General features: G+C 53.2%; 37 protein-coding genes, 12 tRNA genes and 2 rRNA genes (1 of these 51 running past the window's edge). 45 read left to right on the forward strand and 6 right to left on the reverse strand.

Going from position 1 to position 57671, the window contains the following annotated elements:
* The 21 genes from DFP95_RS24895 to glmM form a co-directional block, all read left to right on the forward strand.
* Window positions 1–84 (forward strand): 23S ribosomal RNA (locus tag DFP95_RS24895); the annotation flags it as partial.
* Window positions 85–186: 102 nt separating this feature from the next.
* Window positions 187–303 (forward strand): 5S ribosomal RNA (gene rrf / locus DFP95_RS24900).
* A 45-nt stretch (window positions 304–348) separates the two neighbouring features.
* A tRNA-Thr gene (locus DFP95_RS24905) sits at window positions 349–424 on the forward strand.
* Window positions 425–441: 17 nt separating this feature from the next.
* Window positions 442–516, forward strand: a tRNA-Glu gene (locus DFP95_RS24910).
* Between the two features lie 6 nt (window positions 517–522).
* Window positions 523–598: transfer RNA gene (locus DFP95_RS24915), tRNA-Val, on the forward strand.
* A 25-nt stretch (window positions 599–623) separates the two neighbouring features.
* Window positions 624–697 (forward strand) — tRNA-Gln (locus tag DFP95_RS24920).
* Between the two features lie 6 nt (window positions 698–703).
* A tRNA-Lys gene (locus tag DFP95_RS24925) sits at window positions 704–779 on the forward strand.
* A gap of 29 nt (window positions 780–808) precedes the next feature.
* Window positions 809–891: transfer RNA gene (locus DFP95_RS24930), tRNA-Leu, on the forward strand.
* A 16-nt stretch (window positions 892–907) separates the two neighbouring features.
* Window positions 908–982 (forward strand) — tRNA-Gly (locus tag DFP95_RS24935).
* A 4-nt stretch (window positions 983–986) separates the two neighbouring features.
* Window positions 987–1063: transfer RNA gene (locus DFP95_RS24940), tRNA-Arg, on the forward strand.
* Between the two features lie 26 nt (window positions 1064–1089).
* Window positions 1090–1166, forward strand: a tRNA-Pro gene (locus DFP95_RS24945).
* A 14-nt stretch (window positions 1167–1180) separates the two neighbouring features.
* A tRNA-Gly gene (locus DFP95_RS24950) sits at window positions 1181–1254 on the forward strand.
* Window positions 1255–1317: 63 nt separating this feature from the next.
* Window positions 1318–1394: transfer RNA gene (locus DFP95_RS24955), tRNA-Pro, on the forward strand.
* Between the two features lie 14 nt (window positions 1395–1408).
* Window positions 1409–1482, forward strand: a tRNA-Gly gene (locus DFP95_RS24960).
* A 517-nt stretch (window positions 1483–1999) separates the two neighbouring features.
* Window positions 2000–4792, forward strand: a complete 2793-nt coding sequence (gene ppc, locus DFP95_RS24965; RefSeq protein ID WP_115995403.1) for a phosphoenolpyruvate carboxylase — start codon at window positions 2000–2002, stop codon at window positions 4790–4792.
* 79 nt (window positions 4793–4871) lie between these two features.
* Window positions 4872–5813, forward strand: a complete 942-nt coding sequence (locus DFP95_RS24970) for an EamA family transporter (protein ID WP_115995404.1) — start codon at window positions 4872–4874, stop codon at window positions 5811–5813.
* Window positions 5814–5815: 2 nt separating this feature from the next.
* Window positions 5816–6382 carry an RNA polymerase sigma factor SigW gene (gene sigW / locus DFP95_RS24975; RefSeq protein WP_115995405.1) on the forward strand — a complete coding sequence of 189 codons (567 nt, stop codon included), beginning with the start codon at window positions 5816–5818 and terminating at the stop codon, window positions 6380–6382.
* 102 nt (window positions 6383–6484) lie between these two features.
* Window positions 6485–7099, forward strand: coding sequence for a zf-HC2 domain-containing protein (locus tag DFP95_RS24980; RefSeq protein ID WP_115995406.1), 615 nt, complete (start codon window positions 6485–6487; stop codon window positions 7097–7099).
* A 197-nt stretch (window positions 7100–7296) separates the two neighbouring features.
* Window positions 7297–8127: a diadenylate cyclase CdaA gene (cdaA, locus tag DFP95_RS24985; protein ID WP_115995407.1), complete on the forward strand. Its 831-nt coding sequence runs from the start codon at window positions 7297–7299 to the stop codon at window positions 8125–8127.
* The gene (locus DFP95_RS24990) at window positions 8120–9478 is read left to right on the forward strand and encodes a CdaR family protein (RefSeq protein WP_115995408.1); all 1359 of its coding nucleotides are present in this window, start codon (window positions 8120–8122) and stop codon (window positions 9476–9478) included. Before cdaA ends, DFP95_RS24990 begins: the two co-directional genes overlap by 8 nt.
* A gap of 56 nt (window positions 9479–9534) precedes the next feature.
* Window positions 9535–10875 (forward strand): phosphoglucosamine mutase, encoded by a 1341-nt coding sequence (gene glmM, locus DFP95_RS24995; protein ID WP_115995409.1) that lies wholly within the window; start codon window positions 9535–9537, stop codon window positions 10873–10875.
* Between the two features lie 98 nt (window positions 10876–10973).
* Here glmM and DFP95_RS25000 read toward each other — a convergent pair whose 3' ends face one another.
* The gene (locus DFP95_RS25000) at window positions 10974–11912 is read right to left on the reverse strand and encodes a macrolide 2'-phosphotransferase (protein WP_115995410.1); all 939 of its coding nucleotides are present in this window, start codon (window positions 11910–11912) and stop codon (window positions 10974–10976) included.
* Between the two features lie 728 nt (window positions 11913–12640).
* Between DFP95_RS25000 and glmS the strand changes: the two genes are divergently transcribed.
* The gene (gene glmS / locus DFP95_RS25010) at window positions 12641–14473 is read left to right on the forward strand and encodes a glutamine--fructose-6-phosphate transaminase (isomerizing) (RefSeq protein ID WP_115995412.1); all 1833 of its coding nucleotides are present in this window, start codon (window positions 12641–12643) and stop codon (window positions 14471–14473) included.
* A 353-nt stretch (window positions 14474–14826) separates the two neighbouring features.
* Here glmS and DFP95_RS25015 read toward each other — a convergent pair whose 3' ends face one another.
* Entirely contained in the window at window positions 14827–17304 is a 2478-nt protein-coding gene (locus DFP95_RS25015) for a glycoside hydrolase family 38 N-terminal domain-containing protein (RefSeq protein WP_115995413.1), read from the reverse strand.
* Between the two features lie 180 nt (window positions 17305–17484).
* On the opposite strand from DFP95_RS25015, the gene DFP95_RS25020 reads away from it, so the two are divergent.
* The 13 genes from DFP95_RS25020 to DFP95_RS25080 all read left to right on the forward strand — a co-directional run bounded on the left by DFP95_RS25020 (window position 17485) and on the right by DFP95_RS25080 (window position 41554).
* Window positions 17485–18369 (forward strand): AraC family transcriptional regulator, encoded by an 885-nt coding sequence (locus tag DFP95_RS25020; RefSeq protein ID WP_115995414.1) that lies wholly within the window; start codon window positions 17485–17487, stop codon window positions 18367–18369.
* A gap of 272 nt (window positions 18370–18641) precedes the next feature.
* Window positions 18642–19712, forward strand: a complete 1071-nt coding sequence (locus tag DFP95_RS25025) for a Gfo/Idh/MocA family protein (protein ID WP_115995415.1) — start codon at window positions 18642–18644, stop codon at window positions 19710–19712.
* Between the two features lie 12 nt (window positions 19713–19724).
* Window positions 19725–20870 carry an SGNH/GDSL hydrolase family protein gene (locus tag DFP95_RS25030; protein WP_115995416.1) on the forward strand — a complete coding sequence of 382 codons (1146 nt, stop codon included), beginning with the start codon at window positions 19725–19727 and terminating at the stop codon, window positions 20868–20870.
* The gene (locus DFP95_RS25035) at window positions 20867–23326 is read left to right on the forward strand and encodes a hypothetical protein (protein WP_115995417.1); all 2460 of its coding nucleotides are present in this window, start codon (window positions 20867–20869) and stop codon (window positions 23324–23326) included. The genes DFP95_RS25030 and DFP95_RS25035 overlap by 4 nt, the downstream gene beginning before the upstream one ends.
* 17 nt (window positions 23327–23343) lie before the next feature.
* Window positions 23344–24117 carry a sugar phosphate isomerase/epimerase family protein gene (locus DFP95_RS25040; protein ID WP_115995442.1) on the forward strand — a complete coding sequence of 258 codons (774 nt, stop codon included), beginning with the start codon at window positions 23344–23346 and terminating at the stop codon, window positions 24115–24117.
* 72 nt (window positions 24118–24189) lie between these two features.
* Window positions 24190–26529: an AraC family transcriptional regulator gene (locus DFP95_RS25045; protein WP_115995418.1), complete on the forward strand. Its 2340-nt coding sequence runs from the start codon at window positions 24190–24192 to the stop codon at window positions 26527–26529.
* A 180-nt stretch (window positions 26530–26709) separates the two neighbouring features.
* A complete protein-coding gene (locus DFP95_RS25050; protein WP_115995419.1) occupies window positions 26710–27612 on the forward strand; it encodes an ABC transporter permease in 903 nt (300 codons plus the stop codon).
* 12 nt (window positions 27613–27624) lie between these two features.
* Window positions 27625–28533: a carbohydrate ABC transporter permease gene (locus DFP95_RS25055; RefSeq protein WP_115995420.1), complete on the forward strand. Its 909-nt coding sequence runs from the start codon at window positions 27625–27627 to the stop codon at window positions 28531–28533.
* Between the two features lie 76 nt (window positions 28534–28609).
* The gene (locus DFP95_RS25060; protein ID WP_115995421.1) at window positions 28610–30205 is read left to right on the forward strand and encodes an ABC transporter substrate-binding protein; all 1596 of its coding nucleotides are present in this window, start codon (window positions 28610–28612) and stop codon (window positions 30203–30205) included.
* Window positions 30206–30304: 99 nt separating this feature from the next.
* Window positions 30305–36352 (forward strand): Ig-like domain-containing protein, encoded by a 6048-nt coding sequence (locus DFP95_RS25065; RefSeq protein ID WP_115995422.1) that lies wholly within the window; start codon window positions 30305–30307, stop codon window positions 36350–36352.
* A 36-nt stretch (window positions 36353–36388) separates the two neighbouring features.
* The gene (locus DFP95_RS25070; protein ID WP_115995423.1) at window positions 36389–38956 is read left to right on the forward strand and encodes a beta-mannosidase; all 2568 of its coding nucleotides are present in this window, start codon (window positions 36389–36391) and stop codon (window positions 38954–38956) included.
* Window positions 38957–38998: 42 nt separating this feature from the next.
* The gene (locus tag DFP95_RS25075; RefSeq protein WP_115995424.1) at window positions 38999–40444 is read left to right on the forward strand and encodes an L-fucose/L-arabinose isomerase family protein; all 1446 of its coding nucleotides are present in this window, start codon (window positions 38999–39001) and stop codon (window positions 40442–40444) included.
* Window positions 40445–40678: 234 nt separating this feature from the next.
* Window positions 40679–41554, forward strand: a complete 876-nt coding sequence (locus DFP95_RS25080; protein ID WP_115995443.1) for a pentapeptide repeat-containing protein — start codon at window positions 40679–40681, stop codon at window positions 41552–41554.
* A 5-nt stretch (window positions 41555–41559) separates the two neighbouring features.
* On the opposite strand, the gene DFP95_RS25085 is transcribed toward DFP95_RS25080, so the two are convergent.
* Window positions 41560–42528, reverse strand: coding sequence for a helix-turn-helix transcriptional regulator (locus DFP95_RS25085; RefSeq protein ID WP_245987953.1), 969 nt, complete (start codon window positions 42526–42528; stop codon window positions 41560–41562).
* 80 nt (window positions 42529–42608) lie between these two features.
* On the opposite strand from DFP95_RS25085, the gene DFP95_RS25090 reads away from it, so the two are divergent.
* Window positions 42609–43088 (forward strand): hypothetical protein, encoded by a 480-nt coding sequence (locus tag DFP95_RS25090; RefSeq protein ID WP_115995426.1) that lies wholly within the window; start codon window positions 42609–42611, stop codon window positions 43086–43088.
* 30 nt (window positions 43089–43118) lie between these two features.
* Complete coding sequence (locus DFP95_RS25095) at window positions 43119–43595, forward strand: GyrI-like domain-containing protein (protein WP_115995427.1); 477 nt, start codon at window positions 43119–43121, stop codon at window positions 43593–43595.
* 131 nt (window positions 43596–43726) lie between these two features.
* Here DFP95_RS25095 and DFP95_RS25100 read toward each other — a convergent pair whose 3' ends face one another.
* Window positions 43727–44638, reverse strand: coding sequence for a LysR family transcriptional regulator (locus DFP95_RS25100; protein WP_115995428.1), 912 nt, complete (start codon window positions 44636–44638; stop codon window positions 43727–43729).
* Between the two features lie 282 nt (window positions 44639–44920).
* Between DFP95_RS25100 and DFP95_RS25105 the strand changes: the two genes are divergently transcribed.
* Window positions 44921–45319, forward strand: a complete 399-nt coding sequence (locus tag DFP95_RS25105; protein WP_115995429.1) for a nuclear transport factor 2 family protein — start codon at window positions 44921–44923, stop codon at window positions 45317–45319.
* A gap of 150 nt (window positions 45320–45469) precedes the next feature.
* On the opposite strand, the gene DFP95_RS25110 is transcribed toward DFP95_RS25105, so the two are convergent.
* Together DFP95_RS25110 and DFP95_RS25115 are read right to left on the reverse strand one after the other, a co-directional pair.
* Complete coding sequence (locus DFP95_RS25110) at window positions 45470–47203, reverse strand: cache domain-containing sensor histidine kinase (RefSeq protein ID WP_115995430.1); 1734 nt, start codon at window positions 47201–47203, stop codon at window positions 45470–45472.
* A gap of 8 nt (window positions 47204–47211) precedes the next feature.
* A complete protein-coding gene (locus DFP95_RS25115; protein WP_115995431.1) occupies window positions 47212–48780 on the reverse strand; it encodes a response regulator in 1569 nt (522 codons plus the stop codon).
* A gap of 190 nt (window positions 48781–48970) precedes the next feature.
* Between DFP95_RS25115 and DFP95_RS25120 the strand changes: the two genes are divergently transcribed.
* The 7 genes from DFP95_RS25120 to DFP95_RS25150 all read left to right on the forward strand — a co-directional run.
* Complete coding sequence (locus DFP95_RS25120) at window positions 48971–49918, forward strand: ABC transporter permease (RefSeq protein WP_245987955.1); 948 nt, start codon at window positions 48971–48973, stop codon at window positions 49916–49918.
* Between the two features lie 15 nt (window positions 49919–49933).
* Window positions 49934–50821 carry a carbohydrate ABC transporter permease gene (locus DFP95_RS25125; protein ID WP_115995432.1) on the forward strand — a complete coding sequence of 296 codons (888 nt, stop codon included), beginning with the start codon at window positions 49934–49936 and terminating at the stop codon, window positions 50819–50821.
* A gap of 22 nt (window positions 50822–50843) precedes the next feature.
* Window positions 50844–52142, forward strand: a complete 1299-nt coding sequence (gene melA / locus DFP95_RS25130; RefSeq protein ID WP_115995433.1) for an alpha-glucosidase/alpha-galactosidase — start codon at window positions 50844–50846, stop codon at window positions 52140–52142.
* 31 nt (window positions 52143–52173) lie between these two features.
* Entirely contained in the window at window positions 52174–53826 is a 1653-nt protein-coding gene (locus DFP95_RS25135; RefSeq protein ID WP_115995434.1) for an extracellular solute-binding protein, read from the forward strand.
* Window positions 53827–53948: 122 nt separating this feature from the next.
* Window positions 53949–56249, forward strand: a complete 2301-nt coding sequence (locus DFP95_RS25140) for a glycoside hydrolase family 97 N-terminal domain-containing protein (protein WP_115995435.1) — start codon at window positions 53949–53951, stop codon at window positions 56247–56249.
* A 196-nt stretch (window positions 56250–56445) separates the two neighbouring features.
* Complete coding sequence (locus DFP95_RS25145; protein WP_115995436.1) at window positions 56446–57279, forward strand: hypothetical protein; 834 nt, start codon at window positions 56446–56448, stop codon at window positions 57277–57279.
* Between the two features lie 47 nt (window positions 57280–57326).
* Window positions 57327–57671, forward strand: partial view of a sensor histidine kinase gene (locus DFP95_RS25150; protein WP_115995437.1) — the 5' portion only. 729 nt of this gene lie beyond the right edge of the window; 345 of the gene's 1074 nt are visible here — the first part of the coding sequence; the start codon lies at window positions 57327–57329; the stop codon falls past the right edge of the window.

Consider the following 57671-nt stretch of genomic DNA (forward strand, 5'->3'; position numbering starts at 1 on the left):
AAGAACACCAGGTTGATAGGCTCGGGGTGGAAGCGCGGTAACGTGTGCAGCTGACGAGTACTAATCGGTCGAGGGCTTATCCTAACGAATGGACATGGTAAGGTAATTGAACCTCAGCATCTCTTCACCTTTGCTTGCTTCGCATCCAGTTTTCAAGACGCAATGTCTTGAGTGAATTTGATCTGGTCTGGTAATAATGGCGGAGGGGTTCCACGCGTACCCATCCCGAACACGACCGTTAAGCCCTCCAGCGCCAATGGTACTTGGACCGCAGGGTCCTGGGAGAGTAGGACGTTGCCAGGCCGGAGAAAATTCGATCTCTATCGCTGTGTTTAGGTATAGGACCACGCTCTCATAGCTCAGTAGGTAGAGTGCATCCATGGTAAGGATGAGGTCACCGGTTCGATCCCGGTTGAGAGCTCCACTTCCAATACCATTCACGGCCCCTTGGTCAAGCGGTTAAGACACCTCCCTTTCACGGAGGTAACAGGGGTTCGAATCCCCTAGGGGTCACCAACATTCGGAGGCTTAGCTCAGCTGGGAGAGCATCTGCCTTACAAGCAGAGGGTCGGCGGTTCGATCCCGTCAGCCTCCACCATAACCATTTTAGATTGGCTTACCGTTGGGGATTAGCCAAGCGGTAAGGCAACGGACTTTGACTCCGTCATCCAAGGTTCGAATCCTTGATCCCCAGCCATTTTTTGAGCCATTAGCTCAGCTGGTAGAGCACCTGACTTTTAATCAGGGTGTCGAAGGTTCGAGTCCTTCATGGCTCACCATCTTCAAAAAAGGCATTACTTGTTATCATGCGCGTATGGCGGAATTGGCAGACGCACCAGACTTAGGATCTGGCGGGCGACCGTGGGGGTTCAAGTCCCTCTACGCGCACCATAATTACCACAAGGTTGCGGAAATAGCTCAGTGGTAGAGCATCTCGTTGCCAACGAGAAGGTCGCGGGTTCGAGCCCCGTTTTCCGCTCCATTATGCGCCCTTAGCTCAGCTGGATAGAGCGTTTGACTACGAATCAAAAGGCCGGGAGTTCGAATCTCTCAGGGCGCGCCATTTTTAGAACAGAATAGTATCATTGTCGGGACGTAGCTCAGCTTGGTAGAGCACCTGGTTTGGGACCAGGGGGTCGCATGTTCGAATCGTGTCGTCCCGACCATCTATTTTCTCCATGCGGGTGTAGTTCAATGGTAGAACTTCAGCCTTCCAAGCTGATAGCAGGGGTTCGATTCCCCTTACCCGCTCCATAACTTACTCTTAAGCCTTATCGAGTAGGGCTTTTTTTTAAGAAACGGCTTGATACATAGTTACGGGACGTAGCTCAGCTTGGTAGAGCACCTGGTTTGGGACCAGGGGGTCGCATGTTCGAATCGTGTCGTCCCGACCATTATTGTTCCGCACGCGGGTGTAGTTCAATGGTAGAACTTCAGCCTTCCAAGCTGATAGCAGGGGTTCGATTCCCCTTACCCGCTCCAAACATAACATCGAAGTCCTCCTAGCGAGGGCTTTTTTTGCGCGACAAAAAAGGCCTCTGCGGCGAAGGCCTCTTGGGAAAGGTAGTCCCTCTTTAACAATGACTTCGTTCGGGTTGCAGCTGAAGATAATAGAACTACTCGCGAGGTTGATCAAGCTTGACGGCTGTCGCAAGCGTGAGAATGACAAGGTATTCTTTAAGCGGAAAGCTTTTTCTTTTCATCATGCACCACTCCTTGAATGAGGTAGTCGGGTTGATCTAATTGTCGCAGAGGGACATACTTCTTCTTACACGATTATCCACCTTGCTGAAACCGAACATTTATGGCTTAATGATGAATTAAAAGAAGATTTTCGACGATCAATGTAGTATGATAAAAGGAAGGTTTTTTCATGAACGATCATAAAGATTGAGCATGTTCGGCTTGTTCTCGACTGATCGCTCTTACCAACGCTAGTCTCCGACCGCGGGTTGGAGAAGCGATATGACTTTGAAATGCAATGTTTGGGGTGAAAGAGATGACGAATATGACTACGGGTCAACGTTCTTCGTCCAATCATCTGCTGCGTAGAGACGTACGCTTTCTAGGTAATATACTGGGAGAAGTGCTCGTGCATCAGGGTGGTCGGGAACTGCTGGAACATGTCGAGAAAATTCGGGAAATGAGCAAGGCTCTTAGGGCCGAGTATTTGCCGGAGTTGTACGAAGAATTTATTAATACCGTTAAAACTTTGGAGCCTGAAATCAGACACCAAGTTATTCGGGCATTCGCTATCTACTTCCAATTGGTGAATATCGCCGAACAGAACCATCGGATCCGCCGCAAGCGCGATTACGAGCGTTCCACGGGAGACGCGGTGCAACCTGGTTCGATCGAGAGCATCGTTCAAGACTTGAAGGAGAAGAAGCTTTCGTCCGAGGAAGTAAGGGACATGCTATCCGACATTTCGCTCGAGCTGGTCATGACGGCTCATCCGACGGAAGCCACTCGACGGGACGTACTCGACATACACAAGCGGATCGCGGACGAGGTTATGGAGCTGGATAACCCGACGTTAACGTACCGCGAAAGGGAGAAATTGCGCGAGAAGCTGCTGAACGAGGTTCTGACCTTGTGGCAGACCGACGAGCTACGCGACCGCAAGCCTACGGTTCTGGACGAAGTGCGGAACGGAATGTATTTCTTCCACGAAACATTGTTCGAAGTGCTTCCCGACGTATACGAAGAGCTCGAGCGTTGTCTTCAGAAGTATTATCCGGAGCAGCCGTGGCATGTACCGACTTATTTGCGTTTCGGAACTTGGATTGGCGGAGACCGCGATGGTAATCCATCGGTAACGGCTGAGATCACTTGGAAAACGCTGAACATGCAGCGCAACCTAGTCATCTACAAGTATGAAAATATTATCCGTACGTTGAGCCGCCAGTTGAGCTTCAGCACGACGATCGTGGACGTAACGGAAGAATTGCTTGAATCGATTCGCGAGGATAACGCCAATGTCGTGCTTCGTACGGTTGAACCGTGGACGAACGACAAAGAGCCGTATCGCGTGAAATTAAGATATATGCTGCAGAAGCTGCAGAACATGCGGGAAGACGAGTTCAAGGGAACGAAGCAACGTTACCAGACGGTAGCGGATTTGACCGCGGATCTCGTATTGATCGACCGCAGCCTGCGTCATCACTACGCGGATTTCGTCGCGAATACTTATCTGATGAAATTCATCAGGCAAGTTGAACTGTTCGGCTTCCATCTTGCTGCTCTCGACGTGCGTCAGCACAGCAAAGAGCACGAGAGCGCGATGACGGAACTGCTGTCCAAGGCAGGAATCACGGACAAGTACGCGGAGCTAGAGGAACAGGAGAAAATCGACCTCCTGAACGGACTGCTTGAAAGCCCGAATTCGTTATTGAACGAAACGATCACGCTAAGCGACTCCAGTAAGGAATGTCTGGACGTGTATCATACGGTTTATAGAGCACAGCAGGAATTCGGCGCGGGATGCATTACCAGCTACCTGATCAGCATGTCGGAAGCGGCAAGCGATATTCTGGAAGTTATGGTATTCGCCAAGGAAGCCGGGTTATTCCGTCAGAACGAAGACGGTTCGATAACGAGCACGCTGCAAGCCGCTCCGTTGTTCGAGACGATCGATGACCTGCATGCGGCTCCTGCGATCATGGATACCCTGTTCAACCTGCCGATCTATCGCAAATGTCTGGCGGCTATGGGAGATCTGCACGAAATTATGCTTGGTTATTCCGATAGCAACAAGGATGGCGGAATGGTAACGGCCAACTGGGAGCTTCGGGTTGCGCTTAACGATCTGACGCAAACGGCGAAGACCCATAACGTTCGCCTGAAGTTCTTCCACGGACGCGGCGGCGCGTTGGGTCGTGGCGGAATGCCTCTTAACCGGAGCATCTTGGCACAACCGCCTCATACGATCGGCGGAGGCATCAAGATTACCGAGCAAGGAGAGGTTCTTTCATCCAGGTATTCGATGAAGGGCATCGCTTACCGGAGCTTGGAGCAAGCGACCGGAGCATTGTTGCAGGGCGCGTACTTGTCCCGCTATCCGGCGCAAGAGGAATCGACAGAATCCCAATGGGAAGAAATCATGAAGGGGATCTCCGTCGATGCTCAGACGAAGTACCAGGACCTCATTTTCCGCGACCCTGACTTCATGACGTTCTTCAAGGAATCGACTCCGTTGCCCGAATTGGGAGAGCTGAATATCGGCTCCCGCCCTTCGAAGCGCAAAGGAAGCGACAGGTTCGAAGACTTGCGCGCGATTCCTTGGGTATTCGCTTGGACGCAGAGCCGCTACTTGTTACCCGCATGGTACGCGGCGGGCACGGCTTTCCATAAATACGTAAACGGCGATGAAGGACGTCTAGAAATCCTTCGCACCATGTACCGGGATTACTCGTTCTTCAGCTCCCTCGTGGACAATCTGCAGATGGCACTAGGTAAAGCGGACTTAATCATTGCCGGCCAATATGCGGGAATGATCGAAGACGAGACGATTAAAGGACGTATTTTCAAGCAAATCGAAGACGAATACGCGAAGACCAAGGAAATGATTCTCACGATTACCGGGCAAGAGGATATTCTCGATAACGTACCGGTCATCCAGGAGTCGATCAGGCTTCGCAATCCTTACGTCGATCCGTTAAGCTATATGCAAGTTCAATTGCTGACGGAGCTGCGCGAATTGCGCTCGGAGAACGGGGAAGATGCGGAATTGCTTCGCGTAGTGCTCTTAACGATTAACGGCATTGCGGCCGGGCTTCGGAATACGGGCTGATCATCCGCTCATAACGAATTGAATGATGGGGGCTCGGGTTGCGACCCGGGTCCTCTTCGCGCAAGAAAGCGGGACGTGAATGAATAATACCAAGAAGCCTATTTGGGCGATAGCGCTCGTTCTGATCGGTGCGACAAGTTACGGATTCGTATCCGCCGTACTTAAGTTTGCGGTAAACGACGGAATGGACGTCAAGCACCTTACTTTCCAGCAAGTGCTATTCGGCGCGGTGCTATTATGGCTGACTTTGGGAGTCGTGAGGGTTGGCGGAAGAGGACAGCCGTCATTAGCAGGTACGTGGAAGTCGTGGCTAAGGTTGTCCGTTATCGGAATCCTTGGACTATCGCTGACAACCATCTTCTACAATGAAGCGCTGGCCCGATTGGACGCATCGCTCGTCATCGTCTTGCTTTTTCAGTATACGTGGATTACGATTCTGCTAGAAAGCATTCGCAAACGGCAATGGCCGACTAAGCAAGAATGGATAGCCGTATTGTGCATCGCTCTCGGAACCATTCTGGCCGCCGGTTTGTTGGAACGCGACTTCAGCGAATTGGATGGTTTAGGAATAATCTTTGGCCTCCTATCCGCGGTTACTTACAGCTTGTTCTTTTTTTTAACGGGTTTCCTGCCGAATCATCTGGATGCCGTGGCCAAGTCGGCGATGATGTCGACGGCATCTCTGCTGTTCGTCTTCATACTGCAACTGTCTCAAGCTCCCGCGCTCATTGCAGATAGCTTCAATGGGACGACAATGGCTTGGGGATTGGTGATCGGATTTTTAGGAACCGCGTTTCCGTTTTTTTGTTTTAATTACGGTATCCCCAAGCTAGGAAGCGGATTGGCCGCGTTATTGGGTTCGATGGAACTTCCGGCGGCCGTCGTTGCCGCCTTTATCCTATTGGGGGAACCTCTAACGTTATGGCAAGGGGCTGGTATCGTTCTGATCATAGCAGGAATTATGGCGGCGCAGAGCAAGCCTCATCTAGCTGCCACAGCCGGGAAGGAAGGTGAGAAGTAACTTTGAAGCCCTTGGAGACGCGACTGGCTCGATTAGCCCTTAGAGGGGATCAGCGCGCTTTCGCGGAAATCGTGGACATGTACAAGGACAAGCTTTACCATCTCGCCTACCGGATGACGGGCAACCGCCAAGAGGCAGAGGATGTCGTACAGGAAACCTTCCTAAGAGTGTACAAGAACTTGGACCGATATGACGAGAACCAGAAGTTCTCCACGTGGATATACAGAATCGCGACGAACCTGTGCATAGATCGGTTGAGGAAAAGAAAAGCGATCTACTCGCTCGACGCCGAATCGAACGAGCACGAGGGGCTGGACGGGTACGCGATGCTTCCGAGCGACGACCGTACGCCGGAAAGCGAGCTGCTCCTCTCGGAAACGCAAAGGCTTATTCACGGTGCGATCGCGACGTTGCCGGTGAAATACAAATCCATCATGATCCTGCGCTATTTGCAAGATATGTCGCTTCAGGAAATATCGGACGTGCTGGAGATGCCCGTAACGACCGTGAAAACCCGAGTTCATCGCGGACGGGAGTTTCTTCGCAAGAAGCTGGAGCATAAACTGTAAGAAATTTCGTTTAAAATATTGAAACCGCGCCGCTTTAACGCACGTACAGTATAGAAGCATCGAATGCGGAGTACGGCTCCGCTGAGGAAAGGGATGGCTGATATGAAGTGCAACGTCGCCGTCGTGCTCATGCATGATCATCTGGATGGGGACTTGGCACGCGAGGAAGTTATACAGCTGCAGCAGCATCTGGTTCAATGTCCGTCGTGCTACGCTCGTTACGAATCATTGGAGCGCACCGATGCGCTCGTCAAAGCTCTGCCTATAGAAAAAGCACCCGATTATCTAAGCGATAAGATCATGAAGTCGCTTCCTAGCCCGCGGAGACCGGCGGCATGGACCTCATGGGTACGTCGACATCCTGCCGTATCGGCAGCGGCGATCTTCCTGGTCGTCATGTTATCCAGCTTCGTCTCGATGTGGAACCAGAGTCAAGAGTTGTCCGTGTCCGGACCGGATCTGGAGCATGTCATTATCGAAGGCAAGAAGGTTATCGTACCGGCCGGACAGAAGGTTACGGGGGATTTAACGGTCGTGAACGGAGACGTGCAGGTGCTCGGAGACTTGGACGGCAACTTGACCGTCATCGACGGCAACCTCACACCGCTAGCTTCGACCGCGCATATCGCGGGAGAGATTAAGACGATCGACCGGGCAGTGGATTGGTTCTGGTACAAGGTCAGTTCCTATTTCGGTACTTTGGCTTACGGATCCTAATTAGATTCGACAGTTTATGACACACTAGTCATGCGTTCCGGATCGAGCCAACGAACCTCTCTGGATCTCGGAGAGGTTTTTTTGCGTAAAAGACAGGATTTCTTGTTATGAGTAGAGAAAGGTTATAAGATAGAACTATCTGCTATTCCGACAATATTCGTCGCAACTATTCCAGCGCCGGGACGGGGGGTCGCGTCTTGGACTATTTTGCCGGGCTGACACTTAAAAATTCAATTAAAGATATCGTCGACGTAGTCATCGTCAGCTATATCATTTATAGGCTTATTATAATGGTTCGGGGTACTCGTGCGGTTCAGTTGCTCAGGGGTATCTTTCTGCTCGTCATCACTTGGGCACTGAGCACATGGCTGAATCTGTATACGTTGAAGTGGCTGATGAACCAGATGTTCACCTTCGGGGTCGTAACGGTTCTGATTATTTTTCAACCGGAGCTTAGAAGGGCGCTCGAGCAACTTGGGCGAGGGAAGCTGTTCACTCGTTCTTCGCCCGAGGAGCAGGATGTCAGTCACCAGATCAACGAGGTTATTAAGTCGGTTAATTACTTAGCGATCCGCAAAATCGGGGCGTTGATTGTGTTCGAGCGGAATACGGGACTGAACGATTATATCGAATCCGGCGTCAAAATGAACTCAAAGCTCAGTTCGGAGCTTCTTAGCAACGTGTTCGTCCCTAATACCCCTCTGCATGACGGAGCCGTCATCATCCGTGGGAGCCAGATCATGGCCGCTGGCTGCTATTTGCCGCTGTCCGAGAATCCTTTTATCAGCAAGGAGCTCGGAACGCGTCACCGCGCGGCTATCGGCGTCACGGAGGTATGCGACGCGATCTCCGTCGTCGTGTCGGAAGAAACGGGACAAGTATCGCTGGCCATCAACGGTCAGATCGTTCGCGACATTAAGGAAGAGTCGCTGATCTCCAAGCTGTTCGAGGAGCTGCGTCCGCAATTCAAGGCGAAGAGCGCGGACTGGGCTTTCTGGAAACGGAAGGAAGGTGGCAACCGTGGATAAATGGTTGAACCATCCCACCGCTTCCAAGCTCGTCGCTCTCGCGATCGGAATTCTGATGTGGGCGGTCGTTCACTTCGATCCGGACGAGTCCACGCCGAACAACGTGGCTTCGCTATACGATACGAGGGTCATCGAAGCGGTTATCGTGCAGCCGTACGGACTGGACGAGAGGAATTACGTACTCTTGGGGTTGGAGCCTCAAACCGTCAAGCTGACGGTGAAAGGAACCCGAAGCGATCTTACCGCGGCTAAGTCGAAGGACTACCGTTTGCAGGTAGACTTAAGAACAGTGGGCGAAGGAAAGCATACACTGCCTTTGGAAGAGAATTTGCCTAGAGGCATCACTTCGGTGTCGATGTCCCCTTCGATGGTGACGGTTAACGTCGAAGCGCTCCAGATTAAGGAGTTCGAGGTCGACATTCAGACCCAGGGGAATCCGGCCAAAGGATACACGGTAGGCACGCCTATCATTAAGCCGAGCAATCGGGTTCACGTCACGTTGCCGAAAAATCAATTGGCGAAGGTGGAGCGAGTTGGCGCTACGTTAGCGATCGACGGAAATAAGGAAACGATCAAGAACAAGAGCATGAAGCTCGCCGCGTACGACGCTAGCGGCAAGCCGATCGAAGGAGCGATCATCGATCCCGCCGTTCTGGAGGTCGAAGTTCCGATTACCTATCCTTTCAAGACCGTTCCGCTGCAATTCAAGCTGGTCGGACAAATGCCTACGGGTCTCAGCATCGCTTCCTTCAAGCCCGACGTGGAGCAGGTCACGTTATACGGGCCGCAGGATGCTTTGGATAAGGTAGAGTTTATCGAAGTGGACGTTCAATTGGACACGTTGAAGAACTCGGGGAAAGTATCGATTCCGATGAAGATCGTGGCACCGATCATCGAGATCTCGCCGAAGAATATCGATATCAATATCGAGGTTCTCTTATCGGCGACAAGAACTCTTGAAGGACTGCCGATAACGTTAAGCGGGTTAGGCCCGGCGTTAAAGGCCGTCATAACCGATCCGGCATCCGGTAAAGCGGATATTACGATTCAAGGAGCTCCGGCGATATTGGATCGGTTGAGTCCGGGCGACGTCGATGTCATCGCCGATCTAAGCGGTCGGGGTCCGGGGACCTATACGGTGCCGCTCAACGTTAGCTTGGAGAGATTCATGGAGCAAGCGGGCGGCGCGAAGACGATAACGGTGGAAATCACGGACGACGTGCCGGCTAGCGGTACTCCCGAAGGGGAAGATGAAGCAACAACCGATACCGGCGGAGAAACCGAGACACCGGTAGATCCTAGCGAGGAAGTTAACGCGGAGGAACCCGTCGTAGATCCAGTCCCTCAATAAGCAGGTAATCGCAGCATGGAACTGGGAAGAGCAGATGAAGGAGTAGAGATATAAACATGGGGAAATATTTCGGAACAGACGGCGTACGCGGAGTCGCAAACCGCGAATTAACGCCTGAATTAGCTTATAAGATCGGCCGTTGCGGCGGTGTCGTATTGGCCGGCCGCGCGGAAAGGCCTAAAGTTATTATCGGCAGCGACACACGGATATCGGGACCGATGCTGGAGAGCGCATTAACGGCTGGATTGTTGTCCATCGGAGCAGACGTTATCAGACTAGGCGTGGTAAGTACGCCGGCGGTTGCCTATTTAACCCGGTTAATGGGGGCGGATGCTGGCGTCATGATATCCGCTTCGCATAATCCGGTTGCGGATAACGGCATTAAATTTTTCGGCGGGGACGGCTTCAAGCTTCTCGACGAGACGGAAGCGGAAATCGAACGGTTGATGGATGCGGAGGAAGATACGCTTCCTCGTCCAATCGGCGGAGGCATCGGCTCGGTAACGACGGATCTGGAGGCTAAATCGAAATACATCGATTATTTGCAGAAGACGGTCGGGAATTCTTTCACGGGTGTAAAGCTAGTGTTGGATTGCGCGCACGGCTCGGCTTACGAGCTGGCACCGGATGTGTTCCGCGCCTTGGGGGCGGATGTGATCGCTTACGGGGCGGAGCCTAACGGCTTGAATATTAACGAAGGCGTCGGCTCGACGCATCCGGAGATGCTGGCTGCGAAAGTGAAGGAGCATGGAGCTGATCTGGGACTTGCTTTCGACGGAGACGCGGATCGGTTAATCGCGATCGACGAGAACGGCGAGGAAGTCGATGGCGACTATATCCTTTGCATCTGCGGAGACGCGTTGAGACGCTCAGGTAAGCTGGCGCACGATACCGTCGTGACGACGGTCATGGCGAACATCGGGTTCTTCAAGGCGGCGGAAACTCTTGGTCTGCGCACGGCGAAGACCGCGGTCGGAGATCGTTACGTGATGGAAGAGATGGTTAACGGCGGTTATAACCTCGGCGGCGAACAGTCCGGTCATGTGATCTTCCTGGACCATAGCACGACGGGAGATGGCATATTGACCGGATTACAATTGGTCGATACGATCGTCGGCTCCGGACGTAAGTTAGGCGAGTTAAAGAAAATGATGCGCAAATATCCGCAGGTGCTCGTGAACGTCCGCGTCGCGGACAAATCGCGATACCCGGGCAATACGGCGATCGCAGAGGCGGTTGCGGCGGCGGAAGAGGCATTAGGCGACAACGGTCGGGTCTTGGTGCGCCCTTCGGGCACGGAAGCGTTAATCCGCGTCATGGCGGAGGGACCGGAGCGGGAAGAGATCGAGCGTCACGTGGATGCGATTGTCAATGTCGTTAAGGCGGAATTGGTATAATTCATATCGTTAAATAAGAAGCTCCCGGTCAATGAGACCGGGAGCTTCTTTATTGTGATCTTTCTTATTCGTTATCGCTATGTGGATTAGAGCTATTGTTACGCTTGCGGAGGAAGCTCCTCTCCATATTCGTTAACGCCTAACGAGCTGCGCGCCATAGAGACGTACTCTTCCAAACCCGACTTTAGCGCAAAGATAGCAATGAGGACAGGATAAGCCGCGTACAACTCGACGATATGGTTTTTCATTCTCGGCCAAGTCGTACCTCCGGCTTTCTTGTACTCCGCCAGCAAGCGATCAAGTCCCAATTCGCCGAATGCAGCATAGTAAACCGTGAAATCGGAAGCGGGATCGGCCACCTCGCCTTCCGTCCAATCCAGAAGCCCGGTCACTTTGCCATCCGAGTCCACGACGATATGCCCGGGATGGAGGTCTCCATGGATGAAGGAAGAATGGGGAGGCCAATAAGAATCTTCGGCCAACCAAGCTTGCCAACGCTGCCAGAGAGATTCCGAGACGCCGAATACCCGTTTGACCTCGTCCATTCTGTCGGACAGTATCCGGCGCACGTCGGCAGGTTGCTTGACGCGAACTCCAGCCGTTTCCGCTATGGCCGGATCGATCCCGTGCAATGCGACAATGGATTCGGCCAGAGATTGAATGAACGCCTCCGGAGGAGCCTGAGGATCGATGATCCAGTCATAGTTCATCGCTTCGGGGTTGATGGTTGCCGCAGGTTGACCTTCCAACCGGGGATACGCGATGAGCTCGGGAGTGCAAATCCGCCAATCGGGAACGGCAACCGGCAGATAGGGTTGCACGACCTTAAGCACTTTCCTCTCGTAGGCCGCGGACTCGACGACGTCGGAACGCCTTGGCTGGCGAATGACCCAGGACTCGCCGTCTTCCGTCTTCGCGAACACCGCGAGAAAGTCCAGTCCGGATTCGTTAACCTCGGCGCTTTCGGCAACGACGTTCAGACCGCTTCTCGCCGCTAAATCCAATATATTTTTAATGATTAAGTTTTCGGTTGTCATTAGGGGTTACCCCTCTCCGTTATTTAGACGATTGGACGGGGAGATAGGTTGAACCGGATTATCTTAGCCGCATGAAATGGATACACATTCGCTTCAAGCCTCCAATCACTGGGAAGAAAAGGCATTTAGCCCCTCCCTAATATAGCACCCGAATCGGTTAACGTTCAACCTGCGGTCACGATGTAGAAAATTGTCATTTCCGAGGAAATAATCCCGTAACGGTTGCAAGACATTTTCAAAACGAATAAGATAAGGGGATAGATTTCGGAATGGAAGGGCAGGGTAGAGGGAAAAAGGCAACACAAAGCGCCAGAGCTTGTCGAATCGCGGAGTCGCGTCGGAGGGCGAAGATCAGGAACGGGAAAGCTGATCCGAGCAAAAAACTTCAACGTGAACGGCCGCGTGACCGCCAAGCTGACGAGGTGGGGGTGTTCGAAATATTCGGCGGGGACCTCCCGGCTTATCATCGGAGCCGACAATCGGAACACAAAACGCTTAGGGCAACCAGGCGTACAAAAGTCCGATACGATGACTGAATAGTAACTTTAGATAGACCATTGATGAATGTCCGGCGACCAGTAACCGGTCGCGCGAGGGGCATGACGTGGGATGTTCGGGGACAACGGAACCCCCTTATTTGATTACGGCTGTGCCGCTCATTCGGCTTGGTTGCGGTTTTCTCGGATTCGGATTTGACCAGAGAAACCAAAACGGAGGCTTATATAAATATGTGCGGAATCGTTGGATATATCGGTTTTAGAGAGTCGCAGCCCATCTTGCTGGAGGGGCTTAAGAAATTGGAATACCGGGGATACGACTCCGCGGGAATCGCCGTTTTCACCGAGCAAGGGCTAGAAGTCACGAAAACCGTAGGCAGATTGGTTAACCTGGAGAATCGCTTGACCGGAGAACCTTTGCGCGGAACGGTCGGCATCGGCCACACGCGTTGGGCAACCCACGGTAAACCATCGGATTTGAACTCGCATCCTCACACGGACAATTCGTTGAAATTTTCCGTTGTTCATAACGGCATTATCGAGAATTATTTGGAGCTTAAAGAAGAGCTAATGATGGCGGGCCATCAATTCTTGTCGGAGACGGATACGGAAGTCATCTCCCATCTGATCTCCGTGGAGTACGAGGGCGATATCGTTAAGGCCGTTCAACGCGCGGTCAAGAAAATGCGGGGAGCATTCGCGCTTGGCGTGTTGACGGAGCATGAGCCGGATCGCTTGGTAGCGGTGCGTTATGCAAGTCCGCTTATCATCGGGGTAGGCGAAGGCGAGAAGTATATCGCGTCGGATATTCCGGCTATTCTGGAGCATACGCGGGATATTTATATTTTGAACGACGGCGAGATGGCGGTACTGACTCGAGAAGGCGTCGAATTGCTCACGATCGAAGGCAACTTCATCACGAAGGAAATTTTCCATGTCGATTGGGACTTGATGACCGCGGAGAAGGCGGGATTCGATCACTTCATGCTCAAGGAAATCCATGAGCAGCCGAAGGCATACCGCGATACGATGCGCGGTCGTATCAGCGAAGATGGACGTTCGGTGGTGTTGCCGGAGCTCAAGATTACGGCCGAGCAGCTCAAAGGAATCAATCGCGTTCATATCGTCGCTTGCGGTACCGCGCTTCATGCGGGATTAGTCGGCAAGAACGTGATCGAGAATTTAGTCCGTATACCGGTGGAGACGGATGTCGCGTCGGAGTACCGTTATCGTTCGCCGATCATTACGCCGGACACATTGGTCATCGTGGTTAGCCAATCGGGAGAGACGGCGGATACATTGGCGGCCCTGAGGGAAGCTCAGCGTTGCGGCGCTCGCGTACTCGCGATTACGAACGTCGTAGGAAGCTCGGTTGCGCGCGAAGCGGACGACGTCATCATCACCCTGGCCGGACCGGAGATCGCGGTGGCATCGACCAAAGCATACTCCTCTCAACTGATTGCTTTCTTCCTATTCGGACTTTATTGGGCGCAAACGATCGGCTCGAAGAACGAATCGGAGGTCGCTCACGTTTTGGCGGCGATGCAGGCTCTGCCTGAGCAAGTCGAGAAGGTATTGGCGCAGGCCGAAGTCATTAAGGGAGTCGCGGAATCGATCTCTCATCACAGCAGCTTATTCTTCATCGGTCGCGGCATCGACTACGCGGTGGCCATGGAAGGGTCGCTTAAGCTGAAGGAAATCTCTTATATCCACTCCGAGGCGTATGCGGCAGGAGAACTTAAGCATGGTACGCTGGCGCTGATCGAAGAAGGCACTCCGGTTATCGCGTTGCTCACGCAAGAGGATGTCTACGAGAAAATGCTTAGCAACATTAAAGAAACGAAGGCTCGCGGAGCCGACGTGCTGGGCATCATCAACGAAGGACACGAGGTTGAAGTCGCCAAGTCGGTAGATCGGCAATTCGCGATTCCCCGCACTCTTCCGTTGCTGACTCCGGCGTTGTCCGTGGTGCCGTTACAGTTGTTGTCGTACTATGCCTCGCTCGCGCTTGGCCATGATGTTGATAAACCTAGAAATTTGGCTAAGAGCGTTACGGTGGAGTAGGTTTAATTACAATGAGATTGTGTATGTCCAGTGATAAAAAACAATGGAACCATTAAAGAATGTGTGGAACTAGTTAAAAAAGTATGGAACTAGTTAAAAATGCGTGGAACCGGCTAATAGATAATTGGTTACATTAAAGTTGTTCTATAGAAATATTTAAGGGTCGTTCTGAAAATTCTTTTTCAGAACGACCCTATTTATTAATGAACAGGGGCAACCAGACTATGATTTAGCTGGTTGCCCTTTTTGAAAATGAAAATGAAGATAGCGCATGATTTATGAACAAGTGGACTTTTCGAGTGGATTGGGGATCTCGTCGGGAATATTGCGGGGTAGGAGTTGCTTAGGCACGACTAGTTCTCCATTAGCGAGCATTCCCGCAAGCCGCCCGTTGCTTCCGTTCTGAACGTCTTGATCTCGAAAGCATCGACACTAACGCGCTGCGACACTCCGAGCGCGGGAATGCGAATGACAGCCGTCCCCGGCGCACCGGTCGGTTCATACAGTCGAACGACATATCCTTTCCCGTCCTCGGACTGTTTGAATGCGGTCACGACCAGTCGTTCCCCCTCCAACTCGAGGCCGCTTACCGGCTTGTTGCCGGTTCCGCCCGGGAAGAATGACAGCGCATAAGGCCGTTCGTGCAACTCCAGCGCTTCGCGTTCGATCGCTTGCAAGTGTGCCTCCCGTCGGCCGGCATTCACCCAGAACGTATACGTCCGCTCGCCCTGATCGATTCGGGGAATGAACCTGTCCTGCGGCAGGAGCGGACGATCGAGGATAGGGTGCGCGCAATAGGCCGCGCCGCGAACGAGCGTCGGCCGGATCGCGCCGTCGCGGCTGTCCGAGCCGTAGACGCCGTCATTGACGAGCGTGACCGCATTTCCGTCGGAGGACTTTTCGGTGATCGCCGTCCATTTTTGCGAGACAGCCTCCGTACCGTCCGTCGGAAGCGGCTGGACGCCGTAGGCCGTCTGTCCCGTATAGGCATATTCGTGCTCGTATACGGTCGGTATCGACAGCTTGAGCAGCTTGTCCTTTTCGTTCCAGTACAACCGGATTTGCACTTCGACCTCGGTGCCGTTCTTGGGCAGCAGGTAGGTGAGCACCAGGGCAGAGTCGCCGTATTCTAACAGCGCTTCGATCACGGTTCTGACTTCTCCGTCTTCGATGACCCGTACGGAGGGTAGTACTCCCTCTCGAATACCGGAGAATAATGTGCCGCGACTTGGGCTCATGAGCTGGAACCGGCCGACGATCGGCTCGAACTTGTCCGTATCCATGCGCCACGGATCTCCGTTGTCGGCGAGAACGATCGGCATGAATGCGCCGGCACGAAGATGAGATATGCCGTCCGAGACGTATTCATCGATCAGGCCGGTTCGCGTATTGATCTCGACCCTCAAGGATGCCGATTCGAACCGAATTACACCGCCGGTCTCGGCAAGACGAGGAGCGGGCTTCGCGGGCATGGTGACGATCCGACAATCGAACCTGTTCATCGAGGAGGGCTCAAGCTCTGCTTCGAAGACGACGCGTTTGCGCCAATCCAGGTTCAACGAGCTATGCTCTTTCTCGGTCTGGCTCGGCAATCGCTCGCCGTTCCGGTAGACGAGCGGCATGGAGAACTCATCCGTCCAGTTCTGATCCTCCAGCATGAACTCGCAGGCGAAAATACCGCGCACCGGATACGGATGCGGATTGTATACGAGAACCGGATATTCGCCCGTCGCGGCTTTGGACTGCCCGGCGGCCAGTGCGAAGAACGCCCTGGCGCGCAGACGCGCGGAGATTTCCAACCCGTGGTCGATGAGTCGCAGCGATGATTCCTCCGCGGGCTGGATCGAGCTGCCCGGCAGAATGTCGTGGAATTCGGCGACCATCAGATCGTGGAACGCTTCACCGAGCTCTCGTCCGGGGTATTCCAGCAACCCTTGGATAGCCGCCGCGGACAGCATCTTCTCCGTCATGAAGAGCAGGCTGTCCAACTGCCTGTGCTTCTGCTTGATTCGGATCATCGAGGTGTAGCAGCCGACGAAGCGCGGGTTAAGATCGTCCGCATGGCGAGGGAGATTCGGCACGCGCCGCAGTTCGGCGAAGTAGTTCTCCGGCGTGGAATGAACGATTTCTATCGGACTGGTTGCCATCATCTCGCCAATTCGATCGAGATCGAGACGGGAGGGGCCGCCATGGTTGCCGACGCCCCATAACAGCAGACGCGGTCGATCTTCGCCGTCGCTTCCGTAGTTCTCCAGCCAGCGCTCCAGTTTCTTATGCGCCTGGCCGAGAAGCGTATTGTATCCTTCGGAGATTTGATGGGCGTGCACTTCCGAGCCGTCGAATCCGACCCATATGAAGTCTTCGGCCGGTCCTGCCGATTTCTGGTCAGGCCGCATGAACAAGTAAGAATCGTAGCCCGCCCGGCGCATAATTTGAACGAGGCCACGAGAGTGGCCGAAGGAATCGAAGTTGATCGCCGTCGTTGGAACGACGCCGAACTTATCCTTGAAGTACTGCTTGCCGAGCAGAATTTGCCTGACGAGCGATTCGCCCGACGGCATATTGCAATCGGGCTGCAAATACCAGCCGCCCATGATATGCCACTTGCCGAGTTGCACGAGGCTCCGGATCTCGGCGAACAGGCTCGGCTCGTATTCTTCGATCCATTTGTAAAGCAGCGCCTCATTGTGATTGAACACGTATCCATCGTATTCCCGGCAAAATTCCGCTGCGGCTCTAAACGTGGATACGGCTGCCGCAGCACCTTCCTCCCATTCCCATTGCCATACGGGATCGAGATGCGCGTTGCTGATCAGGTGCAATTTATTCAAGCGAAATTCTCCTTCTCTTTTACGTCGTAGGATCCGGGCCGCTAATGAACGTCGGACCGGGAGAGTTCTTCCGACCGCCAGCGGCTAGGCATACTCTTCATTTTACCGCGACGCGATACGCAAAAAAGAGTTGATCGTGCCATTAATCGCGGGTAATCTGACATTAAAGGGGCGCTTACGATGGTGAAAAGAACGATAGAGGTCTCGCCTGCGCATATTTTTTTCGAAGAACCGCTTCCGTACTTCGTTAACCGCGTCGAGGAGTCGTACGAGCTGCATTTTCACGCGCATGAATTTACGGAAATTTGTTACGTCGGGGAAGGCGGAGGATTTCATTATATCGAGGATAAGACGGTTCCGGTGAGCAGGGGGGATCTGTTCATTTTGCCGCTCGGCACGTCGCACGTCTTTCGGCCGTTTTCTCCGAACGGGCGCACGCCGCTTGTCGTCTATAATTTTATTTTTGTCGCGCAGCGGGTTGCCGAGACGCTGCGGCATTGGCCGGAGCTTACGGCCTCGCTCGAAACGCGTCAACTGCTCAATCTTGAACACGGACAATCGGAATGGCGGCATATTCGAGATACTTCCGGCGCTTTTCACACCTTCTTCACGGACGCTTACCGGGAATTCAGGCTGAGGCAAACCGGATTCGTACCGAGGATGCACGCTTTGTTTATTGTGCTGCTTACGGAAATCGAACGCCATCTCGAAGCGGCGGGCGGGAACAGAGCGCCCGGCGCGGCGCATCGGCTGATCGGAAATGCCCTGGCGCTGATCCACCGCACCGACGCTTCAGGCATAACGGCTGCGCGGGCCGCCGAGGCGTCGCAGATGAGCGAGCGCCATTTTCACCGGGTATTCGTCAAAGCGACAGGGTTTACCTTCAACCAATATGTGCAGAATGCGCGTATCGAGCGAAGCTGCGATCTGCTGCGGACGACCCGGATGACCGTGTCAGAAATCGTCGAAGCCATAGGGTATCAAGACAAAGGCTATTTCTTGGAGCTGTTCAAGCGAAAAACCGGACAGACGCCGCGCGCCTACAGGGACGGATCCAACAATTGACCTTCGCTCCGGGGGATCTAAACGGCTCTGCGGGCTTATGGTCTGGCAAAGTCCAGCTAAGCCATTCCGCCCTCTCAGGGTGGAGTGGCTTTTTGCATTTAAATAGTTGGATTCCGAATCCAAAGCCGATAATTGGAGAAATCGACGTAATTTGAAGTGTACACTACCGGATGCGGCAGTTAGATTTAAGTTGCCGAGGGCGGTATCCGGTCGGTCCTCTACAGGGATCAACCCGCCGTGCTCGAAGGAAACCGATTAAAGGAGATCGCGCAATGACGAAGTTGAAGGTCGGTATTATCGGCGTGGGAGAGGTCGCCCAGATCATTCATTTGCCTATTCTGGAATCGTTGCCGGAGCTTTACGAGATGGTGGCGTTGTGCGATATTTCACCGAAGCTGCTCGCGAAGATGGGAGAGAAGTATTCGGTCAAGAACTTGTATTCGAACGCCGAGGAGATGCTCGATCGGACCGAAATGGACGCGGTATTCATCCTGAACAATATGGAATACCATACCGATTGCACCGTGGCCGCGTTGCGAAGGAACATTCACGTCTTCGTGGAGAAGCCGATGTGCGTGACCGTAGCGGAAGCCGAGGAGATAATCCGGGCGCGGAATGCTTCATCCGCTCAAGTGATGGTCGGCTACATGAGGCGCTTCGCTCCGGCTTATCTTCGGGCGTTGGAAGAAGTCCGGACGCTGGGACCGATCAACTACGCTCGCGTCAGGGATATCATAGGTCCGAACGCTTTCTTCACCAGCCAATCGGGCATGAAAGTGTACCGGTTCGACGATATCCCGGCCGAAGCCGCGCAAGATCGCAAGGCGAGGAATACCCGTCTTATGCGGGAAGCGATCGGCGAGCAATCTCCCGAGACCTATGCGGCTTACGGCCTGTTGCTTGGCTTGAACAGCCATGACATCTCCGCCATGCGGGAGCTGCTCGGCGTACCTATAGGCGTGAAGGCGGTCACTTCCTCGCACGGGGGCAGATTCAAAACCGCGATTTTAGAGTTCGACGGTTATCATGCCGTCTTCGAGACCGGCGTAGACCAGCAAGGACGTTTCGACGCCCATATCGAGGTATACGGGGAGAGCAAGTCGCTTCTTATCCAATACGATACGCCGTACTTAAGGCAGTTGCCGACGACGCTGCGGATCCGGGAGACGATCGGCGACTCGCTGGAAGAGACGGTCATCCGACCGACATACAAGGACGCTTACACGTGCGAACTCGAGTATTTTCATCAAGTAGCCGCAACGGGGATGCCGCCCAAGACAACGCCGGAGGACTACGTGCAGGATCTCCGAATATTCGCAATGATGATGGATGCCATCAAGTAGGGAAGTGACGGGATGAGTGGGGCAAACCACGGTAAAGCAGCAAAAGACGATCACGAGGATAACAATTTAAGGATCGGCGGTAAGGGTTCAACGGACTTGAAATGGCTGTCGGCGCTCGAAGCGCCGCTGCGCGTAACGGGTTTGCCATGGCTGGAGCGGGATGGCGTATATCGCAGGCTGCCGGTGAACCCCAGCCATGCGATTCGGCCGGAAGTGGATCGGTTAGCGAATTATACGACCGGTGTGCAGGTCCGTTTCCGGACGGATTCGCCGAAATTATACGTAAGGGTGAAGCTGGCTGCTCCCTATAGCATGTATCAGATGACGGCTACGGGTCAGTGCGGCGTGGATTGCTATATCGGAGCGATCGGGGATCAGCGGTATATCAACACATCGCGTTTCGACTTTGCCCATGCGGAATACGAATCCGTGCTATTCGATTCCCTCCCGAGACAGATGCGCGATATTACGCTGAATCTCCCTTTATATCAGGGCGTAAGCGAACTGCACGTCGGCATCGAGCCTTCATCGGAGATCGCGGCTTTTCCGGGATTCCCCGTAGGCAAGAAGGTGCTTCTCTACGGAACGTCGATTACGCACGGCGCGTGCGCGACCCGGCCGGGCATGGCTTATCCCAATATTCTAAGCCGCATGTTCCCGCTCGAATTCTTGAATCTAGGCTTCTCGGGCAATGCGCAAGGGGAACCCGAGCTCGCGCATATTATTAGCCAGATCGAGGAGCCGGGTCTGCTCATTCTGGATTACGAAGCCAATACGCCAAGCACCGAGCGGCTGAGGGAGTCTCTGCCCGAATTTATCCGAATCTATCGCCAGCGCCATCCCGAGGTTCCGATTCTCGTTATCTCGCAAATTCGATTGGCAAGAGAAGTATTCGACGAAGAGCAAGCTTCCCGAAGGGAAGAGCGCAAGCGGATCCAACGGGAAGAGGTCGGGCGGCAACGCTCCGCGGGGGACCGCAACGTGCATTTCTTCGACGGGGCGCTGCTGCTGGGCGACGATCCCCAGGATTGCACGACGGACGGCATACATCCCTCCGATCTGGGATACGATCGCATCGCGAAGACGCTAAGGCCGGTCATTGCGGATTTGCTAAAAGCCATCATCGAACAAGCAATGGGAAGGGACGAAGGGAAATGAGCCACGGGCGATCGAACAAACGACTACATCGAGTGACTTTGGAAATGAGCTTGAAGCCTTTTACGAATATGGAGCGTTCCGCCATCGAGGCGGTATGCGAGGAAGCGATTCGACAATGGCTGCCGCTGATCGGCATGGCGGATAGCTGTTCGATGCTCCTATGGGTTGCGGACGGCAGCGAAATTCTGACTTGGGACGGCAACTGGGAGCGCGAGATCGAGTGGGGGCGCTATATCGGCTTCGCGAACGAGGACAAATTCGGCCATGAGCCGAACGACCCCCGTATCGCCAAGGTTTACCGGCCCGATGCTTGTGCGATTACTTACGCCGATCTTCGGTTCATCGTAGGGGCTTTCAAGCGAATCGCAGCCGAGAACTTCGGTATTCGGATGGAAGTAGGGGCCACGTTCGACGCCGGACCCGAATTCGCCTATTCCGATTTCAAATATAAGCTTCATCCGGAGATCAACCATGCCGAGCTCGGGGGCAAAGAGATCGCTCTGAAGGCGGATTACAACGTGATCTGCACTTGGTCGAACCTGTGCGAAGATCGGAATGCCTATGCCGCTTATCCGGAAGGTATACCCGAAGGAACGCCGTTCGGCGAATATCTGGGAAGGCAATGCGCAAGCTTCCTTCCGGAGCTCGGCTTCGACTATATTTGGTTCTCGAACGGCTTCGGCTTTTCTTACTTCCCTTGGACGTACCTGGGAGCGAATTACGACGGGACGGCGTTGCCGCTGGCGGATTACGAAGAACTGACGGGCAGAACGCTGTCTTTCTGGGAGCACTTCAAGCGGGAATGTCCGGATTTCCGCACAGAGGTGCGCGGCACCAACTTCGGGACGGGGATGGATCTGGCGAAGGACTTCATACCGCTGGCCGAGCTGTACAGGAGAAAATATATCGAGTATCCGCCGCCGAACTCGCCGTGGGGAGCGCTCAACTTCGACTTCGGTCTGGAGATCGCGTCGCACATGTCCAGAATCGCGGTTCTGCCGGGCGAGACGTATCCGTATCGCTTCTATCCGAACGATCCTTGGTTCTGGCAAAATCCGTGGTGGGATCTCTACGATCGGGAGCCGCACGACATCTATTGTCCATTGACGGTCGCCCGCATGAATAGCGAAGGCGACCTGCAGAATCCGGGCATTATCGAGCTTCTAACGATCGATACGGAGAAGGGCGAATTGAACGCGGATTGTCCTGCGGAAGTCATTCCCCATCTTCGCCGGGCGATCGAAGACTTCCCCGATCGGGCCGGCATTCTGACCTGGCTCTATCCGTTCACGGAATACCATGCGGCGGTTGCGGAATCGGCGAACGAATCGAAGACGGTCTTTTTCGAAGAGTGGCTCGTGCGCAATGCGGTCAATCAGGGTTTGCCTCTCAATACCGTGCTCAGCACCGATGAATTCGCGGCGATGACGGCCGAAGCGAAGACCAAGCTGCGGGATACGATCGTCTTCGCTCCGGCTTCCGGGTTAACGGGCGAGAACGGCCGACTTCTGGCCGCGTTCGTCAGGGAAGGGGGCAAGGCGATCATCTACGGGGCGGTAACCGATCCGCGGTGGCTGGAGCTGCTCAACCTCCGGCAGGATCGCGGCCTCGAAGGCGAGCTGACGCTGAAGAATGCGATGCAGCCCGACACGTTACTAGACGAAGCCTCGATATCGAAAAAATTCAAACACGATCCCCTAATTGGAGGAGGAGCGCTTAACGAGGTTCTGAACGACGGGGACGATCTGACAACGAAAGTATGCGCGACGGCGACATCCCTCCGGGAAGACGAGGTTCGAATCCTCGCCTTGACCCGGGAGTTGCCGGAGTGGAACGGCGGCAAAGTCGGTTGGGTGCGGGGTTCCTTGCCGTCCGAGGGAGGAACCGTTACGCAGCTTCCCGTCCGGCAAGCCGATGCTTACTCGGACCTCTCGATTCTCGCCCGGCAGATCCTCGCGGAATTCGGATACGATCTACGGCAGACGAAGCCGGAAGAGGCGAGCAAGTCCGCTCTCTTGTTCGTCTCTCGCCGCGACAACGGGTTCCTCTTCACGGGCTGCCGGCAGGATACTTCGGTATCGCTGCGCATGCGCTTCCCGGACGGAGTTCCGGTTGTTACGGGCCAGACGATCCGGGCCGGCCAAGGCGCCGCCGCCTATTCGTTCGATCGCACTTTCCACGACGAGTGCCGCATCTTCGTCGATCAGCAAGAGACGACGACCGTCTTCTGCCGGGAATACATGCCGATCCCTACGCCGAGGAAGAATTCGGTTCGCTTCATCCACGTCACGGGCTTGCGCGAGGCTACGGTGACGATATACCCGCCGCTAGCGAGTCTGGCCGCGGGAAGCGTCGAGGTGAGAGCCGATAACGTCTATTTGGAAATTCAGGGATGCGTATTCGGCGATAAATTGGTTATCCCGAACGTAAGCGGGGAGATGGAAGTGACTTGGTGATCCGAGGAGGAATCGAATTGAGGCGCAAATTCGCCGTTCAATTATACACGCTGCGCAAGGAATGCGAGTTGGACTTTCCGGCTACGCTGAGAACGCTCGGCAGCATGGGGTGGGCCGGGGTGGAGACGGCCGGGCTTCACGGATATTCGGCGGAGGAGATCGCCGAGGTACTAGCGGAAGCCGGATTAAAGACGGCCGGCATGCACGTCTCGGTAGAGCGACTGCGAACGGATCCGCAAGGCATTATGGCAGAAGCAAGACTGCTTGGCACGAAGCGTCTGATCTGTCCGTCGGTGCCTCACGAATGGCGTAACGAACAGGGCTACGTCAAGTTGCGGGAGGAACTGAACGCTTCGGCGGCGGAGATGGGTTCCGAGGGCTTCACGGTCGGCTTCCACAACCATGCGTTCGAGTTCGATACGAACGTCGGGGGCCAAGACGCGCTGAGCTATCTCATCGATCCGTCGCCCGATAATGCCGTACTCGCGGAAATTGATGTATACTGGTTGACGAAAGCAGGTTACGATCCGGCTTCCTTCATTGAGCCATACGGAGGGCGAATGCCGACGATGCACCTGAAGGATATGACGGGCGACGAGCGCCGAACCTATGCCGAGATCGGCACCGGAATCATAGACTTCGAGCCGTTGCTTCTATGGGGAGAGAGGAACGGCGTGGATTGGTATGTCGTGGAACAGGATATATGCGAGGGAAACGCGCTGGACAGCGTGAGGATCAGCTTGGGCCATTTGCATGCGCTGGCCGACCGACTAGAGGCGGGAACCCGATAAGATAAGAGGGCAAGAGGGACTGGCGGATGCCAGTCTCTTCGGCATTGTTCAGGATAAGGGGAGGACGACCGCATGAAGCGATTCGGGGTCAAAGGTTATTACGTCAAAATGGTTCTCTGGATCAGCATCGCGATTCTGCTTATCATCATCGCGCTGTCGGCGGTCGTCTACGCCAACACGCAGAAGCTGCTCGTGAAGAACGAATATGCCTCTAACCAGAAGATCCTGTACCAGGTGAAATACAATATGGCGTTCATGGACGACGCGATCAGCAGCCTATGCAAGACTCTCTATCTGAACAGCGACGTTGGCGCGGTGATGTACGCGAAGCAAGAGGATATGGTCGACGTGGCCAATCGGCTGAATAAAGTGACCAGCTCCATCACGTCGACCAATCCCTACATTCATTCCCTAACGATCTACAATCGCAATTTAGACCAGACTTACAACGCGGGGAGTCCTTTATTCTTCGAGGACCAACTGGTAGACGCGCTATACCAATCGGAAAAGCAGCAACCGCCGAAAATGAAGCCGATCTTCCGCGACATCCGGAAGCTGGTGAATGGAGAGTCCAAGCCCGAGAACGTCTTCTCCTATCTGATGTACGAGACCTCCGCGGACGATCTTAAGCCCGACGGCGTTATCGTGATCAACGTCAGGGCGGAATGGCTGCTCGACAACATCCGGCAGATTAATATGATCGACAATCGCAAGGGCGACAATATCTTCCTCTTGGACCAATCCGGGGAGTATTTGGCCGACGGCGCGGACGACAACGAGATGATGCGATGGTTGAAATCCGATTTCTCCGCCTACAAAGCGTCGCATCCTAACGGAGATACGGACGGCTTCTTCCAAAGCAAGCACGGAGGAACCTCGTATCTGGTCACTTACTCCAGCGTCGAGAGCGCCGGAATGACCTTATTGAAGACGCAGCCGGTTCTTGAAGTGTATCGTTCCATTTCGAGCCTGCGTACGAGTATTATCATTATCACGCTGATTACCTTGCTTCTCGCTCTTATCGTCTCGATAATCATCTCCCGCAGGATCTATCGGCCGTTCGGCAACCTCGTGAATTCGGTCAGGCGAGATCGCCCGCGCGGAGCGGGGGAAGACGAGTCCGTCGACGAAATCTCTTATTTGAACGCCGTCTATCGGCAGTCGATGGAAGAGCTCGAGTTATTCTATAAGGAAAAGCACGACAACAAGGATAGAATGAGGCATTATTGGCTGAGCCGTTTGCTCGACGAGCGATTCTCGATTTCGCGGGAAGAGCTTGTCGCCTTATTCAAAGAGATGAGAATTTCATTGAACCCCCAAGGTTCGCATGCGGTATGTTTGCTCAGAATCGATAATTACAAGGAATTCCTGCAAGCGTTCAACGCCAGGGATAAGGAAATGTTCCGGTTCGCCATGCTTAATATCGCATCCGAGACCGTGGCGAGATCGTATCCGAACGAAGGAATCGACATGAAGGAAGACCATGTGCTGCTGATCGTAAGCGTTCCGGACCAGGACGATGTCCACGAATCGAAGCTCGCCGAGCTGCTCGCGGAAGCGCAGGAAAACTTCTCCCGATTCTTCAAGGTTACCTTCACGGCTTCGATCAGCGGCAAGTCCGAAGAAATGAGCGAGTTGCACGCCTTGTATAGCCAGACCTTGGATCAGTCCATGTACCGGCTTCAGCTCGGCCACGGCTCCGTCATTACCCAGGCGCGAATTCGCAAGAACGCCGAGAGCAAGAAGTCCGGTTATTCCAAAGAGCTGGAAGAATGGTTCGTGGAGACGATCAAATCGGGCAACGTCGCCGCCATGAAGGAAGTGCTGGCTAATCTATTCGGGGAGATGGAGACGCTCAACTACCACAATGCTTTGGTCTCGATCATAAGACTCGTCGATACGGCGATAGAAGCGTTGGACGAAGCGAAGATCACTCCGGCGCCCTCGCTCCAGATCGCCTCGATCGGCCGCCACATTCTGGAGAAGGAGACGATGGCCGAGATCCACAGGATCATCAGGGGCGGCTTGCAGGATTCGATTAACAAGGAGACGGCCGAGAATACGGATACGCTGAACTATTTCGTCGTAGACGCGGTCACGGAATATATCCATAAGAATTATCAGGACTTGTCCTTAAGCCTTCCTTCGATCGCGGCCATGATGAAGATATCTTCCCGTAACCTCAGCAAGATCTACAAGCAGGCGACGAATCTATCGATTCCGGATCTGATCAACGGCGTACGGCTGACCAAGGCGGCGGAGCTCCTGATCGAGGAGGATCTAAGCGTCTACGAGGTCGTTCAGAAGGTGGGATTCACGAACGAAACCTACTTTTTCAGTCTGTTCAAGAAGAAGTACAAGGTAACCCCGAAGGAATACGCGCTGCAAAGGAACGTGAACAAAATCATTTAAGCTGTCCTAACAGAGCTTCGGCGATAACCGCCGGGCTCTGTTTTTGCGATTATGGTCCGAATCGAGGCGACGGCGGCGGTTTTTTGAAGGAAATTACCGGATTTAAAATATACAGCGGCTCCGTTAGCGCCTAAAGTTGGGGTAGGACGAAACGCACCGAGAAAAGGAAGTGCAGGACGCATGATCAAGTTGATCAAAAGGAACGCCGGACTGTCGATGCTGGCTCTGCCGGGATTCGTACTCATCATTATTTTCAATTACGTGCCGCTCTACGGGCTGCTATTACCCTTCAAGACGTACCGTTACAACCTCGGAATATGGAACAGCCCTTGGGCCGGGTTAGACAACTTCGGTTACCTCTTCCACGGGGACGCGCTCTATCGGGTACTGCGGAATACGATTCTCTACAACATGACTTTCATCGTGCTAGGCACGACCCTCTCGGTAATCATCGCGTTGCTTCTATACGAGCTCAGCCGGCGATTCGTGAAAGCGTATCAAACGATTCTGTTCATTCCGTACTTCATCTCTTGGGTCGTGGCCGGATTCGCGTTCCGATCGCTGTTCGATATGGAATACGGCGTCATCAACCGCCTGTTGGTTTCTCTGGACCGAGAGCCGATCCTATGGTACAGCGATCCGAAATACTGGCCTTACATTATCGTAATCGCGGCGGTGTGGAAGGGGCTGGGTTACAGCTCGGTCATCTATTACGCGGCTCTCATGGGCATCGATTCGGAATATTACGATGCCGCCAAGATCGACGGAGCCAGCAAAATACGTCGGGCGTTCTCGATCTCGGTGCCGATGATCAAACCGATCATTATCATGCTCGTCATCCTTCAGATCGGAAGCATCTGTTACAGCGATTTCGGATTGTTCTATAACGTGACGCTGAACTCTTCGCTGCTCTATAAGACGACAGACGTCATCGATACGTTCGTCTACCGCTCGCTGATCGACTTGGGCGATATCGGCATGGCTTCGGCGGCCGGGTTCTTCCAATCGATCGTCGGCTTCTGCCTTGTTCTCATAACGAACACCATAGTCAAGAAAATCAATCCGGACAACTCTCTCTTCTAAGGGGCACAAACGATGAAAGATTACGCGACGACAATCGCAAGAAAACCGCTACCCGTCGGAAAGCTGATCATCCATCTCGTATTCGTAGCGTTGTGTATAGCTTGCGTATTCCCATTCCTGGTCATCATCGGGACATCCTTTCAGAACGAGAACGACATCATAAAATTCGGATATTCCATCGTGCCGAAGAACTTCACGTGGGATGCATACCGCGTCATTCTCCACAGTCCCGGGACCTTGCTCCAATCGTACCTCGTGACGATCGCGACGACCGTGATCGGTTCGATCGTCGGTATGTGGGTGACGACCTCCTATGCGTATGCGATCTCGCGCAAGGATTATCGCTTCCGGTCTTTCCTCGCCTTCTTCGTGTTCTTCACGATGCTGTTCCATGGCGGGATGGTTCCTTCCTATATTCTGATGGTCAAATGGCTGGGCTTGAAGAACACGATGCTTGCGCTCATTCTGCCTTACCTGATCAGCGGTTGGTTCGTCATGCTGATGAAGGGTTTCCTGCAGACGATTCCGGAAGCGATCATCGAGTCGGCCAAAATAGACGGAGCGGGAGAGCTGAGAATATTCGCGCGAATCGTCCTTCCGATATCGAAGCCGGCGCTGGCGACTCTGGGCTTGTTCTTCGCCTTGCAGTATTGGAACGACTGGTGGCTGACCTTGCTCTACGTCGAACACGACAACCTGATGAAGCTGCAGTATTTGCTCATCCGCGTCTTGAAGAACATGGAGTACTTAAATTCGGCGGAAGCCATCGAATACGGGCTAGTGAAGCCGGGAATGCTCGTTCCCTCCCTAAGCGCGCGAATGGCGATGTGTATTCTGGCCGCAGGTCCCATGTTGCTCGTCTTCCCTCTGTTCCAGAAATATTTCGTGCAAGGCTTGACGGTAGGCTCGGTTAAAGGTTGATAATTAACACCATAAGACTTACCGGCTTATGGATGCTGATTATAGATGAAACGCAAATAAAAGGGAGGCAACCCAAGTGAGTCGTGCAAAGAATCCGGCATCGAAGAAGTGGCTCTTGTCAGGAACGTCCGCAATGCTAGCAGCAATGTTCATCTTGAGCGGTTGTAATTCGAATTCGAACGGGAACGCATCTTCCAGCCCAAGCGGAAGTCCCGTGGCATCGCAAGCGTCATCCGAAGCATCGCAGGCCGCTTCTCCGGAAGCTGCCGGCAGCGAGACGAAGGATTTCGTCAAGCTTAGCTGGTACATGCCGAAGCCGATCGACAACATGAAGGATCAGGATGCGGTCGAGGCGGAAGCGAACAAGATCATCAAGGAGAAATTGAACGCCGAGCTGCACCTTAACCTCATCGACAATGCCGGCTGGGAAGACAAGATGAAGCTGATCTCCGCGGCGGGCGAGCCTTACGATATCGTTTTCTCGACCTTCTCCTCCAATCGGATCAGCGACAACGTCCAGAAGGGCGCTTTGATGCCGCTTGACGAGCTGCTCGAGAAGTACGGCCAGAACATTCTCGCGAAGGTCGACCCCCGCGCTTGGAAAGCCGTAACGTACAAAGGCAAGATCATGGCGATTCCGGCACAGACGCCGTACACTCCGGGAAGCGCTCATGTTTTCAAGAAGGATATGGTCGAGAAGTATGGCTTCGATTATAAGAGCGTCAAGAACGTCAAGGATCTCGAGCCGTTCCTGGCCGAAATCAAGAAGAACGAGCCCGACATGATACCGCTTCTGGCAACAGCCAACGGGACGGCCTCCGGAGTTTCGTTGTTAGACTACACAACGGTTACGCCGGGTATATCTTACGGCGAGCAAGACGGAAAGATCGTCAAGATTCTGGACGTCCCTCAGAACAAGGAAAACTACAGAACGTTAAACGATTTCTACAAGAAGGGTTACATCGCTAAGGACGCGGCCATCAAGACGGACTACCTGGCCGAGGCCAAGTCGGGCAAATACGCCGTTATGCGCGATTCCGGCGGATATACCGAGGACGGTTCGAAGTCTACGGCAACTTACGGCTTCCCGACGGTCGAGACGCTGTACGGATACCCGACGATCTCGACCAACTCGATGACGGCCGCCGCTTCGGCAATCAGCGCCACCTCCAAAAATCCGGAAAGAGCGATGATGCTGCTTAACCTGATCTGGGGCGACAAGTACTTGCTGAATACGCTGGCTTACGGGGTGGAAGGCAAGAACTATACCGTCAAATCGGGCACGGCGCAAGACGATAACCCGACTATCGAAGCGACGAGCGGTTCGGAGCAAACGTGGGCGATCTGGCACAACTGGCTTGGACCTCTATGGGATCAATGGGATTCCAACTGGAACTCCACGGCCGCCCTGGAAGCGATGCGCAAAAACAACGATAACGGCAAAGCATCCGGCATACTCGGCTTCATCTTCGATCCGGAGCCGGTGAAGAACGAGATCGCGCAAGTGAGCGCCATTCAGAAGGAATCGAATCCGATTCTGACGACGGGCTCGATGCCCGATTTCGAGAAGTATTACACGGACCTGCAGAAGCGGTTAGACGAAGCGGGCATGGATAAAATTCTGGCGGAAGCCCAGAAGCAATTCGACGCTTGGAAAGCGGACAACAGTTAATCCGATCGAACCGATAACGGCGGCTCTTCTACGGGGTAGTAGGGCCGCCGTTTGTATTCAAACGTTCATAAATCCGATGCAAAGGGGAATCCGATTGATATGAATAAGATCAAGCTTGGATGGACCGCTATAAGCATTACTATGGTTTTATGCGTATTGATGATCGTTAACTATTCTCGTACGGCGCTAGCCGAAAGCGAGGAGGCGCCGGCGGGGGCGATTTACTTGGTGGACGAGAACTTCACGTTCCTCTCCAACCTCGTACCCGGCGAGAGCCAGCCTTCCGGTTGGGACATTCGCGCGGCGGGCGGCACGCTGGCAAGTCTGTACGCCGATACGCTGAAGGTCAGCGATACAAGTCCGATCCTTCCCGTATTGATGAGCCGTAAGTTCCCTTCCCAGGAGGAGGGGAGCGTCACGATGGAATTCCGTTTCAAGCCCTTGACCGTAATCGACGGCATTAAATGGCAGCTGTTGGACGGCAATACGGCCGGCCTCAGCATCGTTACGAGCGGGAGCAACCTCGTTCTGCAGACGTCCGGCGGAGGTTCGGTGACTTTGCAGGCGTACGTTTCCAACACGGAGTACGGGGTGAAGGCGATCGCGGATTTGTCGACCGGCAAGGCGGACGTCTATATTAACGGCGTTAAGAAAGCGACGGCGCAAAATTTGGCCAACCCGGTAGAAGCGCTGAATCGGTTTCAATTGACGACGGGGAGCGCCTCTACGGGCGACTTCAACTTCACTCCGCTCAAGATCTATAAAGGTTATGCCGTTAACGAGAGGCTGCTATCGGTCGCGAACGGCACCGTGCCCGGGGATTGGACGGCAACCCCTTCGGGAGGCACGATCAAGGTCGAGCAAATGTCCGAACAAGTTAACGGGACTACCCGGTATTACGTCATGTCCCCTAAGCCGGATATTTACAGCTTCAGGATGGATGCCGCGAGCGCTACGGGAGCGATGGGATTAGCCAAGAGCTTCCAACCGCTCGCGGGAGACGCGGTCGCGGAGTACAAGATCTTCGTTCCCGTCAAGACGAACGGCCTTGCCGCGGAGCTTAAGAACGGGACGGGTACCGTTCTTAAGCTCGTTACTTCGAATGGGAATCTGGCCTACCTCGATACATCCGGAAATCCGGTCAAGTTGTTGGAAGATTACAAGGCTAACCTGTGGTACAGCATCAGAGTGAAGCTGCGGTTGGCTTCGTCCGAGGCCGACATCTATATCAACGGCAAGCTTAAGGCGGAGGATGTCGGACTGGCTTCGGGAATCTCTTCGGTGGACGGTATCCGCTTCTCTACTTCCGCGGCCGATAAGGGCACGATGTGGTTAGACGACATTGTTGCGTATGCGGATAGCCCGTTGCCGTCGGACTACGTGCCGGCTCCGGTTAAAGTAAGTACCGGAGACCAGCTCGTCGGCGTACAGAGCTGCCCGATGTGGAGGGAAGGCAACCACTTGGGCTGGGATATGATCAATCCGTTCCCCGATCGGACGCCGCTGCTCGGTTTCTACGACGAAGGAAATCCCGAGACGGCGGATTGGGAGACCAAATGGCAGGCCGAGCACGGCATCGGCTTCCAGATGTCTTGCTGGTTCAGGCCGATCGGGGGCGAGAATTCCCCGATTAAGGATCCGTTCCTATCGTCCGCGTTGCATGACGGCTACTTCAATTCGAAGTACAGCGATCAAGTGGACTTCGCGATCATGTGGGAGAACTTGAACTCCAAGGCGGCCGACAGCAACGACTTCCGTAACAATCTGGTGCCGTATTGGATCGAGTATTATTTCAAGGATCCCCGTTACCTGAAGATAGACGACGATAAACCGGTGTTCACGATCTACAACTACGACCAGTTCGTAAATATGTCCGGCTCGATTGCCGGAGCGAAGGCCGATATCGTTTATCTTCGGAACGCGGTTATCGCGGCCGGCTTCGACGATCTGATTCTCTTGAACGTCTACAACGGCACGAACTCCCAAGACTTGATCAACCGCAGGACGGCCGGCTTCGATGCGGTATACGCCTATTCCTGGGGTTCGTTCGGCGGACATCCGGATTACCAGAAGCTGAAGCTGACGCTGGAGAGCGCGCCGAATGAACTGGACGTCATTGCCGGACTCAGCATGGGACGGGACGATACCGCTTGGGGGCTGAGCTCCGGGTATTACGCGAGCCCTTCGGAATTCCGTTCGCTCGCGCAGTGGACGAAGGATACGTATATCCCTTCGTTGTCTACGGACAATCTGGGCAAGAAGCTCGTCATGCTGGACAATTGGAACGAATTCGGGGAAGGTCACTTCCTCATGCCCGCGGGATTGTCCGGATTCGGTTACGTGGACGCGATTCGCGACGTCTTCGCGGGTTCCGCCAGCCATACCGATATCGTGCCGACGCAAGCTCAGAAGGACAGGATCGGCGTTCTGTATCCGGAGGGCAGAGTCGTTCCCAACCGGACGTTGACTCCTCCGGCATACTCGGAAGATGCCGTGAAGTCTTGGGAGTTCGATACGGCCGGAGACGCGGAAGGCTGGACCGTGCTAAGACCGGTCGATTCGCTAAGCGTCGCGGACGGCAGTTTGACGGCGACGTTCAACAACACGGATCCGGGCATCGTCTCCGGCGATCATCTCGGGATTAAGGCGGAGGATGCTCCATATTTGAAGATCCGAATGAAGAACAACGCCAACGATATCGAAGGCAGGGTGTTCTTCACGACGGAGCTCGACGGGGATTGGAACGAGACCAAAGCGATGGGCTTCTATGTCAATCCGCAGGACGACGGCTATACCGACTATTATGTGGAGATGTGGCGGAACAAAAGCTGGATCGGCAATATCCGGCAAATCCGGATCGACCCGGTCTCGGCGTTAGGGACGGTCGACATCGATTACGTCAGGGCGCTCGCGAACGACTCCACGGACATCAAGCTGTATATCGACGGCAAGCGGCAAGCTCTCAGCCAGCCTCCGCTCGTTCAAGACGGAGTCCCGATGGTTCCCGTGAAGGATATTTGGCTCCAGATGGGCGTCAAATCCGAATGGGATTCCGAGGCGCAGAAGTACATCGGCGTGAAAGGAAGCAGCATTTACGACCTGACGGTCGGCAGCTCGACGGCTCATCGAGACGGCGCTTCGATCTCGTTGGAACATTCGCCGTCGCTCCTTTCGAACGGTACGGTTCTCGTGCCTCTAACTTACTTCCGCGATGCCTTCGGAGCGACCGTCAGTTGGGAGGAGACAGAGGGGAAGATCCGGATCAGTCCCGCCGGATTGATCTGGCATTTCGAATTCGCGGACGGCTGGACGGCGAATGACCGGATCGCGGGCGGCGAAGTGTTGGGCGGCGTATTCAGCGGAAATTCATTAGGCGTATCGGGCGGCACGGAGCCTGCGATCGTATCGCCGGACAATCTGAACGCGGATGCCTCGTCCGTTAAGAGAATTCGCGTGAAGCTTCGCAACGGGACCGGCGGCAACGAGGCTCGAATCTACTATAAGGCAAACGGGGATACGTCCTGGAACGCCATGAAGAAGCTCACCTCTTATGTTCTTCCGAACGAACCGTTATTCCGCGAATACGTATTCGACGCGACGGTCGCGCCGGAGTGGACGGGGACGATTCAACAGATCAAGGTCGTGCCGACGCTGGAAACCGGTCCGTTCGTTATCGATTCGGTTCAGATGGATACGGCTCCCGCTCTGCCGATTCTAGGAAACAATCTGGTCGTCGATCCGGGGATGGAAGGCAGCGCGCTTCAAGCTCAGACGTATAACTCGGCGCTTGGATTAGACGTCTCTCAAGCCCATAGCGGCCATCAGTCGTTGAAAGTCGCCAAGCTAACCAGGTACAGCAGCGCGATGTTCAAATTGAACGGCGTCGTGCCAGGACAGGAGTACCGTTATTCCATCTGGGCTAAGCTGGCTTCGGCGCCTACCCTGAGCGAGCCTTTGCGGCTGTGTTTGCAGTATACGGTCGACGGAACGACCAAGCAGATTATCATGTACACCAGTCCGGGATTGAGCAACAACGCTTGGACGCAAGTGCAGGGGAATTATACGATCGCGGAGACGGGTACGGTGTCCAACGTCTACCTGTACGTCTATACCGAGGTCGACGCCAACAACCACGATTATTACGTCGATGACGCCGAAGTCAGACCGATCACTTATTCGGCGAGTCCGACTTGGATCGGTGCGACGGGCTTAAGCATGGATAGCTCTGCGACGGTCTATTATGGGAAAACGTTGACGCTAGTCCCGACGTTCCTGCCTTCGAGCGACGTGATCAATAAGGAAGTCGTGTGGACTTCGGATAATCCGGATGTAGCCATCGTGGACAACAACGGAATCGTATACGGAAAAAGCATCGGAACGGCCCATATTACCGCAATGGCGTTGGACGGCGGATTTACGGCGACTACGACGGTCACCGTCGCCCTTAGCCCGAGTTATCCGTCCAATGCGGTACTCGGAAGCAATCTGATCATCGATTCCGGCATGGAGGGGAGTACCGTGCCTTCGGCTTATTACGGATCGAGCGCGACGCTGACTCTCAACACTGCCGAGCATAGGAATGGCGCTCAGTCGGTGCGGGTGACCAAGACCGGCAACAACCGATTCGGATCGATGTTCCTCCCGACGGCGATCGAGCAAGGGAAGCTCTACTATTATTCGGTCTGGGGCAAGCTGAACGCCGCGCCGGTCAATCCCGCGCTGCTCCGAATCGGCATTCAGTATAAGCTGGACGGCGTCGGTAAGCAGAAGATTATGTTCAGCAGCACGGCTCTCGGCTTCGGCGGTTGGATTCAGGCGTCCGGCTTGTACGAGATTCAAGAAGCCGGAGTCGTCACCGATACGAGGGTGTACCTCTATACGGAGCAAGCCGACCCGTTGCAGGACTTCTACGTCGACGACATTGAGGTTCGCCAAGTATCGTTCGCGGCGACTAGCCTTAGCTTGAACAAGAGCGCGGTCACGCTTTCGATCGGGCAAAGCGAGACGCTGGAAGCCACGGTACTGCCGGCTAACGCGACCGACAAGAACGTCGTCTGGACGTCCGACCATCCGGCAACCGCAACGGTAGATTCCGGCGGAACGGTTACGGCCGTAGGAGAAGGCGTGGCCGCCATTACCGCGACGGCCGCGGGCGGGACTCTCTCGCAATCGGCGACGGTCTACGTAGACGCGACTCCCCCAGTAACCGTGGCGGCGTTGAGCCCGTCGGTTCCGGACGGTCCGGCGGGAACGTATATCGGCCCGCTGTCGGTATCGCTATCGGCAACGGACGGCTTATCGAGCGTTATGCAGACCGTGTACAGCGTGGACAACGGAACAACCTGGAACCCTTATGCGACGGCACTGGTTTTCGACAAACAAGGGTCATATACGTTGCAATACAAGTCGGTCGACCAGGCGGGCAACGAGGAACCGGCGCGCAGCGCGAGCTTCGTTCTCTCGGCGACCGCAACCTCCGTCGAATTGAGGGATAGCGCGGGTAACCCGTTAAGCGGAGGGATCGTCAAGTACTACGATGGAGCTTGGAAGGATTTGGGCGTTACGGATGCCGCGGGAAAGGCGACCAAGTCGCTGCCGGAAAGAAGCTATGTTTTCTCCATGACCTATCAAGGGGTGACGAAGCAGCTTACGCAGAATACGGCATCGAATCCGGTTATCGACTTCCGGACGGTTAAGGCAATATTCTTGCTGAAGGACAGCCAAGGAAATGAACTCGCGGGCGGCGACGCGAAGCTGTATACGGGCGGTTCCTGGCAGACGATCGGCACGACCGGCAGCGGTGAGTTGAGCAAGGAACTGTTCGCGGGATCCTATACGATCGGCATGACTTACGAAGGCGCGTACAATCAGAAAGCTCAGAACATCGGAGAGGATCCGGCAGTCGTCTTCCAGACGGCCAGCATCGTGATTCAGTTGAAGGACGCGCATGGGGCTCCGGTCGACGGAGGTATCGCTAAGGTGTACTCGGGAGGCAGTTGGAGGACGATCGGTACTACTTCTAGCGGAGAGATTCGCAAGGAATTGCTCCCGGCTACCTACACGTTCGGCATGACTTACGGAACGGCGCTCGCGAATATCGAGAAGGATACCGCAACGGGTCAGACGGTGGTCTTCCTATTGCCTTAATGAATTATCGGAACGTCACCAGAAGGGGAAACGGCAATGAAACGAGCGATTACGTTATCGGGAAAATGGAAGTTGCAAGGCGAAGGCGTGTCGGCGAAGGGTGGTCTGGCAAGGATCGATATCGATGCCGAGGTGCCCGGACACGTACATCAGGATTTGCTTGCCGCGGGTCTTATCCCCGATCCGGGTTACCGCAAGCAGGCGGACGATTGCGCTTGGGTCGAGCACTGGCGGTGGTCTTATCGTCGCGAATTCGAGGTAGAGCGCTTGGAAGCACAGCGTTCGGTGTTGGAGTTCGAAGGGCTGGATACGTTCGCGGATATTTATTTGAACGGCGCGCGTCTAGCGAGGACGGACAATATGTTCATCCGTTACCGCTTCGATGCGTCGGCTCTGCTCCGAACCGGAATGAACGAGCTCGAGGTCCGATTCCGTACCCTTGCGGAAGGGGTCGAGAATAAGCCGTACCCGGGTCGCGGCGCGGCGTTCACGAGCGAACGTCTCTACGTGCGGCGCATGCAGTGCACGTTCGGCTGGGATTGGGTCGGGCGTCTCGTCAGCTATGGCATCTGGCGGCCGGTTCGTCTCGTATTCGAGGACATAGCGACGATCGACGATCTCCATGTTTATACGAAGGCGATCGATGGACGGGGAGCGGCAGTCGGCTTCGCGTTGGAGGCGAGCTCGCGTACGGAGCAACCATTACGGGTCGAGGCTGCGATCGTCGATCCGGCCGGGCGCATCGTATGGCAGGCCTCGAGGAAGCTGCTCGGCGATAAGCTGGAGTTGACGGCGGATTTGGCTGAGCCGCAGCTTTGGTGGCCGGCGGGATACGGAGAGCAGCCGTTATACAAGGCGATCGCTAAACTCTATGGAGAAGCGGGCATCGTGGACGAGCGGGAGTGCGCGTTCGGCATACGGACGTCGCGAATCGAGCAGCTTCAAGATCGGCCTGGGAGCGCCGAAGCGCGGACGACCGACAGGCTGCGCGCGCTCGGCACGGAATGGGACGCCAATGGAGATCGACCCGGAAGCGGGTTCTCGCTCTTGGTGAACGGAGTTCCGATCTATTGCAAAGGAGCCAATTGGGTGCCGAGCGATCCGTTCCCGGGCCGAATCCCCGATGCGCATTACGAGAATCTTCTTCGTCTCGCAGGCGAAGCCGGGATGACGATGCTCCGCGTCTGGGGAGGAGGTATCTACGAATCGGAAGCCTTCTGGAACGAGTGCGACAAGCGAGGGATTCTCGTCTTCCAGGACTTCATGATGGCTTGCGGCACCTATCCCGAGGAGGACGAGGAATGGATGTCTTCGTTAGCCGTCGAGGTCGAAGGCGTTATTCGTTCTCTTCGCAGCCGGCCCAGCCTGATCTGGTGGAACGGAGATAACGAGAACGGCATGTTCGACGGCGAAGAGGATCCGGGCTACCCGGGAAGGACGATCTCCGAACGGATAACGGGACGGCTATGTGCGGAGTTGGATCCGAATCGACCGTTCCTGCCGACCAGCCCGTTCGGCGGCAACAAGAACAACTCGTTCACGATCGGCACCGCCCACTATACGGGGGCATTGCTGGAGATGTTCGACGTCTTCCGCGGGACGGATCTTCGCCATTACCGCTCCTACTTCGCAAGCTTGTTGAGCCGCTTCTGTCCGGAGTTCCCGATGTTCGGCACCCCGGAGCTCCATACGCTGAGGCGATTCATGAGCGAAGAGGATCTGAACGATCCGACCTTCGACATGCTGGAATATCATACGAAAAATCATCCCGCCTTGGTCGATTACTCGCTCTTCCGGGCGTTGCTTACGCTTGCCGACAAGCTGATGCCTCCGGCCGTCTCGACGGTCGAACGAATTCGGCGCATGTCTTACGCGCAGCACGAAATCACCCGGCTCGTCGTCGAGGTCTACCGGCGAAACCGGCCTTATACGGGCGGCATTCTGTTCTGGATGTTCAACGATTGTTGGCCGGCCAGCGGATGGAGTCTCGTCGATTATTACGGGTATCCGAAAGGCGGGTATTACGGCTTCAAGAAAGCCTCCCGTCCGGTCATCGCGTCGATCGAACGGCAGGACGAGGAAGGCCGATATGCGTTCTGGGTATGCAACGATAAGCCGAAAGCGATCCAGGGCAAGGGATTGCTTCGCGTGTTAAAGCTAGACGGTTCGATAGACGACGCTACCGTATGGACGCGAGAGTTCGACTTCGCTGTCGAGGAGGGCACCTCTTCGGTCGTCAAGACGCTTCCGTTGGAGGAGCTAGACGCTATGCTCGATAGCGGAAGCGTTCTCGTCATGGATATCGCCGGTCCTTTCGGGGAAGACCGGTATATTCATAACGCGGGGATCCCGGCCGACTTGGACCTTCAACCTTCCGGTGCGCGTATCGAGTCCCGGACGGAAGGGCCTGACGGAGGAAGCTTGATCGTTGCCGCCGACCGTTATGCCAAAGCCGTCCTGCTGCATGGCGAGTATGTTTTCTCCGACAATTACTTTGATCTGTTACCGGGAGAGCGCAGAACGATCGACTATCGAAGCTTGGCAACGAGAACCGGGGCGGATGCCGACGAAGATAAGGAAATAGAACTGATCAGTTGGAATTAGAAATTCATCACTATTACTATTCGTATAAAGGTGGAAACGGAAATGAGTATAGCGGCGTTCGCAAGAGCCAAAGCCCGCATCGGCGTCATCACGGTGGGACACGAGCCGTATTGGGGACAATTCCCGGGGCTACGGGAGGAACTGGAGGGGTACGGTCGCGAGTTCGAGCGAATGCTGATCGGCTTCGACGTCGAGGTCGTGTCGGCGGGATTCGTCGATAATCTGGACCGGTCGTTCGCGGCGGCCGCCCGGCTGAGAGCGTTGGACGTCGACTTCTTATTCGTCAATCTCAGCACTTACGTCACCTCGTCATCCGCGGCGACGGCCATATTGAATCTCGGAGTCCCCACCGTGTTGGTCGCCTTGCAGCCGCTCAAACGGTTGGACTACCGGAACACGACGACTTATATGCAGTTGGCTAACGATAACATTTGCTCGCTGCCGGAGATCAGCGGAGTGCTCGTGCGCGCCGGCAAGCCCGCGGCGGGCATGATCGTGGGAACGCTCCGCGACGATCCCCGGATCGCCGGCGAGTTGAAGTCTTGGTGCCAGGTCGCGAACGCCCGACGGGCGTTCAAGTACGCTCGGATCGGATATTTGGGCCATACTTACGAAGGAATGTACGATATGAATTCCGACCCGACCGCGTTCACGGCGGCGTTCGGCTCCCACGTCCAGATGCTTGAGATGTGCGACCTTGCCAAGCTGGTGAACGACGCGAATCCGAGCGAGATCGCGGACAAGATCGAAGAGATCAAGAGCGTATTCACGATCGCCGACCCGTTCATCGATCCGATTACGAGACCGATCAAGGAAGAGGACTTGGAATGGTCGGCCAAGGTGGCGGTCGGACTAGACAAGCTGGTCGCCCTGAACGGATTGACCGGACTTGCCTATTACTATCGCGGATTGGACAACAACGAATACGAGAGAATCGGCTCGAACATGGTGCTCGGCAATTCGCTGCTTACCGGCAAGGGAATCCCGCTCGCGGGAGAGGCGGATCTCAAGACTTGCGCGGCGATGCTGGTCATGGATCGGTTGGATGCCGGCGGCTCCTTCGCCGAGCTTCATCCGTGCGACTTCGTGGACGAGATCGTGCTCGTCGGACACGACGGTCCGCATAACGTCAAGATCAGCGACAGCCGACCGGTCATTCGGGGGTTGGATCTGTTCCATGGCAAGAGCGGCTCCGGCATCGGCGTGGAATTCAGCATTCAAGCCGGTCCGGTTACCTTGCTCGGAATTTCCCAGACCGCGGACGGCCGATACAAGATGATCGCCGCCGAAGGCGAATCGATCAAAGGCGAGATTCCGCAGACCGGCAACACGAATACGCGCTGCAGCTTCGATTGCGGCGTAGCCGACTTCATCGAGAGATGGTGCGCGGCCGGTCCGACTCATCATTTTGCGCTCGGCGTCGGTCACGTAGGCACTCAAATCAAGCGATTGTCCAAGGTGCTCGGCATGGAGCTGGAAATGGTCTGATGCTAGTTGTTCCTATGCAAGAGAAGGCGATGCAGAATAACTGCGTCGCCTTCTCTGTATTATGAGCAGCAAGACCTTATTGATTAGGGGAGGGGCGGGCCTATACGGCAAACAGATCGCGATAGCCTTTGGACTGACGGTAGCTAACAGGCAGAATGGTTGAACTAATCTTTAAAGTAGATGATAATTATTTGAGTCGCGATAATAGGTATTAAAGATTCAAAGGAAGTGAACATTTTGTCAAATCATCCAAACTCATTTGGCGACGCGAGTCGTGATAACCTTCGTGCTGATTGCGAGAAATGTTTCGGGTTGTGCTGTGTCGCACTACGCTTCTCAGCGTCAGAAGGTTTCCCGATCGACAAGGAGCCGGCACAGCCCTGCCTCAACCTAAAATCAGACTTCCGCTGTCGCGTTCACGAAAGCCTCGGTAAAAGAGGTCTTAAAGGATGTATAACTTTTGAATGCTTTGGTGCGGGGCAGAAAGTTTCCCAAGTCAGCTTCGCTGGACAAGATTGGCGGAACAGCCCTGATTCCGCGGATGCAATGTTCAAAGTGTTCATAATCATGATGCAGCTGCATGAATTACTTTGGTATCTGGAGGAAGCACTCACATTAAAGCCATCCGAACCTATTCACGCTGAGCTCCGTTCCATGCTTGATGAGATAGAACGCTTTACACACCTTAACGTTGGCTCGCTTATGGAACTGGACATCGCTGAGCACCGGGCTTCCGTGAACACGCTACTCCTGAAAACCAGTGAACTTGTTCGATCCGAAGCTCGTAACGGGCATACTGTCCTTCCGGGACATAAAGCTAGGTCAGGGCGTCAAAAGACCATTGGTCGCGGAGCCGACCTTATGGGTGCGGATCTTAGAGGAATAGATCTTAGAGGAGCCAACTTGCGCGGGGCATACCTTATTGCTGCTGATCTTAGAGGTAGTGACCTAAGCGGAACTGATCTTATCGGCGCAGATTTTCGGGATGCCGACCTGAGAGGTGCTGACCTTTCTAAAAGTATCTTTCTTACCCAGGCCCAACTCAATGCAGCGAAGGTAGATGGTTTGACTTTGCTGCCGCCATCGCTTAAACACCCATCACAGGTATAATTTCGTTACAATTTTGGAGGCACTCCTAAACGCTCTTCCAAAATCACGCGCAACTCATCGGGAATCCGTTCGAACTCGACACCTTTCCCCAAAAACAAAAGCCAATCCGCGTAATACGCCAGCGACTCAAAATCGGTCACATCCAGTTGAATACTGAAAACCCCGCTCGATTGAAACATCCCGGTGAATGACAAAATAATTCCCGGGGGATGTAGGCGCTTAAAACGCTGAATCCCGGTCGCATCAAGCTTCACGACAAGATTGGACTCACGGGCAAAAAGCAGTTTTTTGCTTATAATCTCTTGCTCTGACCATTTCAACTCCCGTTCAGAAATGGCCGAATCCCTCAACATCACAACGGGCAAATACCGAAACTCATTCGTATCAAGATCATAAACCTCGGCCAGCCACTGAGCGTTCGAGTTAAATATATGCAGCAAAAAAACGTCCATCAATTGCGGCCAGCCGGGACTCAGCTCATAAGTCAAGCGCAGGTGTTTATCCCGCACGGCAAGCGAAATCAGCTGGTTCAGTTCCTCGGGCGCCGCATCATCGAGCTCCAATAGATTCGGATTAGAAGGATTCGTATTTTCAAAAAGCAAGATATTATTGAGCTCGATTAGCTCGTCTTGCTGGGTTTGCGACGCGATGCCGATGAGTTTTTCAGTGATTGAGCGGCGATTATGCAGATAAGGCAGCTGCGAATTTTTCGAGGCGATAAAGCTGATGAAAATCGCTTTTAGCTCAACTGACGTGAATCGGACGGAGGGTAGATACTGATTTTGCAGGACATTGTATCCGCCGCCGCGACCAAGCTCAGTCGTAAGCGGAAAACCCATCGCCTGAATCTCGTTAATGTCGCGAATCGCCGTTGCGCGGGAAATCTTGAACTCCCGCTGAATTTCGGCAATCGTAAAACGCGCGCGGTTATTGATGTAGCGCATGATCAGGTTCACTCGTTCTGTTTTTTTCATAAATAAAAGGTATCACTTTTTGATACATTCTACAAATAGAATCAATCTTGTAAAGACAAACCCACGAAGGAGAGAACAAAATGTCTAACTACTCGATCAAAACAATCTCGGAAAACTACAAAATGACTGCTTACGGCGTTTCGCTTGAAGACTACAACGACTGGGCAGGTAATGCAGCAAAAACCGCGGCGAAAAAAGCTGAAATCACTGAAAACAACAAGCTTGCCGAACTTCTCGCGCTCGCGGACGGGCAAGAATACCAAATTAATTACGTCATCGACGGCAAGGCTTGGCGCGGCTTCGGCGTGATGGGCGAGTTCGACGCGGAAGGCGCCGACGTCCTCGATTTTCTCGCTGGCGACTATCTCGTCGTGCCTGGAACAAGCGCTGACAAAGACCGCCTTGCTGACGAAATCACCGGCAAAGTTTTCGGCGGCATGTTGCAAGGAATCACAGACTATAAGTACGTTGGTCCTGGTAACTCAACATTTGTGAAAACAGCTGATAACGGTGAATTCTACGGCGAAATGTGGCTTAGAGTAAAAAAAGTCGAAGGCTAATTCCGGAATATGAATATAAGGAGATCTCACATGGCCAATTACACACTGGAACACAAAAAATCATTCACATTGACCGCATATGGTTTTTCAATTCAATCGAATTTCCAAGACATGCCGGCTATGCAAAAGGAAAAAGCCGAGTTTTGGGGCGGGCTCAAAGCAGACGGGCGTTTCGATAAGCTCAAAAAAGCCGCAAAGGACGATCTCGAATGGTCCGTTAACGAGGTTTATCAAGGAAAACCGTGGAATTATTTCGCGGTAGCAGCCGGAAAAACAGTGACGGACGCAACGCGTATTATCGAGTTTCCCGAGAGCGAGTACATCGTGGTCGCAGGAAATGGCGACAAGGAAACTTTGTTCGATCAGCTGACTTACCGTGCTTTTGGCGAAGTCTTGTCCCAAATCACTGACTATGCTTACATCGGCGGTCCAAATGCGACGTATCGCAAAGATAACGGAGACGGCACATTCTACGGGGAATTTTGGGTGCCTGTGGTTAAAAAATAAGTTTCTGCCGTTACTTCAACAAAAAGAGCATGCCACGTGGCATGCTCTTTAGCTTTGTGCTGGAGTTCGAGTTGTTACTTAAACACTAAAAGGGATCCTTCTATTATGATGGGTGGATGGCCTTAATCGATTTATCCCAACGAGCGACCGGTTTGAACTTTGACCCGCTGAATTAGAGCCTGCAATTCTTTAATAAATAATTTCGCTGCTTGCCCCATAAATTTATCCGTTCGATAAATAATACAGATATCTTGAGTAGGCGTTGGTTTGAGCAGAGTCACGGCAGTGATATTCTCATCGTTGATATAATCTAGCAGCATTCTTGGGAGAATAGTTGCTCCTATTCCTTGATGGACCAGAGTTAGAAGCGTTGATAAGGTTGAGCTTACAATCGGATTGTTTATCACAATTCCTTGTTCTTGACAACAGGCTTGAATGACCTTGGACATTTGATGATCTGAACCGAACATTACCATCTTTAGATGCTGGAGTTGCTCGAATGGAACCGCCTTTGACTTTGCAAGGGGATGATCTGATCGAATGGCCAAAGAAAACTCCTCATGAAACAAAGAGACAACGGCAATACGGTCATCTGCCTTCTGTGGAACCGTGGTAACTCCAAGATCTCTTGTGCCATCAAGAACTTGTTCGTAGACATCCATGGTCTCCGTTACGCGTATCGATAGCTGAGGATACGTTCTATGAAGATCGATAAGCAAAGCGTCAAACAGTAAGTCGCCATCTCCAGGCAAAATGCCGATATCCAGCTTGCCGCCTTCGATCGTTTTAAGATCCGCAATTGCCTTCTTTGCATAGTCAACATGTTCAAATATGTTATGGCTCTGTTCGAGCAGGATCTTTCCTGCATCGGTTAACTTAATGCGCTTACCTATGCGATCAAAAAGAGGGAGGCCGATCTCGTTCTCCAGAAACTTAATCTGTTGACTCAGATTCGATTGTGTGGTGCAGAGGTTCTCGGCCGCCCTGGAGAAATGCATCTCCTTACATATCGCAGCAAAGTATTCAAGCTGTCGAAGTTCCATTGCTTGGTTCTCCTTCCGATATCCGATCATCCACTGCCATTATATCGGCTAAAACCTAACTTCATCAAACTACGAGTTATTGATTACCGAAACCGATCAATTGCATCGGAATTTCGTGATGGTTGCATGGAAGCTGGACATGTAAGCTAGAAATGTGGAAGGAACGATCCAATCAGGAGGAGGAACGAGCCAGCTCAAACGTATCAATTAAGTAGCGATAGTCTCGCGTAAAGAATGCGAATCTAGGTCTTCTTTCAATTTACCAAAGGAGAGACAAACGATATGAAAGCAGAGCATGTACTTAAACTTTATATTGAAAATTTGAATGACAAGGACAGTGCGTTAAAATATGTCCATAGTGAAGCAACGTTTATAGCAGGATATGATACGGAGTCGGACAGACATCACTTTTATGGAACTTATTGCGGTGTTGATGGCGTAAGAAAGCTTTTGTCCAAATTTGAGAAAGATCTAGATACCCAAGAATTTAAAATCGTTAAAATATTAGGCGATGATACATCGGCTTTTGCTTGGGGCAGATTTAAGCATCGTATTCGCCCTACTAATAAGCTATTCGAAAGCTACTGGGCGGTGATTTGCGAAGTTGAAGAAGGGAAGATCAAGTACTTCCGGGGCTTCGAAGACACGGGTGCATTGGAAGCCTCTTTTAAGATAGAATGACTTTTCTAGCAACAGTGGATGTCTCCTCAATAAGTAATGGAAGTGGAGCCATTATGTCCGCGCCGGATGAAGGTAAGGGTGGGCGTTATCTACCCGATTCTGAATGGAAGTATTATGACTTATCGGGTCAAAAAATAAGAGGTTCGTAGCTCACCCCAGAGGAATCGTAATCCTCACCTGGGTGCCGATGCCCCTTCTGCTGAAGATAACGACGCCGTAATCAGGGCCGTACGCAAGCTGCACCCGTTCATGGACATTGCGAATGCCGTAACCGGCTTCCATATGAGGCGCTAGCACTTGCTTAACCTTTTCTTCCGTCATTCCGGCCCCGTCATCCAACACCTCGAAGCGGATGCAGTCAATCGCTTTATAGAGGCGAATGATAATGTTAAGCGGATAATCGTCATCCCATATCGCATGGTTAATGGCATTTTCCACGAACGGCTGCAGCATCAGTTTCAAGGTTTGGTGGTGATAGAGAGCTTCGTCTACCTGCCAATGTACGCGGAACAAATTTTCGAACCTCATGTGCTGTATGGCAACATAATGGCGGGTAATATCCAGTTCCTTCTGGATCAGAATATTCCGCTTGCCCTTGTTCAGCGAGGTCTTGTAGAAATTGGACAGATGCGACACGATACGGCCGATTTCGTGATCCTGAGAACGCATGGCATGCGATGAGATAATCGACAAGGTGTTATAGAGAAAATGGGGATTGATCTGACTCTGAAGCTCATACAGCTCGGCTTCCTTCTTCATAATTTCCTTCTTGTATACCTCATTGATGAGCCCATTAAGCCTAAGCTTCATAGCATTGAAGGCGTCCGCAAGCAACCCGATCTCATCCCTGCTCTCGCTCTTGAGTTCGAAGTTGAAGTCCTCGCTCTCCACTCTGCGGATGAAGCGGTAAAGGGTCAGAAACCGGTTGGAGAAGTATTGCGCGGTCAAAAAAATAAGGATAATCGCCAGAACGAAGCTCAAGGCGGATATCCACAGCATCCGGTTCGTAGCCTTCCGGGCATCGGCGAGTACATGATCGATCGGAACGACGGATACCGTCTTCCAACCGAGCTTCATGCTGTTGAATACGACAAGGGATTCTTGTCCGTCGATATCGATGGATGTCGTTCCTACTTCCTCGCCTTCCCATGGACCCTCTCCGATAATAGCGGATAATGGCGTTGAAATAAGCGACTTGTCCGTAGTGGACAAGATGATTCCGGCGCTGTTCACGATATAGATATCCTTCTTGAATGTTTCTTTCACAATAAGCGAGTACAGAACGTCTTCTTTCACATCGATCGTCAGAATGCCGTAAGGATAGTGCAGCAGATGGTTGTTGAGCAGCCGTGCCAGCGTGAAGACGGATTCGTCTTTGCTGTTCTCCGTTACGATGCTGTAGACGGCGTCCCCGTAAGATTCGGTTAAATCGTCGTACCAGCTTTGAGCCATAAGCGGTTCGTCGATATATTTAATAAAAAGACCGTCGCTGGGAATGGTTTCATTATACGGATATAACGTAATGGCATGAATATCCGCGTTGTTCGCCATAACTCCATATAATAAGTCGTTGATATACTTATAAGCTTCCACATACTCTATGCCGCGGGTGTAGACATGAGACAGATACTCCTTCAAAGTCGTGTCCATATAGAGCAAGCTGGAGATTTGCTTGAACGTTTCAAGGCGGTTCTCGATATTGTTGTTGATTTGGTTGTTCATCGTGTACATATTCTCGTGGGTCTGTCCGATTAATTGCCTCTTGGTGACATTATAAGAATAGATAGAGAAGAATAGCAGTGGGATCACGGATGCGAATAGAAAGAATACCAGCAGCTTTCCCCTGATCGGCAAGTTCAAGAAGAACATCTTGATCGTATGCATAGGTTGTCTCACAGCCTTAAGAGTTGATTGCGGTACTGATTAGGCGTAAGACCTCTTTTCTTATGGAAAATGGCGCAGAAATGGGAGGCGTTCTCATATCCGACCTTGGTTGAAATCTCATGTATTTTGAGGGAACCGTCCTGCAGCATCTCCATCGCCTGATCCATCCTTACTTGAGTGACGTACTCCAGTACGGTATAGCCGGTATATTCCTTAAAGATCGTCCGCAAATAATTGGGAGACATATAAACCTGCTCCGCCAAGTAGTCAATCGATAGGGGCCGGGCATACTCCCGCTTAATCAGCTCTTTAAGCTGCCTGATCAAGGGTGTGTGCTTTTCCCCTTCCACGCCGGCAACCGCCTTGATCAACTGCAGGACAAACTGACTTATCGTATGCTCCATTAACGGAATACTCTCAATGATGGATAGCTTATGCAAGAGGGTTGTTTTGTCTGCAACTCTCCCTTTCAGGACGGTATGGGGTTGGACATGAACGGCGTAGAGCTGGTCGAGCAGCTCTAGACACGCTTGTTCTACCGGCCCGATACTAGGGTTCGTTACATTCGTATGCGCTTTCACGAATTCGCTTATCCAGAGCTCCGCCTCTCGAAGCCTTTCATGCAGGACATGGGAGAGGAGAAGCTCGAACGCTGGAGGCTGCATCGGTTCGGGATTGGATTCCGGATTCGCGGAGCCATCGTCCGCGACTATGAAATGGCCTGCTCCGTTCAGCAATACATGGCGGTTTCTTGTCTGCAGCAGCTTCCGATAGACGCTCGGCAACTCCTCCAGCCGGGATTGCCGGGAATTGGAGCAGAAAGTGATCCAACGAGTGAAGACTCCAAGCTCCTTACTCCATTCCAGCATATCCTGCAATGGCGCTTTGACGCTGAGGACAAGGTGCTGGCGTTCGTTGACCGAGACGATAAGAGCATCGTGCGTTTCCGCAAGCCGCTCGATCCGGCGACCGATGTCCTGGGTAATGGATAGGCCGTTCTCGATAACCTTCGTCAATGTCGGAAATTCATCTATCGTGATTAAGGAGAAGGAATACGCTCCCGAGGAGGAGATTAACGGCTCAAGCCCGAGGCTGCGGATTTCCGCGGCTATCGTCTTGAGCGCTTGAGGATGTTTCTCATTGAGCATTTCCTTGATATACTGGATCGCCAGCGCGCGGGAGGACAGCTTGACCCGCTGCTCTTCCATACATTTTACCTTAACCTTCTTCATAAGCTTGCGCAATTCTTCGACATCCAGAGGCTTTAACAAATATCCGGAAGCTTCCACCTGAAGCGCGGCCTTCACGTAGGAGAAATCATCGTATCCGCTGAGGAAGATGATCTTCAGGTGCGGCAGTCGTTCCCGCATAATGTCCGCGAATTCCACTCCGTCCATGATCGGCATCTTGACATCCGTAATGACAATGTCAGGCAGTAGCTCGCCCACTTTGGAAAGCGCTTCCTTCCCGTTCTTGGCGGTGCCTATCACTTTGAAGCCCATCTCCTCCCAAGGCACGTATTTTTCCAGCGTGTCAAGTTCAAAAGGTTCGTCGTCCACCAGAACGATTTTATACATTTCCGAACCCCCATTGATGGTTAGTGGTTAGGCTTCAAGTATCCCATCTAGACGAATCTTATGTCAATTAACTCCGATGTAAGATCGTTCGTTTCCGTTATGAATCAGAGGAACTCGTTATGGATTATCCCTCCCCGCTCCCCCAATAATAGAGTCAGGCGGTCGGCCTTAGAGAAGGAGGGGGTTCAAAGTGAAAGCGAGTGCCCAACCCTCGCAAAACAAGCTAACAAAAAAAGTTGTTAAGCAGCGTTACCTGTACCTTATGCTGGTGCCCGGACTGATCTGGGCGATTTTATTTTCCTATGGACCGATGCTTGGACTCTATATGGCATTCGTAGATTATCAGCCAAGCCTCGGGAAATTCTGGTCTTCCTTCCTTGGCAGTAAGTTTGTAGGGTTCGATTGGTTTTCGTATTTCTTTGCGGGGAACGATTTCTACTTGGTTATGAGGAATACGCTCGTCTCCAGCATACTCACGATCCTGATCGGATTTATCGTACCTATCCTGATCGCGCTCTCCCTTAACGAAGTAAGGAATATGGCATTCAAGCGAGTTATTCAGACCGTTTCCTACATGCCCTATTTCATCTCGTGGGTCATCGCGGCCAATATCTTCGTTACGCTGCTCTCGGCGGACGGAGTAATCAATGAACTGCTGAAGCTGCTGGGACTGACCAAGGAAAGCGTTCTGTTCCTGCAGGAGGGCAAATACTTCTGGGGAATCGTTGCCAGCGCCAACACCTGGAAGGAGATGGGCTACAGCTCGATCATTTACTTGGCGGCTATTGCTTCAATCAATCCGGAGTTGTATGAAGCGGCTAAAGTGGATGGCGCAACCCGGGCAAGACAAATGATCCACATCACCCTGCCCATGCTGAAGCCAACGATTGTTATTTTGCTTATTCTGGCGGTAGGCAACATTCTGAATACGGGCTTCGATCAGTATTACCTGCTAGGCAACTCGCTTAACCGCGAATACTCGGATGTCATCGACACTTATTCCTTCCGATATGGAATTCAGAATGGGATGTTCTCCTACGCGTCCGCGGTCGGGCTGTTTAAGTCGGTCGTTGCCTTCATTTTGGTGCTCGGCGTCAATTCAGCGGCCAGGCGGATGAACAACAACTCGTTATTCTAGAGGAAGGAGGGCAATATGAACAAACAGGAAAGGCTGCTGACCTATTCGGGGAATGCGCTGCTGTACGGCTTTCTTGGCGTACTGTTCGTCGTTACTTTCTTTCCCTTCTGGCAAATCTTTATTCTGTCTGTCAATGACGGCACGGATTCCTTAAGAGGCGGATTTCTTCTATGGCCGCGGGATATCAGTCTGGACAGCTATTCCGCCGTGTTTTCCAACCCGGAAATTTTGGACTCCGTTAAGGTAACGCTGCTTAGAACAATGCTCGGCGTGCCGTTGTCGATTTTTTGTATCGCCTTGCTGGCTTACGCCTTGAGCAAGAAGGAGCTCGTATTCGGGCGAGCCATCAACCTCTTCTTCATCTTCACGATGTATTTCAGCGGAGGATTGATCCCGACTTATATGATTATTAAATCGTTGGGACTGATCGACAACTTCCTCGTCTTTATTTTTCCCGGTATTATCAACATCTTCTGGATGATTCTCGTCCGGACGTTCATGGAGCAGCTGCCGCGGGAGCTGGAGGAATCGGCCGAGATCGACGGCGCTAACGATGTGCGGATTTTCATCAAGGTCATCCTTCCGATCTGCTTGCCCGTTCTGGCTACGGTGGGCCTATTCTCGGCCATCTATCATTGGAATGCTTGGTATGATTCTTACATCTACACCTATAAGCCCGATTTGAAAACCTTGCAAGCGGTTCTGGTGAAAATCCTGAATCAATACCAGACCGGTGATATGCTGAACGAGGCGCAGGCTAACGCATCGAAGCGGATTCCGGTTACGAGCGAGAGCATCCGTATGACGGTCACGATGGTCGCGACGATACCGATTATTCTTGTTTACCCGTTCCTGCAGCGGTTTTTCCTGAAAGGGATGCTGCTAGGCTCCGTCAAAAATTAATAGAACTCAAAGGGGAAGCAACATGCCAAAAATTACGTTTATCGGAGCGGGAAGCTCTATTTTCGCCAAAAATATTCTCGGGGACTGCATGAGAACGCCATCTCTCGAGAATGCCCATATGGCTCTCTACGATATTAATGATGAACGACTGGGCCAGTCTGAGAAAATGCTGCAAAATCTTAACCATAACCTGGGCGGGCGCGCTACCGTCAAAGCCTATACCGACCGCAAAGAAGCGCTACGCGGAGCAGATTATGTCATCAATGCCATCGCCGTAGGGGAACTGATTCCGACGATTTCATCGGACTTCGAGATTCCGGAGAAATACGGTCTGCACCAGACTGTAGCCGATACGCTCGGCATGGGCGGTTTGTTCAGGGGTTTGCGTACGATTCCAGTCATGCTGGATATGGCGAAGGACATGGAAGAAGTATGTCCCGATGCCTGGCTGCTTAACTATACGAATCCGATGGCGATCGTAACCGGCGCCATGCAGCAAGCAACCGGCATTAAAACCGTAGGCTTGTGCCATAGCGTTCAAACCTGTGCCCGCGAATTGTTGGAAGGCCTCGGCATGGATCACCAGGATGTGCGCTGGCGAATCGGCGGCATTAACCATCAGGCCTGGTTGCTGGAAATTACCAGAGACGGCGTCGACCTCTACCCCGAGATCAGACGGAAGGCTGCTGCGCGTACGGAACGGCATACGGATATGGTACGTTACGACTTCATGAAGTTATTCGGCTACTTCGTGACCGAATCCAGCTCGCACGGCTCGGAATATGTTCCCTACTACCACAAGCATCGTTATCCCGAGCTGAAGGAGAAATATTCCCTCCCGACGACCGGTTACAAGAATTGGGGCAAAGGAAAGGCATCCTTCTGGAAGGAAGTTAACGATATGATAGAGAACAAGAATCTGACCCATGAGCGCTCACACGAGTATGCTTCTTATATTATGGAGGCGATGGAGACGAACGTGCCGTTCGAGATTGCCGGCAACGTGCTCAATACCGGCGGCTTGATCGGCAATTTACCGGAGAAGGCGTGCGTCGAGGTTCCCTGCATGGTGAATGGCAACGGCATTCTGCCGACGAGATTCGGCGAACTGCCTCCCCAATGCGCCGCGCTGAACCGGACGAATATCAATATGCAGCTACTCACGATCGAGGCGGCCATAACCGGGAAGCGGGAGCATGTCTATCATGCGGCCATGCTTGACCCTCATACGTCCTCGGAGCTGTCGCTGGACGACATCGTGAAGATGTGCGATGAAATGCTGGAAGCGAACCAATCGTTCCTTTCTTATATGAAAGCTTAATTCGACAATTATACTTTAGGGGGTATTATCGATGGTAAGAGCACGCAAATTCGCTTGGTTAGCCGCAATGTTAGCTCTCATTCTATTGATTTCGGCTTGCTCGGGCAACTCCAACTCTGACTCCAGTTCAGCAGAGAGCGAATCCGCCGCAACAACGGCGTCCGGGAGCAAGGCTTCCGACAGCAGCGAGTCGGAACCGACGAAAGAAAAGATTACGCTTACGTTTTTCGATAAGAACACGGGAGATCAATTCAATAATCCCGTCGCGCAGGAGATTACCAAAAGAACGGGCGTTACGTTCGAGATCCAGCAGCCGACGGGAAATCCGGAAGAGAAGCTGAATCTGATGCTCACCAGCAACGATCTTCCCGACCTTGTGCTCATGGATCGCCGCAGCGACATCGTGAACAAATATATCGCCGCCGGGGCTTTGATTCCCTTGAACGACTTGATCGAGCAGTATGGCTCGAACATTACGGAGATGTACGGAGACGTGCTGAATAAGAGCCGTTACAAGGACGGCAATAATTACTATCTGAACAATTGGTACGGCATGGATCCGGATCCGGTCTGGAGCATCAATATGCGGATGGATATCCTGAAGGAGTTCGGATACGGCGACAAAGCGATGAAAGGCGAGAGCTTTACGCAAGCGGAATTCGTCGATCTATTGCGCATGTTCAAGGAAAAGTACCCTCAGGTGAACGGCAAGGACGCCATTCCTTTCACGATGAATTCCGATCACATGCCGACCGTCGTCGGAACTTTCAAAGGCATGTACGGGATGAAGAACTACTACGAGCATGACGGCAAGCTGGAGCTCGACGTGCGTCATCCGAGGTATTTGGAGATGATCAAGTTCGTTAACGGGCTTCAGACGGAAGGGCTGCTGGATAAGGAGTGGGCGGTCAACAAGACGCAAATCTACGATCAGAAGCTTACGAGCGAGCGGGTATTCGCGAGCGGCGGCGGACTGCCGTCCGAAGCGAATCGGCTTCTGCGCGAGCAACTCGGCCAAGACACGGACAAACAATTTTACGCGTTTAAGATCGTGGCGCCCGATGTCGATCCTTCCCAGACGACCTACGGACCCCGAAGCTCGCTCGGATGGGACGCTATCGGCATCACGGTGGCCAACAAGCATCCGGTCGAAACGATCAAGATGATGGATTTCCTCGTCAGCGAGGAAGGACAGTACTTGCTGCAATGGGGACTTGAGGGACAGCACTGGGATATGGCGGACGGCAAGCATACTCCGCGGCCGGAAGTCATTCAGGGCTTCAAGGACAATTGGAACGAATTCTCGAAAAAAACGGGCATCCGCAAATGGACGTGGTTCATCAAGAACGGCTTCGGCCAGGATGGAACCCCGTACGACCTGGCGGCCAAGTACGAGAGAGACGCGATCGCCACGCATGCCCTCGTGTCGATGAAGGATTCGACATGGGACATGGCGATCTACGATAACCTTGGACCGGTCGGCGGAACTCCCGATGCTCTGGTCGAGCAGAAGGTGAAGGATCTTGTCGACAAGGCTTTTACGACGATGACTTACGCGGAATCGACCGCCGAGCTGGAGCAAGCTTACAACAAGCTGATCAGCAATCTGAAGGCGAACAATGCGGAGAAGATCGAGCAGGTCTATACGGACAACTATGTAGAACGGGTTAATTTGTGGAAATAAGTTCATAAGCAGTCTCGGGCTAGCATTCCCATACTGGAATGCTAGCTCGGACTCGCAGCGTATTCAGGAACAGAATGCTTACCTCTTGATTTATACCGTTGTAAAATAAGAGGAGGGATATCATGTCTTTGAAAAAAGTAGTCAGTTTAATACTGGCATTATCTATTATGCTTACTTCCGTCTCCACCGTTTCGGCAGTCGATGCCGGAACGCAGTACGCGACAGCCTCGCCTAACGGCTCGCTCACGGCGACGATTTACTTGGAAGGCGGGGAGCTGTTCTATACCGTGGCGAAGAGCGGCGCGACCATCGTCGACAAATCGCGGCTCGGCATCAAGACCACCCAAACGGATTTCAACTCCGGAATGTCGTTCGTATCGACCGGCACGTCCTCCTGGAACAATACCTATTCGATTCCGGGCGGCAAAAAAAGCGTAAACACGGATAACGCGGTACAACGGGAATACGTCGTCTCTAAGGGCTCGGCTCAACTGAAAATCTATATTCGGGTCTATAATGACGGATTCGCTTTCCGATACTACGTCCCCGGGCTAGGAGCGACCCGCATCGAAAAGGAATATACCGAATACAACTTTCCTAACGGAACGGGCGGATGGGGACACGCGCCGGTCAACACTTACGAGGGAACCTGGCAGTATTACAGTTCCTCCGCGCTAGATACCAGCAGCGTTACCATGCCTTTTTTGGCTTCGATTAACAGCAACGCTTATTGGGCTTTATTTACGGAAGCGAACGTATATAACGCCAATGGGTCGTATTGCCCGTCGGTTCTAACCGGGAGCACGGGCCAGAACATGAAGTTCGGATGCGCGCCCGACCAAGCTCTGTACGGAACGAAGCTGGAAGTCTCCTTGCCTTTTCAGACCCCTTTCCGGGCCGTGATCGTCACCGACAATTTGAATGATCTCGTCAACTCGAATCTCGTGCAAAACCTGAACCCGCCGTCCAATATCGCGGACACCAGTTGGATTAAACCCGGGATCGCCGCATGGTCTTGGTGGAGCGAGGACTATTACGGAGACCCGGGCGTTCCGGAAGGCTATCGCGAAGTGCCTTTTACTTTGGCTCGCCAAAAAGAGTACGTGGATTTTGCCGCTTCCATGGGTTGGGAATACGTCACCGTCGACGCCGGATGGGCGACATGGACCGACGGCACGATCCCGGATCTCGTCACCTACGCCAACGCGAAAAACGTGGGTATCTTCATATGGGCCAGCCCGTACGTCCATACCCCCTATGGCGCGAGCAGGATGAATTTGCGGAAATGGGCTAGCTGGGGCATTAAAGGGGTAAAGGTGGACATGACGCAGAACGACTCGCAGGTCGGGATGAGCTTCCTGGAGTCGGTAGCCGATTATTGCGCCGAGCTTCATCTGATGGTCTACTTCCACAACGTCACGAAGCCGGGCGGCGAAGAGCGTACTTGGCCGAACGTCATAAGTTCGGAAGGGGTGCTCGGCGCCGAACGCTATAAGCTGTATTGGCCGCCGGCTCCGACCGCCGTTCACAATACGACGCTTCCGTTCACGAGAAACGTGCTGGGCTCCATGGATTACACGCCCGTCGCGCTTAGCAACACGAACAAAAACACGACGCAGGGCCATCAGTTGGCAATGTCTATCGTGTATGAATCCAAAATTCAAAATTACGCCGACTCCATAGACATCTACGGAAACTGGAAAGGCACGGAGTTGCTGCGGGTCGTGCCGGCCTCGTGGGATGAGACGAAGCTTCTGGACGGATTCCCGGGGAGTCACGTCGTGATGGCAAGGCGCAGCGGTTCGGATTGGTATATCGGGGCGATGACCGACGGCGCGAGAACGATTACGATTCCTCTTACGAGCCTGAACCTCAGTTCCGGCAACTACACGGCTTATGTCTATAAGGACGGAGCATCAAGCGAAATTCTCACGAAAACGACAAGTACGGTAACGTCCGCTTCAACGCTGACGATTCCTCTCCTTGCAACCGGAGGAGCCGCGGTTTTGATCTCGAAGACGACCGTACCGAGCATGCCTGCCGATCCCTATACTTACTATGAAGCGGAAAACGCGACTCTTGCCGGCGGAGCTTCCGTTGCAACCTGCGTTAACTGCTCGAACGGCAATAAAGTCGGTAACTTGGGCAATAATACGGGTACCGTGCAATTCAATGTGACCGTACCGACAGCGGGTACGTACAAAGTGAAGTTGAATCATCTGTCAGCCAATGAGAGGTGGACCAACTACAGCGTAAATGGCGGATCTAACACGCTACTTAAATTAAGGCTGGAATCGGGAAGCTGGAATGTCGTTCGAAGCTATACGACATCCATGAATTTGAACGCCGGCAGCAACACGATTAAGTTCTCCTATACCGATTGGGCGCCTGATATCGACAACATAGGTATACTGGTACCATAGAGACGATTCGATTAAAAGAAGGCCGTTAGGTAACCGATAAAAGATGACTCCTGTACTGAACAGGGGTCATCTTTTTTAGTCTCCCTAATCTGCTTCTAACTCCGGCAGAAGGTCAACATTCTATCGCAAAGCAATAACACGATCTGACCGTCAAATATGGTAGACTACTTCCATATAACGATCGGAGTGGATCCGGATGGCGATCTTGAAGGAAAGCGCGAAAATGACCGGGACGGTTGCGCTGATCTTTGCTTTGAACGGTCTTGTAAACTATGAATTGATGCAGCCGCTTGCTAGCGGTTCAGATGTAGTTAACCTTATTCGGCGTCATCTCGATGATGCCGTATTTGCGCTGCTGTTCGTCATTGTCGGGTTTGCTTTTCTGGGCATATTCGCCGTGCTTACTAAGGAGAAGGGCTATCTCTATTTGAGCGTATTCTCTTTCCTGGCTTCGCTGCAGCTCTTCGCGGAATGGGACGAAAAAGGAATATTGTTCGGGGAATTCCCGGAGATAACCAACTTTTCGCTAGCAATTAAGAGCGCTGTTGTTATTCTTGCCTTCTCCCTTATTACTTACCTGCTGGGTACGACGAACGAACGTTGGAGCCGGGGATTAATCTTAGCTAACTACGCTCTCTGGGGTACGATAATGGTTTCCTCTCTGTTTGGAGCGGGCAAACCCTTCGTTCTCCTCCTAGATCGCTTGTTCATACTCGTAGTGCTCCTCAACATGACGCTTTACGTCGCGCAATTCAAATCCCTTATGCGGCTGAAGAACCATCAGGCGGAGCTCCGTTGGATAGCCAAGGGGTTTGTCCTCTTCATGATCGTAGTGCTGCCCGATATCGGCAAAGACCTGCTTGAAAGTCTCCAGGGGCGCAGCATGGGATACCACGACGCCTATTGGGAGCAAGGTCTGGAGGACACTTTTCCTTGGGCGCTGTTAGTGCTGGTTGCGTATTTCGGCGTACTTTTTTTCGGAGATTCGTTCAGACCTTACGGGAAAATAAGAATGTTACGGAACAGCTGAAGTCGAAGAACGCGGCTCTTGAGCAGGAAGTGGATACGAGGCAGCGATTGGATCGGTTATTGTCCGTGTTGACTCGCGCTTACCGGGTAGGTGATCTGGAGCAAAGCGTACTACGCGAGGGGCAGCGATATTTTGCGTCCTATATGTTTAGGTTGGTTAAGTATACGGAAACAAAGCACGAAATACAGGGCGTAGGGGGAAGCTTAACGGCTTCTCTTGAAAAGGAGCTTCTAACCGCTCTGCGAGCGAAAAGTAACCGGCATATTCCTGGAGAGGTTAGCATTACTCCCTCGTTGGTTCTCGGAGCGGCAGGGGGGACGGGGGATACGAATTTGTATCTGGCAGTGTCCATGAATAGCGGGGAGCCCTTTGCTCTCGTGGAGCGGGATCGG

It is taken from the genome of Cohnella lupini (assembly GCF_003386205.1).
In the GTDB taxonomy this organism is placed as follows: domain Bacteria; phylum Bacillota; class Bacilli; order Paenibacillales; family Paenibacillaceae; genus Cohnella; species Cohnella lupini.

Coding starts and splice junctions, on each gene's coding strand:
- DFP95_RS25110 (WP_115995430.1), bottom strand. CDS start 47,203: ATGCATACGATCAAGATGTTCTTCTTGAACTTGCCGATCAGGGGAAAG.
- DFP95_RS25020 (WP_115995414.1), top strand. CDS start 17,485: ATGGTGAAAAGAACGATAGAGGTCTCGCCTGCGCATATTTTTTTCGAA.
- DFP95_RS25030 (WP_115995416.1), top strand. CDS start 19,725: ATGAGTGGGGCAAACCACGGTAAAGCAGCAAAAGACGATCACGAGGAT.
- DFP95_RS25135 (WP_115995434.1), top strand. CDS start 52,174: ATGGTAAGAGCACGCAAATTCGCTTGGTTAGCCGCAATGTTAGCTCTC.
- ppc (WP_115995403.1), top strand. CDS start 2,000: ATGACGAATATGACTACGGGTCAACGTTCTTCGTCCAATCATCTGCTG.
- DFP95_RS25145 (WP_115995436.1), top strand. CDS start 56,446: ATGGCGATCTTGAAGGAAAGCGCGAAAATGACCGGGACGGTTGCGCTG.
- DFP95_RS25105 (WP_115995429.1), top strand. CDS start 44,921: ATGAAAGCAGAGCATGTACTTAAACTTTATATTGAAAATTTGAATGAC.
- glmM (WP_115995409.1), top strand. CDS start 9,535: ATGGGGAAATATTTCGGAACAGACGGCGTACGCGGAGTCGCAAACCGC.
- melA (WP_115995433.1), top strand. CDS start 50,844: ATGCCAAAAATTACGTTTATCGGAGCGGGAAGCTCTATTTTCGCCAAA.
- DFP95_RS25100 (WP_115995428.1), bottom strand. CDS start 44,638: ATGGAACTTCGACAGCTTGAATACTTTGCTGCGATATGTAAGGAGATG.
- DFP95_RS25045 (WP_115995418.1), top strand. CDS start 24,190: ATGAAGCGATTCGGGGTCAAAGGTTATTACGTCAAAATGGTTCTCTGG.
- DFP95_RS25075 (WP_115995424.1), top strand. CDS start 38,999: ATGAGTATAGCGGCGTTCGCAAGAGCCAAAGCCCGCATCGGCGTCATC.
- DFP95_RS24980 (WP_115995406.1), top strand. CDS start 6,485: ATGAAGTGCAACGTCGCCGTCGTGCTCATGCATGATCATCTGGATGGG.
- DFP95_RS25050 (WP_115995419.1), top strand. CDS start 26,710: ATGATCAAGTTGATCAAAAGGAACGCCGGACTGTCGATGCTGGCTCTG.
- DFP95_RS25070 (WP_115995423.1), top strand. CDS start 36,389: ATGAAACGAGCGATTACGTTATCGGGAAAATGGAAGTTGCAAGGCGAA.
- DFP95_RS25115 (WP_115995431.1), bottom strand. CDS start 48,780: ATGTATAAAATCGTTCTGGTGGACGACGAACCTTTTGAACTTGACACG.
- DFP95_RS25055 (WP_115995420.1), top strand. CDS start 27,625: ATGAAAGATTACGCGACGACAATCGCAAGAAAACCGCTACCCGTCGGA.
- DFP95_RS25065 (WP_115995422.1), top strand. CDS start 30,305: ATGAATAAGATCAAGCTTGGATGGACCGCTATAAGCATTACTATGGTT.
- DFP95_RS25000 (WP_115995410.1), bottom strand. CDS start 11,912: ATGACAACCGAAAACTTAATCATTAAAAATATATTGGATTTAGCGGCG.
- DFP95_RS25140 (WP_115995435.1), top strand. CDS start 53,949: ATGTCTTTGAAAAAAGTAGTCAGTTTAATACTGGCATTATCTATTATG.
- DFP95_RS25035 (WP_115995417.1), top strand. CDS start 20,867: ATGAGCCACGGGCGATCGAACAAACGACTACATCGAGTGACTTTGGAA.
- DFP95_RS25090 (WP_115995426.1), top strand. CDS start 42,609: ATGTCTAACTACTCGATCAAAACAATCTCGGAAAACTACAAAATGACT.
- DFP95_RS25085 (WP_245987953.1), bottom strand. CDS start 42,528: ATGAAAAAAACAGAACGAGTGAACCTGATCATGCGCTACATCAATAAC.
- DFP95_RS25095 (WP_115995427.1), top strand. CDS start 43,119: ATGGCCAATTACACACTGGAACACAAAAAATCATTCACATTGACCGCA.
- DFP95_RS25125 (WP_115995432.1), top strand. CDS start 49,934: ATGAACAAACAGGAAAGGCTGCTGACCTATTCGGGGAATGCGCTGCTG.
- DFP95_RS25025 (WP_115995415.1), top strand. CDS start 18,642: ATGACGAAGTTGAAGGTCGGTATTATCGGCGTGGGAGAGGTCGCCCAG.
- glmS (WP_115995412.1), top strand. CDS start 12,641: ATGTGCGGAATCGTTGGATATATCGGTTTTAGAGAGTCGCAGCCCATC.
- DFP95_RS24970 (WP_115995404.1), top strand. CDS start 4,872: ATGAATAATACCAAGAAGCCTATTTGGGCGATAGCGCTCGTTCTGATC.